Below are 43,754 nucleotides of genomic sequence, written 5' to 3'. Positions count from 1 at the left end.
GCCGGCGCCGAGGCGCTGATCACCGACGGCGCCCTGTGGAACTCGGGCTACTTCCTGTTCCGCGCCGACCTGATGCTGGCCGAGCTGGAGGCGTTCGTCCCCGAGGTGCTGGCGGCCGCGCGCGCGGCCCTGGAGGCGGCGGTGACCGACCTCGACTTCGTGCGCCTCGACGCGGCGGCCTTCGCCCAGGCGCCCAAGATCTCGATCGACTACGCGGTGATGGAGCGGACCGCCCGGGCCGGCGTGCTGCCGGTGTCGTTCGCGTGGTCGGATGTCGGCACCTGGGACGCGGTCTGGCAGGTGCTGGACCACGACGAGGCCGGCAACGCCGTGCGCGGCCGGGTGTCGCTGATCGGGACCAAGAACAGCCTCGTGCACAGCCAGGGCGAGGGCCTGACGGCGGTGGTGGGCCTGGAGGACGTCGTGGTGGTCTCAACCCCCGACGCGGTGCTGGTGGCCTCCAAGGTGCATTCGGGCAAGGTGAAGGAGCTGGTCGGCGCCCTGCGGGCGCAGGGCGCCCCGGAGGCGGACGCGCACCTGCGGATGTATCGGCCCTGGGGCTGGTACCAGCGCATCGACCTCGGCGAGCGCTTCCAGGTGAAGCGGATCCAGGTGGTGCCGGGCGGGCGGCTGTCGCTGCAGAAGCACTACCACCGGGCGGAGCACTGGGTGGTGGTGCGCGGCACCGCCGAGGTCACGATCGACGAGCGGGTGGTGCTTGTCCACGAGAACGAGGCGGTCTACCTGCCGATCGGCTCGATGCACCGGCTGGCCAACCCCGGCAAGATCCCCCTGGAGCTGATCGAGGTCCAGGTCGGCTCCTACACCGGCGAGGACGACATCATCCGCGTCGAGGACATCTACGGGCGTTGATCATTGAGAATTGCAGAGGCAACCCCTCAACTTAATCGATGGCTCAGTTTGACCAAATAATTTCTGTTAAGGAATATAAGTTGCAAACTGTGCGGCGAATTCATTCTGCCGAAGCGAGCGGAATCGGTTCAGAAACGGGCGACCGCGCTTATATGTTCGAGAGACAGGCTCCGATTGCCGCAAGCGACGCCATCTGACCGGTAGCCGAAGCCTTCGCGCTGACAAGTCTCAGTTGGGTCGCGCGCAGGTTCGGGCCACGATGCAGTTCGTGTTTAGAAAGCAGTCGTCGAAAGCGCCTGGATGCTCAGGCAGGGGAACTGCCACGCTGCTTCGGGAGCCGATCAACCTATGATGATAGCCTGCGCCTCTTCTACTGAAATATGACGTTGGAAAATCCAACTACCTGGCCGATCCTCGTCAGGGCGTGCGCTCCATCCTCCACCGAGCGCCTGTAGAAGAAATTGGATCGGCTGATCTGTAGCAAATTCGACAGCAAGGCCGTGTTCCTCAAATACGACCGCCTCGTAGCCCCATTCCAGTGACATCAAAAGGCGATCGCGCGTAGGGCCCATAGGAAACGACCCCTTCAGCGCCTCTCGGGCCGCCCGAACTCTATCAATTTTGATGACTTTTGCGCTGTGCTCCATCGGTTGCCGCTCCAGCTGATACGTGGGCATGAACATGGCTTAAGTCGATTGCACTTGTCGACACGTCATTTAGAGGGTGCAGCCACGACGTAATCCATCGAGGTGGATCATAGAGATGAGTTTCTATTCACGTGAGCCAGTCATGTCAACAAATTAATATTATGTTTTGCGCCTGAAATTTCTATTGGACGTTGCTGCTGCCGAGTTTGAGTTAAATCCTTATCGGTCGGTCGAATTGTATTGCCTCCATTGGTCAGATTTTTAGAGGACAAAATTATAAAATGCGTTTTTCGATGTTGTTGCGAAATATTATGAAACCAAACTATATACTTGATACGCAATAAGAGCGCCAACTGAGCGGAACTGAGTAACGTGATTTTGGTATTTTTTTGTAGCGGCTGCGTGATCGTTACGGTTGAAGATCTTGCCGCAGCCCGACCCAGGCCTCCTTTATCATCGAGATGCGCTGCGCGGACAGTGCCGCGTCGGCCTCCGCGACCTGATGGAGGAGGGCTTTCAGGGCTTCGGCTCCCCCGAGTGCCGCGACCGCCTCGCCTTGCCGCCGCATGGCGGAGCGGTGCGCCCGCATTGCCGGTCCCGCCTTCGGCCCGGCTTCGATCGCTTCGAGCGTGGCGATCAGGGCGGCAGCGAATGGAGCGACGTCTCGCCAGCACGCGGCGTCAAGTGCCGGTTCGGGCTGGTGAGACCGCTCCGGGGGCGGCGCGGAGAAGCTGGTAGTCAGCGGGCGCTTCATGACGAACCTCCAAGGGCACGGTATAGGGAGCTATTGGCGAACACGGAGCTGTACGGGAAGCGCATGGCCGAAAGGCGGAAGGCCACCGGGTCCAGCGAGGATAGCCTGTCGCGCCACATCCTCCCCAATGCCGGCACGATGGTCGGCGTCTGCACCACGCTGATCGGCCTCGTGAAGATCGCCGAGGGCTGGATCGGGCCGAGCCACGTCGACGAGGCCGCTGCCCTGACGGCGATCCTGTTCCTGGTCAGTGCGATCGCGTCCTACCTGTCGATCCGCCTGAACGACGGCGGCGATCTCTCGGTCACCCTGGAACGCTGCGCCGACATCTGCTTCGTCATCGGGCTGATCGGCCTGACGCTGATCTCGGTCCTGTTCGCCTACGAGACGATCTGACGGCGCGTGGCGCGGAGCCGGTCGGGCAGGGCCTCGCGGTCGGTCAACGCCGCCGCCAGGACCGCGAACAGGCCGAGATGCAGGCCGAGCGCCGCCAGCCCGGGATCGCGCAAGGACCACAAGCCGGCCGCCCCGAGCACCATGAGCGGCGGTCCGGCCACGTAGATGGCGCTCCGCCACCCGGCGGGCCGGCCGAGACGCCAGAAGCAGCCGGCCAGCGCCACCAGGGCGAAGCCGCCCTTAAGCAGCGCCATGAAGCGGATCACCCGCACGAGGTCGGGATCGACGGGCGCCGCGGGGACTTGCGCGGCCGCGACGAAGGCCAGCGGAAGCGCGAGGGTCGTCAGCGCGACGAGCAGCAGGCGCGCCCGTGGGGCGCCGCGCGTCGCGGGCCCGGCTGCAGCCGGGATCGTCATCGCCTGAACCCGCATCGGCTTCCTCCTGCGCGCGCCGCGATCGGGGGCGAGTCTAGGCTCTCCGGAGGCTCCGGTCACCTCGTGGGGGAGGGCTGCGGCCGGGCCGCGCCGTCGCAGGCCGGGTCCGAGGACGGCGCGTGCGGCTCAGCAGCCGCGGAACAGCGCGACGCCGAAGGCGGTGAATTTCAGCGGCAGGTGGCAGTGGCGGTCGGGGTCGTCGAGCCGGAACCGGATCGCGGCCTCCTCCAGGAACCCCTCCCCCGCGGCCCCGACGAAGTCGCTGATGTCGAACACGACCTCGTAGAGGCCGGCGGCGAGCCGCGTCCGCACGACCGGATGGTCGAGGGTCCCGTCCGCCCCGAGGCGGCCTTCGGCGAGCACCCGCCGCTTCGCCCCGGCCCGCAGGACGCGCACGCGCATCCCCTCGGCCGGTCGGCCCGTGGCGGCGTCGACGGCGTGGAGCGACAGGCCGGTCACGGGGCCTGGCCCTCCCAGACCATCCGCCAGGGATGGGCCGACTCGTAGGCCGCCGCCATCGCCACCAGGGTCTCGTCGCGGCCCCAGGGCGCGACGAGCTGGAACCCGATCGGAAGCCTGGCGCCCGAGGGGCGGCAGGGGATTGAGATCCCCGGGCAGCCCGCGGCGTTGACGAAGCCCGTGAAGGTCGCCGAGCCGCGGGGGCCCACCGGCACCCCGGCGATGCGCGGCGGATGGGTGTCCTCGGCCCGCCAGGGCAGCGCCGCCGCCGCAGGAGTCATCAGCAGGTCGTGGTCGGCGAACAGGGCGGCGAGGTCCCGGCGCAGCGCGAGGGTCATCCGCTGCACGTCGAACAGGTCGGCCGCCGACAGGGTCGCCCCGGCCTCCGCCAGGGCGCGGATGTCGGGACCCAGATCGCCGAGCCGGCAGGGATGCGCGCGCATCAGCCACGCGATGCCTGCCTGGCCGAGGACCGGCCACGCCTCCGTGATGGCCGTCGCCGCGTCGAAGCGGCCGGTCTCGACCCGGTGGCCGAGGCCGGCGAGGCGCCCGGCCGCCTCGGCGACGCTATCGGCAATCTCCGGATCGACCGGGGCCGTCCCGAAGGCCGGGACGTGCAGGATCCGCAGCGGGCGCTCCGGCATGACGGCGCTCCCGAACGGGCCGAAGCCGTGCGGCGCGACGGAACCGGGGTCGGCCGCGCCGAGGACCCGCATCGCCGCCGCGAGGTCCTCGACGGTGCGCGCGATCGGCCCGACCACCTCGAGGTCGAGCATGATCGGCGGCAGCCCCCCTGTCCGCGGCACCCGGCCGGCCGTCGGCTTCAGGCCGACGAGGCCGGTATGCGAGGCGGGCCGGCGGATCGAGCCGCCCGCGTCGGTTCCGACCGCCAGGGGCCCGATTCCGGCCGCCACCGCCGCCACGGCGCCGCCGCTGGAGCCTCCCGGCGTCAGTGCCGGATCCCACGGGTTCCGGGTGACCCCGTGGACCGGGTTGCCGGTGTAGCCCTGGACGGTCAGCTCCGGGACGTTGGTCTTGCCCAGGATCACCGCCCCGGCCGCGCGCAGGCGCGCCACCGGCGTCTCGTCACGGTCGAGCGCGCGCGCTTCCCCCTCCCCCGCGTAGAGCCGGCTGCCCCAGCCGGTCGCGAACCCGGCGACGTTCAGGCTGTCCTTGACGGTCAGCGGCACGCCGTCGAGGGGCCCGAGCGGTCGTCCCGCCCGCCAGCGCGCCGCGCTCGCCGCGGCGGCGCGCTCCGCGCCCTCGGGATCGACGGCGACGAGGGCGTTGAGCGCGGGGTTCACGGTCTCGGCCCGCTCCAGGCAGGCGCGGGCGGCCGTGACCGGGCTCGCAGTCCCGGCGGCGTAGCGGAGGCCGAGGGCGGCAGCCGAGAGGGTCCAGAGCGGGCCGTCCGCGTCGATCCGGGTCATGACTCCTCCTCGCGATGGGCGATCCAGCGGGCGAGGGGCCCGGCGAGGCCCGTGGCCGGCTTCGCGGGCGGCCGGGCGAAGCGGCCGGCCCGCGGCGGCCGCGTCCCGAGCCGCACCAGCGCCTGCGCCTGGCCGAGGGCGGCCGCCAGCGGGTCGACGAGCGGCACCGGCACCGCGTCACGCAGGACCGTGGCGAGGCCGGCGAGCGGCGCCCCGGCCAGGATCACGACGTCGGCCCCCTCCCCCACCGCCCGCTCGGCCAGGGCCAGGATCTCGGGCCGCAACTCGTCCTGCACGTCCGTCACGGCCTGGAACGGCCGGTGCACCGCGTGGAGGCCGGCGCAGCGCGCCGACAGCCCGGCCAGGGCCACCGCGTCCTCGTACCAGGGCAGAAGGGCGGGCGCGAAGGTGACGACCGCGAACCGCGCCCCGAGCTGGCAGGCGGTCAGCATCGCGGCCTCGGCCATGCCGACCACCGGCAGGTCGAACAGCTCCCGCGCGGCGACCAGCCCGGGATCGCCGTAGGCGGCGATCACCGCGGCGTCGTGGCCGGCGTGGTGGGCGGCGAGCGTCTCCAGCACCGCCGCACCGGCTAGCTGCGCCTCGGCCCGGCTGGCGATGTAGGGCAGACCCGTCCTGGCGGTGAGCGCGGTGATCCGCGCGTCGGGGGCGAGCGCCGCCTCGGCGGCCCGCGCCATGCGCGCGGTCATCGCCGCCGAGGTGTTGGGATTGAGGAGTAGGATGCGCATGCGAGGGCTCCGGGCGCGTCAGCCCGCCAACCGGCGGGACAGGCCGGCGGCCCGCTCCATCACGGCGGCGAGCACCACGGTCACGAGGATCAGCAGGCTGGAGGCCGCCGCCACCGTGACGTCGAGGCGGCCCTCCAGGTCCTGCCACATGCGGATCGGCAGCATGTCGGTGGCGGCGTCGCGCAGGAACAGCGAGACCGGAACGTTGTCGAAGCTCGCCATGAAGGCAATGAAGCCCCCCGCCAGGATCCCGGGCCGGATCAGCGGCAAGGTCACCCGGCGGAACGTGTAGAGCCGCGAGGCGCCGAGCGAGGTCGAGCTCTCGAGGAGCACCGGGTCCATCTGCGAAAGGGCTGCCACGGTGGTGCGGACCACGTAGGGCACGCAGACCACGGTATGGCCCAGCACGAGGGTCACCGGCGAGACCGGGATGCCGGCGAGGCTGAACAGCATCAGGGCGGCGAGCCCGAAGGCCAGGGCCGGCAGGACCAGCGGCGACAGGAACAGGCTGTCGAGGAGCCGCGCGGAGAGCCGCCGCGACCGCGCGATGGCGAGCGCCGCCGCGGTGCCCAGCCCCACCGACAGCAGGGTCGTCCAGCCCGCCACCACGAGGCTGTTCCAGGCGGCGGCCCGGAGCTGCTCGGCTTCCGCGAGCGCCGCGTACCAGCGCAGGGAGTAGCCCGGCGGCGGGAAGCGCAGGGAGAAGCCGCTGGTGAACGACACCGCCACGACGATCACGGTCGGCGCCGCCAGCATGACGAGGCAGAGACCGGCCAGCAGCAGCACCGCGCCGTGGAAGCTGAACCAGTCGAGATCGCGCCGAAGGCTCGTCCGCATGGTGACCTCCCGGTGGCCTCAGGCGCTCGCGCGGCCGCCCGACAGGCGGCCCGCGAGGTTGAGGAGCGTGACGCAGGCGAGCACCGCCACGAGGAAGACGATCGCGATCGCCGCCGCGAACGGCCAATTGTTGAGCGAGGAGGCCTGCTGGTACAGGTACATAGGCATGAACAGCATCTGCCCGCCGCCGATCAGCGACTGGGTGATGAAGGCGGTGATCGCCGCCGCGAAAGTCAGCAGGCAGCCCGCCACGATGCCGGGCAGGCAGAGCGGCAGCGTCACCCGGAGGAAGGTGCGCCACGCCCCCGCCCCGAGCGCCGCCGAGGCGTCGGCGAGATTCGGGTCGATCCGCGACAGGGCGGTGACCAGCGGCAGGACCATCAGCGGCAGCTGCACCTGCGCCAGCGCCAGGACGAGGCCGCCCTCGGTGTAGAGCAGCTTCAGGGGCGCGTCGGTGAGGCCGAGGCCGAGGAGCGCGGCGTTGACGATGCCCTGGCGTCCCAGGATCACGATCCACGCGAAGGTCCGCACCACCACGCTCGTGAGCAGCGGCAGCAGCACGATCAGGGTCAGCAGGCCGCGCAGCCGGCCGGGCGCCCAGGTCAGGATTAGCGCCAGCGGCAGGCCGAGCAGGAGGGTCAGCGCCGTGACCTCGACGCCGAGCCACAGGGTCGCGCCGAGCACCCGCAGCGAGAACGGGTCGAGCAGGAACCGGGCGTACTGGTCGAGGCCGAACCGGGTCATGGCCGGATCGGCGTAGAAGCTCACGAGCAGCAGCAGCGCCAGCGGCGCCAGGAAGAAGACGAGGAAGAACGCTCCGAGCGGCAGCGCGAGGCGGATGTCGTAGGCCGCCGTCCAGGCGCGGCCCGGGCGCAGGGGCGCCGCGACCGAGCCCGCCGTAATGGCCGAGCTGGCGCTCACACCCGGATCTCGCGGTTGAAGCGCTCGATCCAGGCCGGCCGGCCGCGGTTGATCGCGGCCCAGTCCTGGAACACCGACTTGCGCTTCAGCTCGTCCGCGTCCCTGGCCAGGACCTTCGCGACCTCGCCCTCGATCGCGACCTTCCGGTTGGTCGGCACGATCAGGTAGGGGCTCTGCATCAGCTTGGCCTGCACCTCCGGCGACAGCGCGGCCTCGATCAGCTTGTAGGCCAGCTCCTTCGACGGCGTGTTCTTGACGATGTGGATCGTCGTCTTGAAGGCGATGATGCCTTCCTTCGGTGCGGCGAACTCCACCGGCACGCCCCGGGCCTTCAGGATCTGGATCGCGTTGAAATTGCCCGGCCCGATGTCGACCTGCTCCTGCTGGTAGAGAGCCGCCAGGGCGCCCGGGTTGGCCGCGACGGCGGCGAGGTTCGGCTTGAGCGCCTCCAACGCCTTGAACCCCGGCTCGACGTCGGTCTCCGAGCCGCCGTGCATCCGGGCGATCTCCACGAGGAAGCCGGTGCCCAGCGTCGAGTTCAGGTTGGTGATGCCGACCCGACCCTTGAACTCGGGCTTCCACAGGTCGGCCCAGGAGGTCGGCGGCGTCTTCACCTTCTCGGGGTTGTAGGTCAGGCCGACGATCTGGAAGAACGGCGCCGGGCCCATCGGCTCCTGCGCGTCGGCGATCAGGTCGCCGTAATGGGCCGACTGGGCCACCGGGTAGGGCTCGACGAGGTCCTGGGCGATGGCCGTGAGGGCGGGGCCCGGATCGTGCAGCATCACGTCGATCGGCGGGTTGGCGCGGGCCGCCTGGACCTTGGCGATCTGGTCGACCGAGAGCATCGGGTCGAGGATGACGTCGCCGCCCGAGCTCTTGCGGAAGGCCGGCACCAGCACGGCCCGGTGTGCCTCCTCCCAGCTGCCCGTGAAGGTGGCGAAGACGAGCTTGCGCGCCTGCGCGCGGGACAGGCCCGGGAAGGCCTGCGCGGCGCCGAGGGTCAGGGCGCCGGCGAGGAGGCTGCGGCGGTGCAGGGGCATGGTCGGTTCTCCAGGCTCGGTTTCGGGCGGCTCGGCCTCAGTGTCGGGGATCGGGGAAGACGCCGACCCGCTCGGGTGCTGTCGGGCGCAGGCGCACGCGGGTGCCGGGCGGCCGCGGCCGGGCGCCCGCCGCGCGCGGCTCGGCCGTCTTCAGGCGGGCGCCGCCGTCGAGGCGGATCTCGTGGACCAGGGTGGCGCCGAGCGGCAGGCCGACCTCGACCACGCCGTCGAGCCCGTCCCCTGCCCTGCCTTCCGCCCCGTCCTCCGCGAAGGCGACGTGCTCGGGCCGCAGGCAGGCGGCGACCCGGGTCCCGTCCGGCAGCGACGTGACGGCCGGGAGCAGGCCGCCCGCCTCCAGGGCTACCGCGCGGGCACCGCCCGGCTCCGTCGCGAGCCGCCCGTGCAGGACGTTGGCCGTGCCCACGAAGGTGTTGACGAACAGCGTCTCGGGGCGGTCGTAGACGTCGGTCGGGGGGGCGAACTGCTCCAGGCGGCCGGCGTTGAGCACGGCGACTCGGTCGGCCATCGACAGGGCCTCCTCCTGGTCGTGCGTGACGATCAGCGTGGTGGTGCCGGCGCTGCGCTGGATGCGCTTGATCTCGATCTGCATGTCGAGGCGCAGGTTCTTGTCGAGAGCCGCGAACGGCTCGTCGAGGAGCAGGATCGAGGGGCGCACGGCGAGCGCCCGCGCCAGCGCCACCCGCTGCTGCTGACCGCCCGACATCTCCCGCGGGTAGCGCCCGGCGAGGTGCTCCAACCGCACGAGCGCCAGCATCTCGGCCACCCGCGCCCTCTGCTCGGCCCGTCCGACGCCCCGGGCCGCGAGGCCGTAGGCGACGTTGTCGGCGACGCTCATGTGGGGGAACAGGGCGTAGTTCTGGAACACGATGCCGACGGTGCGCCGGTTCGGCGGCAGGTGGTCGACCGCCTGACCGCCGATGATGACGCGCCCCTCCGTGGGCTTCAGGAAGCCTGCGACCGCCCGCAGCAGGGTGGTCTTGCCGCAGCCCGAGGGTCCGAGCAGCGCGACGAGTTCCCCGCCCCTGATGTCGAGGGTCACGGTGTCGACGGCGAGGGCCGACCCGTAGCGCTGGGTGATCCCGTCGAGGATCAGGGTGGTTCCGGCTCCGGCGCTCACGGGCGGCCCTCCCCGCTCGCCGCGAAGGCGCGGCCGTGCGCGGCGAGGTGCGCGGTCGGGCAGCCGGCGAGGTCCAGTCCCTTCCACAGGGTGACAGTCACCGAATCGATCACCGGCACGCCGAGTTCGGCCTCCAGGGCTGGGGCGAGCGTGGCGCCCGCGAGGTTCGTGCAGACGATCGCCACCGCGTCGACGCCCTCGGACGCTACCGCGCGAACCATGCCGGCGATGGCCTCCGGACCGGCTTCCGCGAAGGCGAAGTTCTCCGACAGGCCGAGATGGCGCTCGGCGTCGCAGTCGAGACCGTCCGCGCCCCAGTTGGCCTGGATCCGGCGCTGCACGTCGCCGGTATAGGGTGTGACGAGGCCGATCCGCCGGAAACCCCGGGCCTGGAACAGGTCGCGGAAGGCGAGCGCGGCGGTGGAGGCCGGGCATCCGGTCCGGTCGGTGATCGCGGCGCTCAGGCGCTCGTCCGCGTCGAAGCCGAGCCACGCGCCGGAGGTGCCGTTCCACAGGATCGCGGCGACCCGGGCATCGGCGAGCAGGTCGGCCGCCGCCAGGATCGGCTCGGGGTCGAACTGGTCCAGGGCCGCCGGCGACAGGCCGATCTCCGTCACGCGGAAGCGGGCGAAATGGGCGCTCACGCCCGCGAACCCGGCCAGCAGATGGGCAGTCGCCGGCTCGAGGACGCTGTTCGACGAGGGCGTCAGCATGCCCAGACGCGTCGTGCGGTTCGGTCGTTCCATCGCATCCACCCCCGATGCACCGAACATCCGACAGGGCCGGGCGGGCGACAAGGCATTTTCTGCATGCTGCATGCAATTTGCGCAAATGCATGATAAGACAGCGCAAGAGGCCGAAAAATGGATCACCGATCGGGCGGTCGGATGCGCTAGGCTGGCGCGGTGGAACGGGAGGATCGATGGACGTGGTCGCACGCCGCCGGGGCCGGCCCCGCAAGGCCCTGGTCGTCCCGGCCGCGCAGGTGCCGCGGATCGGGCTGCACGAGCAGGCGGCGGCCCGGCTCAAGGACATGATCGTGCGCGGCGCGCTGTCGGCCGGCGCGACCCTGGTGGAGACGGACCTCTCCGCGGCGCTCGGGATCTCCCGGACCCCACTGCGGGAGGCCCTCAAACTCCTGGCCGCGGAGGGGTTGGTCGAGCTGCACCAGAACCGCAGTGCGCGCGTCCCGGACTGGACGCCGGAGGAGATCCTCGAACTGTTCGAGGCGCTCGCCGGGATCGAGCGGCTGACCGCGGAACTCGCGGCGCCGCGGATCTCGGAAGCCCTGATGGACGCGCTGCGCGCCATGCAGGCGCGGCTCGACCGGATGCACCGGGACCACGCGCTCGACGCCTATTTCGCCCTGAACCAGGAGATCCACCGGACGATCGTCGAGGCCGCCCGGAACCGCCCGCTGACGGAGGCCCACGCGGCACTCCAGGCCCGGGCCCAGTGGGCGCGCCTGCGTGCGCTCTCCAGCGGCAGCCGCTGGGAGGAATCGGCGCGCGAGCACCGGGACCTGTTCGAGGCTCTCGCCGCGCGGGACGCCGCCGCGGCCGGATGCGTTGCCCATCGCCACGTGCTGCGGACCGGCGTGGTGATTGCCGAGACGCTCCAGGCGCGGCGCGCGAACCGCGCGGCCCGGTAACGAAGCGTTAACCCTGCCGCCGCATCGGTGGGTCACCAGCCGGACGCTGGCCTTCCACGCCCATCCGATCCGCCCCTCAACACGGGTGGGCGTGGAAGCCTCGGCCGCCGCCCGTCAGGCGTCGCCGAACGCGACCCCGAGCTCGGTCTCCTGGCGCCACGTGACCCGTGCCGGCCGCCGCTGGCCGCCGACCCCGTAGGCCAGCACGAAGGCGTCGGGCACGCCGATCACGCTGACCACCTTCAGGCGGGCGCCCCCGTCCGACATGTTGCGGATCGTGCAATCGATCACGCCGCCGCCGGCGAGTTCGATATGGCCTTCGAGCAGGGTCCGTCTGCGGGGCGCGGCGCGTCTGTCGTCCATCCTCGTTACCCTATGGTTGCGGGCCGGATCCCTCCGGATCCGCGCGCGCTCCGCCGACCGGGGGCACGGATGGTCGATCCCCGTCCGCCTCCTCGTCCCGACGCGACGACGTCGGGCCTTCTCAGGTCCGCCCGCCATCGCGCCCAGGAGACCATGGAGTTCGTGTCGATTCCGTCAAAGCGCTCCGGGACAGCGCGGCGGCGCGCCGGTCAGGAGACCCGCACCAGCTGCAGGGCGCCCCGCGGCGGCGGCGGCGGCGGCGCGACGCTGCGGGTCTGGTTGCGGCCGCCGTTCTTGGCCTCGTACAGGGCGCCGTCCGCCAAGCGGTACGGGTCCGGCAGCGGCGCGCTCCGGTCGGCGCCCGGCCGGACGGCCGCGAGCCCAATGCTCACCGTCACGGCGCCGGCCCCGATCCCGGCCGACGGGACGGTCAGCTTGGCCACCTCGGCATGGACCGTGTCGGCGACGCGCAGGGCACCGGCCTCGTCCGTCTCGGGAAGGAGCAGGGTGAACTCCTCGCCGCCGATGCGGCTGACGAGATCCTGGGGGCGGTGCACGCTCACCGCGAGGCAGCGGGCGAGGCCCTGCAGGATCGCGTCGCCCACCGGGTGCCCGTAGCGGTCGTTGAAGCGCTTGAAATGGTCCGCGTCGACGATGAGCAACGACAGGGGGTGACCGTCGCGCCGGGCGGCGTCCAGGTTCCGCCGGAGGGCGTCCTCGAAGCAGCGGCGGTTCGGCAACCCGGTCAGGGTGTCGGTGCGCGACAGCGCCGCCATCTCGGCCCGCAGCGCCTCGCGGCGGCGCAGCTCCCGCCCGAACAGGAGCGACAGCGCGATCGTGAGGCCGCACAGCGCCAGCACGATGCCGCCGATGATCGTCGCCTTCGCGGCCCATTCCGCCTCCACGTCCCGGGTGGACAGGGCGACGTTCAGGATCAGCGGCAGGGTTCCGATCCGCGTGAACGTGTAGTTCCGCTCGACGCCGTCGCGCACGGATGTGCTGACGAAGTTGCCGCGCCCCTCGCGTAGGAACCGTTTGAAGATCGCGGTCTGCCCGATATTCGCCCCTAGATCGGCCTCCACGTAGGGGTAGCGCATCAGGCGGGTGCCGTCGGTCAGGTACAGGTTGATGGCCCCGCCCGGGCCGAGATCGATCTCGCTGAACAGGTGCGCGAAGTAGGACAGCTTCACGGTGCCCAGGACCACGCCGCCGAAGCTGCCGTCGGGCCGGTCGATGCGGCGGCTGAACGGAAGCATCCGCTCTCCGTTCAGCCGCGACACGATCGGGCGCCCGACATGGAGGCCGAGCCCGGTGCTCGCCCGATGGACCTGGAAGTACTCGCGATCCGCGTAGTTGCCCGGGCGCGGCGGCACGGCCGCGATGTCGCCGACGGCATCGCCCCGCTCGTCCAGGATCAGCATCACGCCCATGTCGCGGGCGGTCGCGGCGCGGTCGAACAGGACGAGCTGGCGCAGGCGCGGGTCGGCCTCGGTGAGGCCCGGCACCTTCAGGTTGTCGACCGCCGCGTGGATCGAGAGATCGTACATCTCGATGTTGCGCGCGATGTCACGCTCGAGGACCTGCAGGAGATTCCAGGAGGTCTGCTCCGCGCTGGTCCAGGCGTCGCGGCGCAGGTCGGCCAGCATGAGACCGGACGTCACGACCATGCCCAGCGGGGCCAGGATCCCGAGGACGATCCAGGTGCGGGCCGAGCCGAGCCACGGGGCGACGCGTCGCCAGACGTTCATCTGCCCCCCGCGGACGGTGCTTCGTTGCCGCGCTCTGGCACGCCGAGCCTTAATCGCGGCTTTCGCAACTGTCGGGCCGGTCTTACATCGCGGCGGCTTTGTCCACGATCCGGGAGACCTCGTTGATTGCGCCGCGCGGCCTTCCGAGTTCGCGCCGGCGGGACGTGCGGCGGGACGTGCGGCGGGACGTGCGGCGTGACGCGCCAGCTGACGCCCGCCGCCTCGGTGATCGTCACGGGCGCGTCGTGGATTTCGGCGATCGTCGCCGCGAGGCTCAGGCCGTGGCCGGCGGTCCGGCGCGCCGCATCCCGCGGTCGACGCGGCGGAAGACCTCGCTGCGCTCCCCCGGCGTCATCCCGGCGCTGACGCTGCGCGGCGTGCCGTTCTCGATCTCGGCGGCGACCGATTTCAGTGCGCTCTTCGGCATCGCGATCTTGAACGACGTCGTGCTCGCGAGCTATCCGCGCCCTGGAGGTGTCCGGCTCCGGCGTTCGGAGGCGGCGACCCGCGCCGCCGCGCTACGCCTGCAGCCGGTGATGATGACGGCGCTGACGGCGGCGCTCGGCTTCCTGCCGATGGCGCTCGCGACCAGCGCCGGCGCGGAGGTGCAGCGGCCGCTCGCCATCGTAATCATCCGTTGCTTGATCGCCGCGACCCTGCTCACCCTGGTGCCGCTGCCGGCGGTCGATCGCGCGGTCGCCGGCCTGCGCCTGCCGTTCGGCGTCTATATCTCCGGGACGCCTGCCCCGGGGCCGGCTACAAGATCTGCACCCAGGTGGAGACGTTGCCGTCGACCGCGAACGCCTTCCTGTGGGAAGCCGGACATCTCGACCGCCTCGGCGGCTTTACCGGCATGAGCGTCGAATCCGCGGCCATCGTCCGGGCCACCGTGATGTCGCGGCCCGGCGCCGTGGCTAACATGGTGGCCGGCAATCTCTGGCGTGCCCTCGGCGCGCACGCGCCCGACACCGACGTGTCCTCAGAATTCCCGCCCTACTCGGCGATCTTCGAGGTCATCGCGTTAAAGTTCGGTCCGCAAGCGCTCGCCGCGTTCCAAGCGAGCGCCCAGATGCGCGACGTGGTTCCCCACCGGCTGATCAGGACGGCCGACACCGTTCTCATCGCGCTGGCCTGGGTCCTGGCGGCCGCGACCTGCATGGTCGCTCTCGTCCGAGGCGAGCGGGCGCTCGCTGCGCTGCGCTGCCGCTGTTCTTCGCGGCCTGCGTGCTGGGCGACGCCCTGGTCTGCCCGGCACTGTCCGGCGTGTTCGATCGCTACCAGGCGCGTGTGATCTGGCTGCTGCCCATGGCGACCCTGCTGTGCCTCGTCTGCCTGCGCGACGGCTCTCGGCAGCGGCTCGGTGGTGCCTGACCGCGCTGCGTCACCGGCGAGAGCGACAGGTATCCACAATCGGTATGTGGATACGCAATTCTGTGCTGATGTCCGGACGATCCGCAGGGGACTATGCTGGTCTGACACGGAGCGGGAGTCCGGCATGTTGGACGGCGACGCCTTTGCCCACGAGATCGCGGCGCTCCTGATCGCCGACATCAAGACCTCCGGCGCACGCACGTGCGGCGAGCTCGAGGAGGCCTGCCGGATCTCCCTCGAGAGCCTGCTCGGCGGCACCGCGGTGCCACCGCAGATCGCCGTGCTGATGCCGATCGGCCTGGAGCGATGGCCGCGGGTGGTCGTGAAGGGGCGACCCCTGCCGGACGTGTAGGCCGGCGCGGACCGCCCTCTCAGCGGCCGATGACTCCGGTGCCCCCGGTCGGGCCGATGGCGTTCGGCCCGGTATTCGGGGCGGGCGTCGCGGCTTGATTCCGCTGAATTTCCATCCGAAGCGTGTTGCTCTGGGTCGTTTGCTCCTGACGCAGGGCGCGCATCTGGCCGCTGGTTTCCATGGATCGGTTGGCGGCGTTGGGGTTGTTCTGCTGCACCTGGGCCAGGGCAGGCGTCGCGCCGATCGCGACCAGACCGAGGCTCGCGGCGGTGAGCGTGGCGATATGGAGGCGCATGGAATAGCTCTCGCGCTGAGGGATTCTGCGGTGTTGACCCGCCGAGGGCCCACCAAGTTCCATCCTGGCCGTGGTCGAGCCAGCGTACCTCCCGCGCCACGGGAGGGTTAGTCGAACCCTTCAGGCCGCCGACGGCCTTCACGCCTTGTTAACGCATTGAGTCGAGGCTGGCGGTAGCGATGGACGGGGACGTTGAGAGGGGCGTGATGCGGGCCTTGTCGGCAGAGGATGAACAGGCTGTCGATCGGCTGATGCTCCAGCTTCTTCACGACGCCTATTGCGACCTCGCGGCGGTTCTGCGCGGCGCCCAACCCCAGGCGGCCGCGGCGATCCTCGGCGTCATGGAGCAGCGCGTGACCGACGTCTTGACTCGGATCTGCCGGCAGGGTTCGGAAGGGGCGGCCTCGGTCGAGATCGCCGTTGCCGTCGGCGAGCGGATCGGCGAGATCATGGATCAGGCGCACGGGCTGGACGTGGCTGGCGCGCGGGCTGCCTGATTTGAAGAGATTACCGAATTAGGCGCTACAAGCAAGTTTAACGTTTCGCGCATAGTCGATCAGCGCCGATCTGGCGAATGATCTTCTAAGTAAATATCAGGATTTCTGGGTTGAGGTATTTTAAAATCAAGTTTTAATATTCGGGCGCGATCCTTCATTGGTGGCCTCGATTTTTCCCTCCGGACATGCGTGGTTGCAATCAGTGCGCACAGTCACTGAGGCGCGGTAGCCCTAGGCAGCGAGCCGAAGCATGCCAAGAGTGTTTCCCGATCCCGTCGCGACACTCCTCGGGACTCAAGAAAATATGGCATGCGTGCGCTGGCGTCATGAAGCTCAGCGAGAATGGATGTTGCTTCGGCATCAGAGAGGCCAAATTCTGCATAGGCCGCGAATGCTGTGATCGGATTGCACTCTCGGCTGAAACCGGGAGCTGGGGCGCAGACGTGCTTGGTGCCCGAAGGATGAGGTACGATATCGAAGACCGGTGACAGCCTCCAGCCAGCTCCATCATTGATGAATGCGTGGTTGCGCAAATGATCATCGGTGTTCCGGAGATAGGCGTTAACCAGAAGCCTTCGGAACATCTCGCGTTCCGGCTCGGGCACGCCGATCCTGTGCGCGGCTGTCGCGATGTCCAAATAGGTCCTGGTTGTTGCATAGCCATACGCAGGTTCGCCCAGCAAAGTGCCGGCGCTGAGGTAAGACAAACAAGCTCCTTCCGAGGATCGGTCGAAACGCGATACCAGGAGGACGGGCCTGCCTTTGACGACACGAAGTTCGCGCTCGGGCACGCGAAGTCCTGCAGCCTCAGCAAAATCTAGACACGCCGCTTCAGCCCCCGGATGATCGAACCTGTCATCCCACGCGGCAAATTTGGCGATCCATTCTTTATCGGAACTCTGGATGCGCGCCTTGGGCCGAGCTCCTCCGATATCCGAGCTGTGCACGAGTAGCTGCGCAAGTTGGTGTGTCGAGGCTTCGCCTCCCTCGTAGGTCTCTGCTGAAATGAGCACCTCTTCGAGGTCGACCTCGCCATGAGCTAGCTCAAGTACCGCTTCCGTCCGGGGTGTCCACGTCTCGGGAGCCTCCGGCGTCGAGCCGAAGGCCAGATCGCCGGTGCGCGACAGCCCGCCCAGAGCCAGAAATTCCGGCATCCCTAGTTCCAGTTCCGGGAATGCCTGAGTCAGGATTCCTTTGCCCCAGCCATCGGGGCCTGCATCGTGAAAGGCCAGATGAACTCCGCCCTGAGGCGCAGGCCGCCACTTGTTTCCGAGCGGAAGCCCAACGGGGTCGATCGGCCTACGTCCCTCAGCAGCTCGATAGTCGGAGCTGTAAGCAAACCGACCGATGCGCCGTGAGGAGCTACCTTCAAAGACCATGAGACCGATAGGCACATAGCCTCTGCGCTCTGATCGAAAGACGTGTAGTTCCTCAATGCGATTGTACTTTGAAATCCTCCACATGTCCGCTCACAATGACCCCGTGACGATCCAGCATGACATCCGCTCTGTCGCTGATGCGATCACGCTGGCAGGTGCCGCTGAATTGATCCGTGCGGATCGGCGAGATCAGCGCAGGTGGCGGAGTTTCGCTGGCGACAACCAACCATCCACCCTCGAGGCGATCATGCGATGTGAAGCGCACGCCTGCAACAAGTAGAAGGCTGCCAGGCCTCCGTTAACGATCGCGACAGGAAGGGCTTCCTTGAGATCCCTTTACCGCATCTGCGGCCTTCTCAAAGGCGTCGATCCACGCCAAGTTTGTTCCCGGCAGACCGCCCGCACAGGCCGCGCCGCTCTTTAGCAGAGGGCGGCCGGCACCGGTGTTAGCAGCACCGAGCGCCGGCCTGACCACGATCCGTATCGTCGAAGGATACCGACCATGGCTGAGATCTTCCCTACCGGCGTTGTCGCGCCGGCGAAACTGGCCCGATGCATGAAATCCGGGCAGTCCCACCACCCCGTCCCGGCAACCCGCCTGATCGCCTGAAGGCGCGCTGGCACGCGATAGCGCCGTGCCTCAGCGTCCCCTCGCCTTCCCGCAATCCTGACGCCCTCGTCGCCGCAGACCTCAGGCCGCGGCAACGAGCCCGCCCGTCGCCCTGCCGCTCGGCAGAGGGCGCGCGGCGCGGTCGGCGTCCCTTGGACGGAATCCATTCATGACCATCGTCGTTCCCCACCCCGCCGCCCAGCGCGGCGGCCGACAGCGGTTGTCCGCTCGTGGGCAGCTTGGCTCTGCGCCGACCGGCCGCATCACCGTCCCACTCGGGGACGCCGCGGCCCTCGGCTGCGGCCACGTCCAGCCCGCGATCCCGCAGATCTGCGCGCCCGAGCTCATGGCTGCGGCCGAGGCCGCACTCGACGGCGCCCTTCGGGCGACGTTCGTGCCCGACCCCCTGCTCGGACCGGGCTTGTCGCAGCTCGGTTCCGTGCTTTCGTCCATGGTCAAGCGCCACGGCAGCCTGATCGAGGCGGCCATCACCGACGTTCTCGAGCGGACCGGGCGCTACATCGTGCTGCGCAACATCGCGATGCCCATCACCGTGCCGACCCAGGAACTGGTTCGCGCCAGCAGCGTCGCTCAGCTCAACCAGACCTCGATCGAACTCGCGGGCGCCGTCGCGCAGTGCGTATTCCTAGACCTCGTCATCGTCGACCGATACGTGAGCCGGGCCATCATCGCCGAGGTCAAGCGTGGCTCCGGGAAGAACGAGGCCAGGAAAATACACCAAGTTGAATGGGTGCTGCGATGCGCGCAGGTCCAGGGCCGCGCGTTTGTTGCCTCACTCGGCTACGAGGTCTCTCAGGCCAGCGCGGTACTGATCGACGTCTATGGAAGGGCCGGCTACGGCGACGACCTGACGGTGAGCGGAGCGGCCATAGATCAGTTGTTCGCAGCCCCAGTCTCTGCCGCGCTCGAGGCTGTGACGGCGGCGCTCCAAGCCCGTTTGCGCGCGGCTGTGCCGGACTTATTGACGATGGCGTTGGCGAGCCTCGCCGTTCCTGAGAACGCCAACCGCCCGCACTCGCCCGGACCGCGCGCGCCCTGATCGCACCACGCTGGCATCAGGTCGCGCCCGCGACCTGATGCGTCCGTCACGCCCTCGATCCACACCGCGCCGTGCGCCTGCGCGCCAGCGCGCTCTCCAGGTCTGTCTCCATGACACCCGCTCTCGATTCCGATGCCGGCAACTCCGGCACAACTGACGCGGCACGCCTCTCGTCGCCACTGTCGTGGTGGCGCGTCCTCGTCCCCGAGGCGCTCGATATGGTGGCGCAGTGCCACCTGTCCGCTGCCCTGGAAGCCGCCCAGCCCCTGCCCTCCCCTGACTGGCCCGCGGCGCGCCGAGGCGATCCGGTGGCTGCGAACCGCGTCGCCGTCGGCGTGCTCGCCGAGGCGGTCGCCCGTCCTGAGCGCGTCGATCCGGCGATGTCGGCGATCTGCCTATGCGCGGTACGGGGTGACAGCTCCTGCATCGACTTGCTCGTGCACGTGCTCGGACGGCGAGCTCGGCGCCGGGCTGATCTCGCAGTGCTCTGCCTCGCCCGGGCTTGGTACTCCGTTCCGCGCCGCGGTTGCGACCGCGACAGCGGCACCCGCTGAAGGGGAGGACGCGAATGGCCTTCACTTCGACCCCGCCTGCCCTGCAGATCGATTCCGAGGCGGCACGGCGCCTGCTAGAGCCGATGCTGCCGCGCCGCCTGCGCGCCTGCCTCGCTCAGGATCTGCGCGTGGCTTCTGCTTGTTCTGAGCTCGCCCTCGAGATCACCACCCTCGCCCCGGATGCCGAGGTGCTGGTCTCCGCCTGGATCGCGGCGGCGGCCGATTCGGACGGCGCCTTGTGGCGCGACCGTCGATGGATCGCCCGCCGATCCAACCTGATTCGGTTCCTCGACGTGCTGGCCGTGGAGCGCGATCAGCCGGCGGCGCGGGCGCTGGCCGATGTTGCGACGCTGCTTTCCTGCGGCGGCGATGATCGCAGAGCTGCCGCGCGTTTGGCCCAGCCCCTCTGGCTGGAGCGAGAGGGGGTTCTCGAGCTCGGGAAGCAGTTCGAAGCCCTAGCCGAGGCGCAGACGCGCCTCGGACTCGGTCGAGTCGCGGGGCCGGACGCGGATATCGATCTCGCCGGGGCAACCGATCTCGCCGTCGCCCTGCAGAGAGCTTGGCACGACGCGTTCACCGACGCGCTTCTGACACTCTCCGAGAAGGCGAGCAGTGCCATTGCCGCGGCCGCGGCGCTAGCCTGTGGCGCTGACGACGCTTTCGCCGGTGACGTGGCACTCGTCCACGCGCTCGTACCCGTCGGGGAGATCCTGACACGGCCGGTCGCAGACAGCGCGGCGACGCGGGAGCGGCGCAGGTGGAAGAAGCTCGAGGCCCAATTCGCCCGCAACGAGGCGCGGCGCGAGGAGGCGACCGTCGAGACGGCGGCACGGCCGCCGGACGCCGATGTCCCACGCGTGGAGGTGCCCGAGGGGTACGTCCTCGTCGTTCCAAGGATCCAGGAGACCGGGAGCGACCGCGGCAGGTCCATCGCCCGCGGTTATGAGCACATCATCGGCAAGCCGCTACCGCTCGTCGCCGTACCGGATCTCGCAGCGGTGCGCGCGCGGCTCGCCTTCGAGTTCCCGTACGCGTTGGCCATGATCGACAGGCTTCTGGCCGATTTGATCGGGCGTGAGCACGCCACGTTCCGGCCGACCCTGCTGATCGGTCCGCCGGGGGCCGGCAAGAGCCGCCTCGTCGCGAGGATCGCCCATCACCTCGGGTTGGGGCTGTGGCGGGTCGATGCGACGCGGGACGCGGGCGCATCGCTGGGGGGCCTTGATCGCCGCTGGGCGACGTCGGAGCCCGCGCATCCGATCATGGCGGTGGCCCGAGCCGGCACCGCCAACCCGCTGATGTTGATCGACGAGTTGGAGAAGGCCGCAACGCGCGCGGATCACGGTAGGCTCTGGGACGCCTTGCTTCCGATGCTGGAACCGGAGACCGCCCGGACTTACCAGGATCCTTGTTTTCAGGCGGAGACCGATATCAGCCGCGTCTCGTGGCTGGCCACGGCCAACGCGGTCGGCAACCTGCCTGGTCCGTTGCTCGACCGTCTGCGCGTGTTGGAGATGCCGGCGCCACGCACCGCCGATCTCGAGGCGCTGGTCGAACCCATCCTGGCGGGGATCGCGGCCGATCGAGGGCTAGATCCCGCCTTCATCACGCCTCTGGACGGCGAGGCGATCACGCTGCTTCGTATGTCCTGGCGCGGAGGCTCGGTCCGACGGTTGATCCGATTGGTCGAGGTACTCGTGACGGCGCGCGAAACTCTCGCCGTGCGGCAGTAGGCCCGCGATATCCCTGCCCTTCGATCCACTTTGAAACGCTCTGCGCATCGGAGTCGGCTGCCCGGGGGCAGGCGAAATCCAAGACGGAACAAGCGACAACTACCTATAGACGTCGAAAGGCGGACTTCAATTGGCCGATTCACGCCGTGAGCAGGCGATCCAAGCCGAGCTCGACAGAATCGCGAGCGGACTGGCGCCGACGCGAACGGCAGTGGAGCGCGCGCCTTACCTGGCTGATTGGTCATGGTGCCCGCACCCAGTCTACGGAGTACATGTCCTGTGCGGATACGTCTATGGTCACCAGCGCCTGGGCAATGGGCTGATCTACACAGGGCGCGTCTGGGCGATGGCGATCGATCGCCGCTGGGCGTTGACGACGTCACGCTACTACCGGTTGGGGCCTGTGGCGCAAAGATTATGATTTGAGCACGTATTGGGTGAATGCCTTATATTTTGTTGGTACTATCTGGAGCAACCGTGTGTCTGATGCTCCGAAGCCGAAAGATACGTCGGCCGCCCGAGCGTTTAGTGAGCCGCGCGGCAGCCGGAACAATCAAGGCCAAGCTTGGTCAAGGGATATGTTCGCCGCGCCCTGTGAACCGGGCGTGCCATCGACCATCTCTTATCTGTAAGACCCGGCATCGCCGCGGCGATTGGCGGGGGCCGCGTGAGGCCCCGTGGGACATGGCGGACATGGTGAGCCGAAGGGTGCGTCTCGGCTGGCCTCTTCACTATCTATTAACCCTTCCGGCCAAGGGTAAACGCCGATTCTATGGGGCTGTCATGGCCTTGGTGGTGGCCAAAGTATGAAGACGCGGATGCGCTGCTAAGTCCATCTCAATGTGCCGACGCTGCAGCTCGTGCGTGTTTCCCGAGGTACAACTCTGAGCACGGTGGCGATCAGCGTTCTCGGTCAGCCCGCTGTAGACCTACATGCTCGAAGCCGGGGACACCGTTGAACGAGAACCGCCTCGAAGCACATGACCGGTGGACCGGTAACCTGTTGGGACCAAAGCGCGGCAGCCGCCAATTGTCGATTTGCCTGCAATATATGATCGCCGCCTCCGAGGAGATGGATCATGTATGCAGGCCGAGCGGTGGCGGTCGAGCGTTGATATAAATATTCTGATACGTAGATGTTGTCTCGTATCGCATCGGGGCATGGCACAAGCTTATGATATCTCCAGGCTGCCACAGGCTGATCGTCGACCTCGGCATGAACAATGGCGACGATACCGCCTACTATTTGAGGCAAGGCTTCAGAGTGGTCGCGGTCGATGCAAATCCCGCGCTCGTCGAGACTGCCCAGACGCGCTTCGCGCGCGAGATTGCGGAGGGTAGGCTCGTCGTCCTGAACCGGGCCCTCTCGGCTGAAGCCGGTGCAGTCACGTTTTACGTCAATACCGACAACGATCATTGGAGCAGCATCGACGTCGGCTGGGCAGGTCGTGAAGGCAGCCACTGCCAAGCGATTTCAATTGCAACAGTCAGTCTTCGCGATATTTTTGCAAATTATGGCGTGCCTTATTATCTTAAGATCGACATCGAGGGGGCGGACCACATCGCCTTGGCCCAACTTGGCCAAGAACTGGTGTTGCCGACCTATGTGAGTGTTGAAGACTGCCGGTTTGGATTTGAATATATATCTGTTTTGGAGACTGCCGGCTATAAATCGTTCAAGCTTTCTGATCAATCAATCGTTCAAAGCCTCCGCGACGAGACCACGCAGGGGACATTTCCGCAGGGGGCGTCGGGCCCCTATGCCGACGCTCTTCCTGGGCGGTGGCGAGCGTCCAATGATTTCGTCGAGCATTATGCGTGCACCGTGAGGGATCGAGCCGGTCAGCGGCTCGCGCCTCGGTCCCGTTGGTGGGATATCCATGCTGCGCTGGCAGATTGCCACAGCTCCTAGATGAATATCTTAGGCATGATGGATCGAGGGAATGGCAATTTCCGAAATTGCATTAAAGCGACGTCTGGGAGGCGGGCGCTATGCTCTGATCGGTGCAGGCCAACTCTGCGAGATGGTGCTTGACCTATGGCCGGCAGACCTTTCGCGTCCCGAATTTATTCTCGACTCGCACAAGTTGGGGTTTTTGCGCGGTATCGAGATCCGCGATCTCACCGGACATGCTCCTATCCCGGGTGTCGTCTATCTCGTTGCTGCCTTCAAGATGTCTGTCCAGGAGATCGAAGCGTTCCTCTCGCAGGTCGGCCAGTCCGAGATATTGACAGCTTACGATTTGCTCGAGGAATTTACGCCCGACACCTTTACCAATGGATGGCGCAATCTGACGGCTCCTCCGGACGTCATATCCGAAGTCTCTCGCCTTCCTGGCTACTACGCCGATGCCGTGTCACGGAGCATATGCGAGGCGGCGAGCGCTTGGCGCTATGAACGTCGGCTGGTGCGCGGTTACACGATCTGCTCGGAGACCGGGAAGTATGATCTCGGTCTGAGAGGGCGCAGCGGCACACATTATCGATGCGTCTACGATTGCGGGTCTTACGACCTCAGCCTACCTGCCGCCCTCGCTCGCTCCGGCGTCACCTTCGCTCATTTCATCGCCCTCGAGCCCGATCCAATACGCTTTGCGGCCTGTGCCGCGCTTATGCCCGCGCTCGCAGCATCGACCAACGCCGTCTTGGACCTGCGTCGCGAAGCGGTGAGCGACCGTGAGGGCACCGGCCCGTTCCTGGCGAATGGTTTGTTCTCCGCGCGGTTGGTGGAATCCCATGTCGCTCATGCCGCGCTCATTCAGGTTCAGACCCGCACGCTGAGCGATCTCGACGAGGTCCTGTTCGATCGGGAAGAGGCCGGCGACGATCGGATCTTGATCAAGCTGCATGTCGAAAGCGCGGAGTTTGCAGCCCTACGTGGGGCAGAGCGCTTGCTGCGCGAGAAACGATGCGACCTTCTCGTGAATCTGTCACACGATGAGGTCTCTTATCGAGCCATACCGCCTTACCTCTCCTCACTCGGGTGTTTTGACGTAACGCTGCACTCTCACGCCTTATTCGGTGAAGGACTGACGCTCTTCGCGCGCCATCAGCGATAAGACAATCGCACGTCCAACGCTGCCAGCAGAGCGAAGCCGGCCAGAGTGGTGGGCAGGCAGCCGCTGAGACTTCGCGGACGACCCACACGCTCTTCGTTTTGCAGTCGCCTCGCGCGAGATGTTCGCGGTTCGATAAGGCATTAACGAATCAGTAACCAAGCTTGCGGGTAATGGGCAGATCCCACCGCCGTCACCTGTCGAATTACGGATGGCGGCGGTGGTGATCTGGCGGTCAGGCTATGATCATCGCGATCTGCAATGACGAGGTCCGCTCGGGAATAGGATAGAGCGCTCATGAAGGCCCAGATCAAGCCGCGCATCAATCTCGAAGGCCGCACGCCGCTCGAGACGGTCATTCCGCTCAGCACACCCTTCGTCGTGTTCGTCGATCCGGCGAGCGCCTGCAATTTCCAGTGTACGTTCTGCCCAACCGGTCATCGCGATATGATTCGCGATACTGGACGCTATCAAGGCGCGATGCGTTTCGAGCTGTTCACGAAGATCATCGACGATCTCGATGCCTTCGAGAGGCCGATACGGGTCTTGCGCCTGTATAAGGATGGCGAGCCGTTCCTGAATAAGCGCCTCGCCGATATGATCGCCTACGCGAAGGCGAGCGGTCGGGTCGAGTACATCGACACCACCACCAACGGAACTTTCTTGACGCCTGACCGCCTCGGACCGGTTCTGGAAGCCGGTCTCGATAAGATCAATATCTCTGTCGATGGTATGACGAACGGTCAGTATCGCACCTTCACGGGTTTCGATTTTGATTTTGATCGCTTCGTCGCGAATGTGAAATGGCTTTACGCCAACAAGGGCAATTGTGAGGTTGTGGTCAAGATTCCCGGGGAGCTGATTACCTCGGAGCAGCGCCAGGAATTTTACGACACTTTTGGCGACCACTGCGACCGGATCTTTATCGAGAACTTCGCTCCCTGCTGGCCTGAATTCGATATCGAGGCCCATACGGGAATCAAGATCACCGGGGGCATCTATCAGCAGCCGATCTCGCAGACCGATACTTGCCCGTATATCTTCTACAGCGTCTCGGTGAACGCCGACGGCTTAGTCAGCTCCTGCTTCCTCGACTGGGGTCGAAAGCTTGTCGTCGGCGACGTGAAGCGCGATTCGTTGCGGTCGATCTGGGCGTCGGATGCCTTGAACTCACTGCGGCTGCAGCATCTCGAGGGCCGGCGTTGCGAGAATGCCGTCTGCAATGCGTGCGGACAGCTCAGCCATTGTCTCCCCGATAACATCGATGCCCATCGGCCGCAGATTCTCGAGCGATTCCGCGCTGCCCTGGCTGGGGCAGGCGCACTGCCCGTGGCGGCCGAGTGAGGATCCTCCACATCGCCCCCCACCTCGGCGGTGGCGTCGGAAAGGCGCACGCGACCGTAACCGAGGCGGAGCGGCAAGGAGGCACCTCGATCAGGCGGAGCTATCTGCTCCTGGAAGCCCCGCGCGACAAGACCTATGCGGAGCGTATCCGGGCCAACGGTTGCGAACTCCACGTCACACCGGATCCAGTCACGATCGCGCGTCTTGCCGCCGAGGCCGACATCGTCCAGATCGAATGGTGGAACCATCCGCGGCTTTACGGTCTGCTCGCCTCCGAGACGCTGCCGGCGCTGCGGCTTGTGATCTGGACACATATCTCTGGGCTTGCCGCGCCGCTTATCCCAAGAAGGCTCGTCGAGGCCGCGGACCACGTCTTGTTCACCTCGCCCTGCTCCCTCGATGCGCCGAACCTTCAGGCCGCCATCAGGGCGCGGCCCGGCGCGATCGGGGTCGCCAACAGCGGTTTCGGATTCGACGGTGTCGTCAGGGGCGAGCGTTCACCCGGAGCGCCGTTGCGCTGCGGGTACATCGGGACCCTGGACTTCGTTAAGCTGCATCCGCGCCTCTTCGACTTCCTCGACGCGGTCGAGAGCCCGATCAGCGTCGGCCTATGGGGGCAGTATGATCCACAAGGCCCCGTGGCCGTCGGGGCGGCCGCGATGCGCCGGCCAGGGCGTGTGCGGTTCGAAGGCTATGCCGACGACCCGGCCCGTGTGCTGTCAGACCTCGACCTGTTCATCTATCTGCTCGCACCGGGGCATTACGGTACGGGCGAGAATGCGCTGGTCGAGGCTATGTCCGCGGGATGCGTCCCGGTCGTCTGGGGTAACGCGGCCGAGGCGGCGATCGTCTCGGACGGCGAGACAGGGCGGGTCGTTCGTTCGGGGGAGGAGTTCATCGCGACGATCGCCGAGCTGTCAGCGGCGCCCGCCCGCCTCGCGCGATTGAGCGCGGCGGCTCGTATCGAGGCAACCCGGCGGCATAGCCCGGCGGCCACCGCGCAGGTCCTGGCGGACGCCTACCGAACAGCGATGTCGAGCGCGAAACAGCGCCGCCCGTTCCGCGAAATCCTCGGTCTGGATGCGCGAGCTTGGTTCGAGTCATCGCTCGCCGATTGGATGAGCGAAGGGGCTGTGCGACTCGTGGCTTCGTTGGCCGCCGCCAAGGGTAGTCTCGCGCATTTCCGCGCTTGTTTCCCATCAGATCCCAGCCTCGCCGGCTGGAGGCCCGCCTCCGTTCAAGCCGGCGGATGCAGCCCGGTCAGGAGCTCAGGCTCGCTGATGACGAGGTTCGGGGCATAGCCGCGATCCAAGCATATCTGCCGGTCCGATTCTCGGGCCAGGAAGACGATGCTGTTCTCCGGCTGGTCACACGTGGGCGGACTGGCACCCGCATTCAGGGTGATTCGGTCTTCAAGGCCCGCTTGGCGCAACAGCGGCATGACGTGGTCGGCCTCGTCGATCCCGACCAGTTCCAGGCGCTCGACGCCGCCGATCGCGTTGGTGAACCGCGCCAGCTTCTGCATCACGAGCAGCAGAGGCAGGCGCTCTACACCGGGGATGTTCCGGACCAGAGCAGGATCGCGGAAGCTCAGGCGGCAGGCGACGTCGTACGCGTTCAAATAGTCACCGCGTTCCAGCCAAAGACGCAGAGCAACCCGCATCCGCTCCGCGATGAACCGGTCGATCATGTCCTGGACGGCCTGCCGGGTCTCCTTGGCGAGGGAGACGCCGGTACGCTTGAGCGTGGTGTAGACGAAATACTCGAGGCCGCCTCGATAGGTGTCCCATCCGGTCATCACCTCCTCGATGCCCTCCTGACGTCGGTGCGCCCTGACCGCCGTGTTGACCACCGAGCGATAGTAGGGCCGTCTCAGGAAGGCGATTGGCCCCTGCTCGATAGTGTTGGCGAGAAAGACGAATGGCCAGAAACAGAAGCGCGGCCACGCCATGATCCGGCGTACAGCGTCGGCGCGATAGATGACGATTTCCGGGAAGATGTGGCGTTCGATAATCAGATCGAGCAGGTCACCTTCCTGCCCCGGTCTGAAGATGACGTCCTGATCGATGGTGAAGAACTCTCCGACGGATCGTTTGGCGACGTCGTCGTAGAGCTGCCACGGCGCGTACGCGGCTCGAACCTCCGGATGGGCGCTGAGGAAGGACATGGTCTCCTCGACGGCGGCCGGATTCAGGAGATCATCGTCGGCGAGGTACAGGACGTATTGACCGCGGGCGCGATGAAATGCGGTGAGCAGGTTCGGACCACCGCCCTTGTTTTCGGACTGGCGATAGTAGCGGATCGGCAACCCGAGATCCGCGTATTTCCGAACGACAGCCTCGGTGTCGTCCGCTGACGCGTTGTCCGCGACGAGGATCTCGTAAGGGAAAGCGAACGTCCAGGTCTCTGCGGCTTGGCCGAGCAGGTATCCGAGGAAGTCGGCCCTGTTGTAGGTCGGGAGGCAGATGCTGAGGAGAGGCTCGGTCATGGGCAGCTCGTCTCGAAAATGGCCGGCCGTCGCATGAAGGGCCGCGGGCAACGAATCGCGGGGATCACATTGCGAGGTTCTCGGCCTCGTCTTCTCGGTAAACTCGGTCCGTCGAGCGGGTGCCCCGCACCTCGGATCTCGAGGAAGAGAAGAAACCTCGCTCTGCTCATCCTGAGGATTCGCGATCGCGTCTGACCTGCTGACCCATGAAAGAGGCTATTCCCGAAGCGATGAACCGAGCGTCGCTTCCTCTCGACGGCGTCGACGCATTTGCGCACGAACCCGTCGAGATCGCACCATCACGCTCATGCCGCGGCGCGAGCGGGGTTGGGGCCCCTCTTCTCCCCCGTCCTCGTGATGTACGATCGCGGACTGCGTAAGGGCGATCTGCGAACCTGCCAGGGAGAGACTACGGAGAGGCCCCGATCGGTACGGCGGCCGAATTCCAGAAAGCCGGCCTTCGATGGGCTCGGGTCGCGCCACTCTGGCTCAGGTGGGGCGTGCCTCCACGACCGAGCACCCGGCATCTCCTCGGCCGCATCGCCGAGCGCAGTCATCAATCCTGCCCCGTTCGATCGGCCATCGCCGCGGCTGCGGCCCTCAGCCCCCAACGGACGAGATCCTGGGCGGCCTCGGCGGACTGGGCTTCCGCGTAGCATCGCATTTCAGGGGCATTTCCCGAGGCCCGGAAATGGATCGTGCGGTCGCCGTCCAACCCGATCCGGATCCCATCCTGCTCGTCGACCGACATCGGTGAGCCGATCGGCCGTAGGAATGTTGCCCGGAAGTCCGGGTCACGAAGGCGTGCGAGGAATGCGCCGCTCCGTTCCGAAGGCGTGTCGGGGAGACGGTCACTCGCCATCTCCTCGGCATCGAGCGAGACCACGAGATCGGCCAGCGATGCGCCGGAAGCTCGTACCGCTGCCAGGGTGGCCAGGATGGGCAGAACGGCGTCCCGCGTTGGCAGGGCCGGCAGGAACCCGCCTGCGAGGCCGATATCCGATCCGAGCAGGAAGCCGCCATTCGCTTCGAATCCGACGACGATCCCCGCTCCCTCGCGCTTCGCCGAGTCCATGCCGGCGATGACGAAGGGGGAGCCCACTTTGGTGCGTAGGACCTGCTTGAAGCCACCGGACCGCTCCAGCGCCGAGCCGGCCGTTACCGGTACCACGACGCAATCGGCCCCGAGATAACGGGCGGTGATGAGCCCGAGAACGTCTCCCCGCACGATGCGCCCCCCACCGTCCGCGATCAGGGGCCGATCGGCATCGCCGTCGGTTGTGACGAGGGCGTCGAAGTCGCCCGATGCCATGACGTCGGCGATGTAGGCGACGTCTTCCGGGCGATGAGCTTCCGTATCGATCGGCACAAAGACATCGGAGCGGCCGATCGACGTGACCTGTGCGCCGAAGCCGGCGAGGAGATCCGCAAGCAGGTCGCGCGCGACCGAGCTCTGCTGATACACCGCGATGCGCAGGCCCTTCAGAACCTCGGCCGGAAAGGCTTGGCCGTAACGCCGATTATAGCGCGCGATGGCGTCGGGCTCGGCCGCGGCCGGGTTCGACCCGAGTTCGCCTCCATCCGCTGCGACGTCCTTGAGGGCCGCCAGGATCGCCGCCTCGTCGGCCTTTGTGATCTCGCCGTCGGGCCGGTAGAATTTGAGGCCGTTGCGGTCCTCGGGGATATGGCTGCCGGTGACCATGACCGCGTAGGCACCGCGCCGGATAGCCTCCAGTGCGAGGGCTGGAGTTGGAAGGGCGCCGCAATCGACCGCCTCGAAACCGCTCGCGGCCGCCGCGCGCGCCACGGTTTCGGCGATGATGGGACTGCTGTCGCGCAGATCGCGGCCGATCACGACCTCCCGGCTGCCTCCGGTCGCCGAGACGGACGCGAAGAAGGCATGTGCATAGGCGTAGCTCGGTCCGCCGACGAGGTCCGTCACCAGACCCCGCAAGCCACTCGTTCCGAATTTCAGACTGCTCACGGCGTTACCATCGGTTCAAGCGTCGCGTCGCGCATTCGCGAGTGATGCCGCGAAACGCACGCCATCACAACGGCCGACCGACAAACGAGGGGCGCGATGCGGATGCGGGCGTCATGGCCCAGGCGGTGCTCGCCGGCGGATCGCCGGTCGGGGCTATGACCCGGTACACCGCAGGCCTGAGTCCCTCTGCGGTCTCGCAGCCGTGATATCCGGGATCTTCGGCGCACAGACGGCCTTCATCCCTCATTGAGGCTGGGCATCGGCCGAGTCTTAAGCCATCGCGCAGACCGACGGCCCGCTCGAGCTTCGCGAGTCGGCCGGAACGTCATGGCGGCAGACGCTCGGATCTGCCTTATGGTTGCGGCATCGCTCAGGTCCGCGAAGCGATGAACCAAGCCTACACCACCGCCCGTCCAGATCTGCTCCTGCACCGCTTCGGCGAGAGCAAGGTTGCTTTACGCCTTCCGCTTCAGCGCCTGCTCGCATCGAAGCGGCGGAACGGACCGGCAACAGCCTTGCTCAAGCGTCGGAGCAATCCGCCCGGCTCGCGCTCAAGTGCCATCACTCCGGTACCCGCCGTCGGGACGTCGGGACGTATATCTTCGCGCGTCCAAGTCGTCTGCCGTCTGATGACCCGTGCCGGAGCACCGACAGCGACACAGCCCTTCGGAATCGTCTTGGTCACGACAGCCCGCGAGCCGACCACGACGTTATCGGAAATCGTCGCCCCGGGATTGATCAAGACGTCAAGGCCCAGCCAGACGTGTGTTCCGATCGAGACGTTGCTTCCGAAACGATTGAGACGCTTCACATTGGCGTGATCGAAGATCGCGTGCATGTCGTCGGTGGCTATTTTGACGTTGCTCGACCATAAATTGTCGTCGCCGACGTATATCAGGCCGCCGTTTCGAGCGTCGAGATTGGCCGCGTGAATGGCGAATAGATTGCCTGCGAGGACGATCGTCGATTGTTCGCCGCAGATGATGGTTCCGTTCGGAAGGCTGCATTGAGGGCCGAGAAATAGGTGCGGTGCCTCTCCGGCGAGGAAGATGTGGCTCGGCGGATTGCAATTCGATCCGATGACAACAATCGCGTTCCGAGGCGGGTTCGTGCCCACATACGACAAGGGCGGAACGCCGCCCGCGGGGGGCTTGACCAGTATGTTGCCGCCATCGTGCCACCAAGAGGGCATATCCGCAGCGTGAACGATCAGGCCTTTCTGTAGAAAAATCTCCTCCACGGCATGAGGCAGCCGCCGTCCGAGGCGATCCCGGAGCCGACAGAATGCCGTGACGGCTGAACGCCTCAACTCAGATTCGTGATTCTCCATGCGTTCTGTCTCTTTCTGCCGCGAATGCCGCAAGGCTCAAGTCGTCTACACGCCCGCCAGAATGGATACGTGCAGAGCGCAGCCCTCTTGGAGCCCAGCTGATCAGGACCGCCTATTCTGAGCCGACTGCACGAAACTGTCAGACCGTTGCGCCGGAGACGATCCTCAGGACCAGTTCTGAAGCGCTGGACTAGTAGATCTCGATCTCATCCAGATGCAGATAGGTGTGCTCCTTGAGCTGAAGGCGGACATAGCGCGCCCTCTGTCCCGACAGCATCACGCGCAGGGGACGGCCATCCTTCCCGCCGAAGGTGTAGCCTGCTTGGTCGTGGACGATATGCCACCGCTCGCCGTCATCGGACAGGAGCACTTGCAGAGTCCGCGCTCGATCCCTGGCGCCGTCGACACGATTGAAGACCCGCACCTCGTTGAGCAAATGTGGGCTCTCCAGGTCGACCTGCCACCAGGGGCAATCCTCCTCTCCGGTATGGAAGCCGAAATACCCGGAGATATGGCCGTTGACACCGCCGCCTGGGCCACGCGCTGCCAGGAAATTGTCGGACCACTCGCTCCAACTGCTCTGGCTGGCCGGCTTATTCAGGGCGAGATTACCGCCGTAGGTCGGAAGCGGGGGACGTTCGCCCTTCTCCCGCCGAAAGAAGGCGTCCCCGTTCCCGTTCTCGTCCAGGCTCAGCCAGTGCATCAACAGCCCGAAGGGCTCGAGAAAGTCCGTGATCTCCTTCAGGCTGCAACCGCCGTTGTACAGGGGGCGCAAGCTCGCCTCGACGAAGACACCATCCACGAAGGCGAGGCTCTTTCGGGCTCCCTTCAAGACATGTAGATCAGCCCCCTGCGTGTCGATGACCCATAGATTAGGTACCCGACCGGGCGTGTGCGTCTCGATCAGGCGGTCGACCGTCGTGGTCACCATCGTCTCGACTCCGGTGAAGGTGACGCCAGGATACAGGCGAGCGTGCGAGCCGAAAGCCAAGAAGCTCGAAGATTGACCACCATTGCTTGCGACGTTGAAGTTGATGACTTCACCCTCCTTGTCCGAGCAGACCGCCTGGATCGGATAATGACCCGGCATGTCTTGGAGGTTGCGTTTCAGGACCTCGACGACGGTCGATATCGGCTCGACATAGAAGCAGGGGCTCGCTCCGATCGCCTGATAGTCGAACCGCTCCTGACCCTCGCTCGCGCCGATATGCAGGATACTCTCCACGGGCAGAAACGCCGCGTCCATAGCCGCAAGCTGATCGAGCATTGAGTCGTCCCTCATAGTAAGCTAGCTGCGCCATCTAGCGCATTCGGGCGGGTTCAGGAATCCGATCGTCTTGCGATAATCCTTCCAATGGAGGCCAGCTCGTGCTTGAGATGTTCCTTACGTGCTCCCAGTTTTGAGGAAATAATGATATAGAATTGCGGCTCTTTTCATTTTTGATTGTGAGATCTGGTTCTGCTCGTTAAATCGGCGATTGCTGAAAAGCGCAATATATATCTGCTCGTCTGTCCGGTGGCGTGAGAAGTCGATCATTGTAATGAGTTGCTTGGCGCGAAGAACGACGTCATCCATATGGTCGATGTCAGTTTCTCCATGGGCGTTCAGCCATCGTTTGAAGGAGATTTCGTCGAGATGCATTCGCTGACCTGTAACCATGGCTGCTGGTCGAATATCTGATGGGTTCTGCGTCTGGTCCGCCCAAAAAGCGAGAAGCGAGGCGCGGCGTACGCGTCGGGCGAGTATCGGCCTGGGCAGGTGAATGGCTCGCTGGCTGCCGTGTCGCGGGGCTACTCCAAAAATTGAGTTCTGGGTGAGGCGCAGCACATATTGGACATTATGCAATCTTTCCTCTTCTCGGCACGCCGCAGATCGGGACAGGTTTGGCCTCATCGTCGCGCAATTTTAGAGTGAGAAAATCGTATGATCGAGGAAGGAATGGCAGGTCGGCGACTGCGATTCTGATGCTCCAATTGCTGCGCATTGCTATTGGATTCTCAGTGCGTTAAACTGCTGCAGCCGATATATAGCGCCGAAATCAATTTCTGCATGGCCGGTTATTCAAGCATACCAAAAAATTAATATCTTCATAAGGCGCATCTGATGGCTTCCGGCGCTCCTGCTGGAATATCGCGCGTTTCTGTGTGCGCAAGGAGCGGTTAATTAGATAGCCAGGCATATTGTTGGCAGCTTGGTTGTTGATCGAGTTTCCATGCTACGCACAGCAGCTGCTTGGCCGGCTAAAAATGACCTTTTTGTCGAGTTATGGTCTGTTTAGGTGATTTTATGCATCTCTAATTTGAGGGCGGGTAAAAATTGATTGATTGAGCGGTCTTCAGTCTCGTTGCGGTCAAGCAACATCCAGCGAAGGTCACGGTCGTCCATACGGGATACATCGGGGGCGTCGGCACGAGGCAATCTCATGCGCATATCGAACTCGGAGCGGGTCTTGGCCTGATAATGATTGAGTTGGATGCCGTCGTAGACCACGCGATCGGCACTGCCGATCGTTCCTGGAGCGACATCCGTAAAATCGGACAGCGTGCGCCGGCCCGATATCGTGTCGACTTCGTGGATATTCACCTGCCGGATCTGCGCTGTTCGACCAAGCGTTTTGTAATGCGCCTGATACAACCAATCGGGTTCGGCGCAGCGCACAAATGCCTCCGTGACGAGTCCGTAGTCCGTTTGGCTCCATCCCGAAGAGCCGAACGAGCGCCAATTGATATGCACGGCCGACACCTCGGCGGGCACACGGGCGAGATAGCCGGACACCGACCCATCGCGCCAAGGCACGAGGAACTCGTCGATATCGAAGAATGCGACCCATGGTGTGGTCACGAGGGGCAGTGCCGCGGCATAGGCCGCAATCTGTGGAGACCCACCATGGTCATCTGGAACCTGGTGCAGGGAGATGGCCGGACTGCGCAGGGCCGCCCGACTCACGACCGCGGCTGTCCCGTCCGTGCTGCCATGATCGAAGACGAGGATGCGGGTGAAGCCGATCGCGAGATGAAAGGCCAGCCACTCGGCGATGTACGGCGCTTCATCCCGTGCGACGGCGATCAATGTGCAGTCGTCCGTACTGCGTCTCCGCGCTCGGGCGGCCACAGCACGGACTCCGTCCGATAGCTGTCCGAGGATGGCTCGTATCATCGCGCGCAGGCGATCCTGACTGCTGATGCCCTCACGCCGCTGCCCTCCAGTCCGGTCTTTTCATCGCGGTGACGAGCATTGCGCATGCCCATAAACGCGTCTGTGAGCAGGTCAATTGTCACAGCCTCGGTCGCCTCAATCCCACCTCCGGCGACGCAGGCGAAACTCCATGACGCGTCCCGGTGACCGTCAAACTGACTCCCGAGGACGCGGCGCCTGCATCGCTCCTCCCCCCTCTATCGATGGCATGTTCGCGCGACAATGCGGAGCAATTCCGCGCAGATCCATCCGCATGGCGATGGCGGATCGCGCTTGGCTTGCGGGCCCACCAAGCCCTCCAGACGCGCGATCAGGCTCGGCAAATCTTTTGGGAGGCGGTTCGATCGATCGCCATGGCGACGGCTGCCTCCTCGACGGCCCTGCGGCGGATTATCGACTCGGGATCGGGGCTTGGGCCGATGAGGTCTGCCCCGATCGCGCCGCCGTAGGTGCAGCCCATGGTGTCAGCTGACAGCTCAGCTCGATTTGAGGCCGGCGGCAGCGGCGCGCCGGAGGCGCCGCCAGCGCTTGTGGTTCGATCACCTCTCGATGGCTGTTGGCGGACCACAGGGAAGCGATCGCCGGTCACTGAAAGGCGCACCCGATTGGTCGGCTGCGGATGGGGCGCTCGGGCGGGTGGCACCTTCTCTACGGGTGCCTGACCTCATCCAGCTTGCATCTTGCTGACCACCGTCTTGACCAGGAACAGGCCGATCGTGATGCACGTCAGGCCGAACATGATGACATACAAATAGTCCACCTGAATCCCAGCGGTTGGATAGTAGGCGGATCGAATCCACTCCGAAACTTGCAGAGCCGGATTGTACTTCATCCAATAATAAATTTTATCGGGCAGGTAGCTCGGAAGAAACATGACGCCGCTTGACACGTACAAAATGATGCTGAACAGCGCGTAGCCGAGCAGCCAGCCCGGGAAGAACCCGATGATGGCTACGTTGATCGTTCCAACGCCGATGCCGAGTATGATTGCAGCAATATAGCCGCAGACGGCGGTGAAAGGATAGGTCGGCACCGGGTTGGTCCCCATCGCGACTAGGACCGAGGCGATGACGATTAACGCCAGGAAGCCGGTTACGATCTCGACGAGGATTCTTGAGAATAGCAGGTCGAATAATTTAACTTGCGGATAATACGTAAGCGGTCGGTTCATGATAACGGATTTCATGACCTCGCGCGAAATATATTGAAACACCAAGACGGGCACGGCGCCGGTGGCGAAGAACATGGCTCGGTCGTCGCCGAGGGGCGCCGGAAGCTTCTGAAAGGTATAGATCGTGATCAGCATGATCACATGCACGCAGGGCCAGAGCACTACGACTCCGTAGCCCCACAGGGAGGCGCCGAATCGGGTGCGCATGTCGCGCAGCATCAGTGCATGCAGGACGTGCAGGTAGGACTCGAGCGGGCTCTTTGGACTGTGAGCCTGCGGCGGGAGTGACATAGGTCGGACCCTCTGCTTTGCGCGGGGCATCGCCGCAAACATGGGCGAAAGTGCGTTGGCGGCCGAGGAAACGGATCACGAGGCCGTGCCACTGCGGCGTCCAGCCGGCCTGTCGAGGCAGAGGCGCTAGTCGCTACCGGCTGCCTGCCGCGGGAGGTGATGCGGACGGCGAGTTATGGGACGGTCGATCGGGTAGATCGGCCGTTCGCTGACCGCCGCGTTTCGTGTGCGAGCTATCCCCGTTGACATTTCGACCTCGCGCGCAGCGCGGTTGACGCTGTGCAACGATTGTGACCTATGCCGGACCGCGTTGTAGATTTCGAGACTTAAGCGATGGCCGGGGACGATACACTGGCGAAGGCTCTTGCCGATGTGCGGCAGCGAAGGGCGGATCTTCAATCCGATTATGAGCGGATTGTGACGGAACTCACCAAGCTGCGAACGGCTGAAAAATCGCTCGCGGCGATTGTGGAGGGTGGCCCCGGTGCCGAGGTTGATTTCGACACGGATTTCGCCGCGATGGAAGAACGTCCCGGCAGTCCCAAGAGAGGCAGAGGGCGAGGCAGCCGCGGTCCCCGCGCGAATTCGGCCAAGGGCCGGTTGAAGGCGCTTTTGGAACAGACTGGCCCGCAAGGCCTTTCTCACGCGGAACTCGAGCGACGCCTACCGGACGTCGCGCCGAACACGCTCAACACCTATCTCAGCATGATGGTCACCGGGGGGGAGGCCGTGCGCCGCGGTGATTTCTACGTGGCTGCCGCCCCTGCCCAGCATGATGAAGCTGCGCCCGAGGCCGCTGCCGACGTGACAGATCACGGCGCACAAAGCGAGGCCACCGATTGAGGGAGGTGCTCTGGCCAAGCTTTCTGGTTTGGCGCTTGTAGGCCACCGCCAATCCGCGCTCACCGATCGCCCGTCACCGCGATCGCGCCGGTCAGGCGACTGATCGACACGCGGATGCTCGCTGCTCGCGTCCCCATGATGCATGCGCCGCTTTTCGGATATGGCGCAGCGGATCAGTGCTGACGCAGACCATCTTTGTGGCCACGATCCTCGCCGGTTTGCAGCCTATCAGGTACCTAAGCCGGCTGGCACGCCGGTTTAGGTTCAAATCCGATGCCAAGCGACAGTCGGCGATCCGCTATCGAATATTGACGTAGCGATCGGCTTTCGTGAGCAGCAACAATGGATGTGTGCGTCGGTAACGGCGCGCTTCCGACACAATTCTTGTTGGATCGCCGCGGAGAGCCTACTGCCGAAGCTGCGTTATATCGCTCTGTCCATTGAGCTGTCTGCGACCACTCGGCAGCGCTAGCGGACAATATTTGCCAATCCGCGTGCGGTTCTCACATCGTTGCCGTGAGGATATCAACGCTTATAAAGTCGCAGCTTGGCCGTTATTACCCATACGCCCGCACCTCGCTTCGACAGGTAGCTTCCGCGACAGCAAATTTTTGGTCGTTGGCCGTGGCGCGGTGAGCGTCAGTGCGAGCGCTATGGGCGATGTCAGGCTACCAGGTAAACGCGCGTCGGCCTGACGCCTTCGTTATGCCACGTCGTCGCTGTTATGCGGCAGCCGAGGTGTCCGTTCGGCACCCGCGCACTTGGAGTCGCTTGTGCTTGATGCTTTGGAGCAGATGGGGATCGCGGGCTTTCCCGTGGAGAGCGTCCTCCACGTGGGGGCCAACGAGGGGCAGGAACGGAACGACTACGCGGCGAGTGGCGCCAGCCCGGTCCTGTACGTCGAGCCGGTCGACAGCGCCCTCGCGATCCTTCAAGCCAACCTCGCCGACATGCCGTTCCACAAGGCCATCCGGGCGGTATGCGCCGAGCGGGCGGGCGAGGAGGTGCTGTTCAACGTCGCCAGCAACGGCGGCCAGTCCTCGAGCCTGTTCGCCTTGGGCGCACATGCCGAGCACCACCCGGACATCGTCTACACGGGTGCGCAGCGCATGGTCACGACCACGGTCGACCAGATCGTGGCCGAGCACTGCGCCGGGCGGGTGCCGAACCTGCTAGTGATCGACGCGCAAGGGGCGGACCTGCGGGTTCTGCAGGGTGCGCGCCAGAGCCTGCCTGCGGTGGACGGCGTGTACATCGAGGTCAGCGAACAGCCCCTCTACGAGGGCGGCTGTACGCTGGAGGAGGTTACGGCGTTCTTGAAGGGCTTCGGACTGCGTCCGCGTTGGTTGCGCCTGGATGGAGCGGGCCATGGTGAAGCGTTCTACTGTCGCCAAAAGCCAGCCTACCCGATCCTGCCACTGTTCGACGGCGTGGTGAGTGTCGGCAAGCCGGCGGCGCAGAGCAGCCTGTGCGAATGGTCGTACTTCGACGTCGCGGATGGACCGACAGGTTGCCTGAACGGTGCGCCCACCGGACGGCCTGGCTTCCACACGGATATCGAGGACGCCCCCTGGTGGCAGGTCGACTTGGAGGCGGTCTACGCGCTGAACGAGGTCCGGGTGTTCAATCGCATGGATGCCGCGCGGGATCGATCGCGAACGTTGCGGGTATCCCTGTCGGAAGACGGGGACATGTGGCGCCTTGTACATGACCAGGGCGGCTATACCTTTGGCGGCGCCGATGGGCGACCGCTACGGGTGATGCTGGCGGGCGAGCGAGCGCGTTATGTGCGGTTGCAACTGGCCGAGCGGACCTATCTGCATCTCGACAAGGTTTTTGTGCTCTAACCTTGATCGATGACCGCTTGGCCGACGCTGTCCTCTGCGGTGTGGTGATTCGCAGCGCGATCAAGTAGATTCTGCTGCTGAACCACCCAAGGTGATTGAGATCATGGATGGTCGAAGCGCGATACTAAGGGTGGCTCGCTTCCACCATCCATAAGGTTTTAATCAACTCTTCGATCAAGCGTCACAATGTGTCGGTGAATGCGCTCAAATTTTTTTTACGGGTCCTGCCGACGCGATCTGCGATCCAAAAGGATCAATGGCGCACGGCGCTAACGGGCGATAGGTCGCCCTTGCCATATTGGAGCCGAGTGAGCTCGGCGTCAGAGTCTAAAGCGATTGAGCCATTGCGTGAGGCCTGTCTCGAGCGGAGCCGGTGCCATTTCGCCTCGCGGAACTGAGCCTTGATACAACCGAGGCCTGCTGGCCCAGAAACGATCGCGCTTGCTGCCGATCATGCCCAGTCCGACTGCGGCCGGACCAGCCCCGTGGCGGAAGCGCCCAGCAGCCCACACGCGTTGCCAGCGATCACGCACCTTGAGATCTGCGTCTTCTGAGCGGAGGCGATCGTGTCCGAGCACGGCCAGAATTCTCTCAGGTGCTGACGTCGCTGGAATCCAGACCCAACTTGAGAATACGTAGCTTCGATTTGGATCGAAAGCTTCTGCGGCGACAGATCGAGCGAATGATGTCAGCGCCGTATTCTGGGCTTGCCCTCGATGCTGACGCAATCGTTCGGGAAATAACATCGCGTCCGCGTGCGGATCAGGATAAAAATTGGTTTCTGGAACGTTAAAGATGGTCGCGTAGGCAGTGTCGCACAGCCGGATCCACGGCTCGAGATCGACATTCCACGCGGTCTCCTGCGGTGCGAATCTTCGCACATGTCCCGTGAAAATCCTGTCGGCGATCTGACGTACAGGCTTTGGCCGCCAGTCAGGACCAGCCTCCTCGACTCTTAGAAGCGCCGATGGGCCATGCCGGGCGAGCGCGGTCGCCAAGCGTGCGAAATCCGCATCGGTCTCGCCTTGGCCGGTCTTGCGCACCAGGATCCTCGTACCCGCAGCCAGATCCACAAGCATGCGGTGCTTCAGATGAGCGATGCGTGCGTATTGCCGTGATAGAAGTTCCTCAATATCGATCGATCCCGCCGCCTGCGCCGTGTTGGACCATATATTATACCGCCGGCTTGCGCAGTAATAATAGTTGCTTTCTGTCGTTTCGATGCGAAGATCGCCTGGAGCGCCATATTCGGAAAAATCCGTGTCCAGCGCGTGTATCAAGTCGGAAATGGGCGTATAAGAAAATCGCAGTAAGCCCGAAGGCTCTACTTCAGCGTATCGTTGAACGAAGCCGAATTCGCAATTTCCGCCTAGGCTGCGGAATGCGTCCAAACGGTCGCTAAGACTTGGGGTAGGATCGCCGGATGTCGTCAGGAGCTTTTCAGCCGGGCTGGCCAGGCGAGTATCTATGCTTTCTGCCGAATGCGTTCTCATTGTTTGACTCTGATCAGGCCGAGGCCCAATTCTTTCTTACCGCTGACTTCACGGCGTCTGACATGGCCACGTCGAACACGATCATGTCCTCGACCGCCTTGACGCTCTTCAGGCGCTCGGCCAGCGCCAGCGTCTCGGCCGGCACCGGCGGCAGGATCGGGATCGGCGCGTCGATCCCGAGGCGGTCGAACAGCGTCGACGCGAAGGCGGGGAACTGTGTCGTGTGGCCGACGATCTCCACCCGAGCGAGAACCTCGATCGCCGCGATCGAGTTGCCCGGATGCAGCCGGTCGTCCGGCATGCGGGTCCCGAGCTGGCGGGTCAGCGGGTTGTAGAGCAGCCGGTAGGCGGGCTCGGGCAGCATGCGGAAGAAGCGCTTGAGGCTCTTCACGTCGGAGAAGTCGTAGTCGTCCACGAAGGCGGCGGCCTCGGCCAGCGGCCCCAGGCGCCAGCTGCGCCCGGGATCGGCGGCATCCGCGGCCCGGGCCTTCAGCCAGCGCAACCGGGCCGCCATCTCGATCTGCGGTTCCTGGAGTAGGATGGCCGTGACCATCAGGTCCGGCGTCAGATAGTTCTCGTAGCGTGGGACGGTTAGGTTCCCCGCCAAGAATTGTGACTTGGCATCGGGTTTCATTAATATAATTGACAGAACTTCGTCGGACAACCGATCGATGTTGAAGTAGCTGCTTTTGAAATACGGGAACAGCGCGGCCTGTAAAGGCGCTTCCGCATTGATACCGGTGCTTATGAGGCATAGGCGATGAGGCAATGTCCCGTCGGCCGGAGCGCGACGATGAATGAGAACGTTGGTGTCCGCTTCGAAAAGCTCAAGGCGCGGGATCTCGGATAGGCCCGGAACTTCCGCCTCGGTTATCAGGAAGACACATTGACCGGTCGCGTGCCAACCATTGCGCTGAAACTCCTCTGACACGATACTGGCTTCGATCTGTGCCACACGCCGTCCTTCGACGGACACGACGACGCGGCCGACGGCGAGAGGATTGTCCGGCACGATCCAGCCTCGGATCGAGTGTCCATCGTCATGATCGATGAAGAAGCGCATGGCGGTGCCCTTACCGAAGCGTGGCGCCTATGTCACCGATGCAGCATCCCCGGCTCCTCGGTGCGGAGGCGTCTGCCTCGCCGGAGCACCTTGCCCGCGGTGTTCGAGGGGACAAGCAAACGTGGCGTCGCTCTCCTCGGGCGAGGCTGGTTCGCGCCGACTGCATCTCGTTACGCGAGGCTGTCGACCCCGGCTTCTGTGACAGCCTCGGCAAGGCAAGAAGCCAGCTCGGCAGCGCCTCGGCAAGTGAGGACGCAGCCGAACCGTCACCAATCGCTGAGCGCGGCGCGCCGCCACCGATTTTCCGCAACACAGCGGTACTCGTAGTTCTGATCCCAGGCGTGCTCGCCCTTGACGCAAGGCGCGTTGGCCGTAGCCGGGACATGGGGAACGGTCTCGATGACGCGACCAATGTGGACCGCTCCGTCATCGTCCAGGCGAAGCGTCGGGCCGCCAGGCGTCATGTAGGTCAGTGCAGCATCGCGATAAAACAGAAAGTGCCCGAATTTCCCCTCTGGCGTTCCGTCCAGCGCGAGAAATTGTCCCGATCCCATGAGGATTGCGGCGCCGCTGAAGATGCCGCCAGCCAAGTCTAAGCCGATACCAAATGCGCCGTTCACATTGGACGTGCTGAAGGCTCGATCGATGGTGGTGCCTGCTGTTGGGCTGATCATGACGCCGTATCCGATATGGCTGCCCGGCTGGCCGCCCCCGGCACCGTGGAGGATGACGCGCTGCCGATGTGGATCTGGCCCGACCGCACCGCCAACATCGAGCTCGGCGCCGATGCAACCGTAAGTCGGCGGCTGCTCACCAGTTCTATCGACACAGTTGCCGTTCAGTCCCCAACTCGGACCGGTCGGCTCCCCGGTGTCGGTTGGATCGCGCCAGATCGTGCCATTCACTGCGACGTTCTGTGCGCCGGTCGAACCGCGGCTTCGGTTATGCTGCTCACCTGTGATCGTCCACTCGTAGCCGGCCGAGGAGAAGCCCGTCGTGCCTAGAACCCAGAGCGCCTTGTATGTGTAGCCTGGTTTGCCGGTCCCGGCTTGAACCTCGCGATCGATGCGCAGCGTCGGCCGCTCGTCGAACGCATTGGGGTTCGCGGACTGGTTCCAGAGAAACGCGGGAATACCCTGAAGCCCTGGCGTTCCGGAGTTCATGACGCTCGCGGACCAGGGCGGCGCCGTGTCCTGCTGCGCTAGGGCGAGACCCGACGAGAGGGTGAGTACCGCCGGAGCGAGAATGGCTCGAAACATCAAGGCTCCTGATCGCGTGGGTTGCCGTCGGGCCGAGTATGTGAGTGGCACCAGTGAAGTAGGACGGTCCCCCAACAATCGGCTTACTGGACACCGCAGGTCGCATGATGGCAGGCGCGATGTCGACTGGAAGCCCCGATCCCCCCGCCATAGGTCGATGCCTCCCTCCATTAAGTGCGTCGGCCGATGCAGCCGGTCGCGAAGCAGGCGGCCCGATGGTAACGCTGCCGCCCGGCTGCGGTTCTGCCGGCTGAGAGCCTGGCGCAAGAGCGTGCGAACGCGCCCTCGATGACAGAATGCAAGACCGGCGGTAAGGCCGCGCCAGAATCCTATGCTCCGATAATTTTCACTGGCCGCGTGCAAGGTGTGCGCAAGATCCGAAAGGCTGGTTCGGATCAGGGGATTTTTGTTTGCCTGCTCGTGCTTTTCCGGGGCGAGACGGCAACCCGATCGGATTCCGCTGGAGCTCGATATTCGTTCTGGCGGCTGCTGAGGTCGGCGATGGCGCGATATGATCTTGCTGCGGCGTCCCGTGTCGACGTCGACGTCCGTCGCGGCCCCGATGTTGGGATAGCGAATTGAGGCGATCAGACCAGCTTGCTGCTCGATAAGCTCGCGATTGGTAGGCAGTCCGCGTCGGAAGCCGAGGGTCTTGATACGTCGTCGCTGTCGATCAGGACCGCCGCTGCTCACAATCGGCCCCCTTTCCTGTCGATTGATGGTCCTGAGCGCGTGTCCGCGCAGCGAGTTTGGCGCTCCTCCGCCCCACGGTTGCTTGAGACACCCCGTTAGCGGACGGTCTCCGCCTCAGGGGTAAGAACGATGACGACGACTACAGGAGCGGTTGCCGGTGCGGTCGGACCTGGCCGGGGTGGGCGCATGTCCCGGCAGCGCAAGCGGGACGCGGTGTTGCGGCTTCTGCGTGGTGAGGACCTGGAGAGCGTCTCGCGCGGCCTGGGCGTGACGGCGGCGACCTTGTCGGGCTGGCGCGATGCTTTCCTGGCGGCGGGCGAGGCCAGCCTGTCCACCCGGCCCCTCGATGCGGAGGCGCTGGAGAGCGGGCGTCTCAAGGCCAAGCTCGGCGAGATGCTGCTGGAG

42 protein-coding genes are annotated in these 43,754 nt (G+C 65.5%); 17 read left to right on the top strand and 25 right to left on the bottom strand.

Going from position 1 to position 43,754, the window contains the following annotated elements:
* On the top strand, nt 1-873 hold an 873-nt coding region (locus BLW78_RS27510), incomplete at its 5' end, for a mannose-1-phosphate guanylyltransferase/mannose-6-phosphate isomerase (protein WP_091683296.1).
* 341 nt (nt 874-1,214) lie between these two features.
* Here the strand turns inward: BLW78_RS27510 and BLW78_RS31115 are convergent.
* Together BLW78_RS31115 and BLW78_RS27505 are read right to left on the bottom strand one after the other, a co-directional pair.
* The gene (locus tag BLW78_RS31115; protein WP_139307762.1) at nt 1,215-1,556 is read right to left on the bottom strand and encodes a hypothetical protein; all 342 of its coding nucleotides are present in this window, start codon (nt 1,554-1,556) and stop codon (nt 1,215-1,217) included.
* 373 nt (nt 1,557-1,929) lie between these two features.
* Nucleotides 1,930-2,274, bottom strand: a complete 345-nt coding sequence (locus tag BLW78_RS27505; RefSeq protein ID WP_091683295.1) for a hypothetical protein — start codon at nt 2,272-2,274, stop codon at nt 1,930-1,932.
* Between the two features lie 63 nt (nt 2,275-2,337).
* Here BLW78_RS27505 and BLW78_RS27500 point away from each other — a divergent pair, with 63 nt between their 5' ends.
* Nucleotides 2,338-2,670, top strand: a complete 333-nt coding sequence (locus BLW78_RS27500) for a hypothetical protein (protein ID WP_091683299.1) — start codon at nt 2,338-2,340, stop codon at nt 2,668-2,670.
* Here the strand turns inward: BLW78_RS27500 and BLW78_RS27495 are convergent.
* The 9 genes from BLW78_RS27495 to BLW78_RS27455 form a co-directional block, all read right to left on the bottom strand.
* Nucleotides 2,655-3,101 carry a hypothetical protein gene (locus tag BLW78_RS27495; protein WP_091683294.1) on the bottom strand — a complete coding sequence of 149 codons (447 nt, stop codon included), beginning with the start codon at nt 3,099-3,101 and terminating at the stop codon, nt 2,655-2,657. The genes BLW78_RS27500 and BLW78_RS27495 overlap by 16 nt on opposite strands.
* A 129-nt stretch (nt 3,102-3,230) precedes the next feature.
* On the bottom strand, nt 3,231-3,563 hold the full coding sequence (locus BLW78_RS27490; RefSeq protein WP_091683293.1) for a hydroxyisourate hydrolase: 333 nt from the start codon (nt 3,561-3,563) through the stop codon (nt 3,231-3,233).
* A complete protein-coding gene (locus BLW78_RS27485) occupies nt 3,560-4,993 on the bottom strand; it encodes an amidase (protein WP_091683292.1) in 1,434 nt (477 codons plus the stop codon). Before BLW78_RS27485 ends, BLW78_RS27490 begins: the two co-directional genes overlap by 4 nt.
* On the bottom strand, nt 4,990-5,742 hold the full coding sequence (locus BLW78_RS27480; protein ID WP_091683291.1) for an aspartate/glutamate racemase family protein: 753 nt from the start codon (nt 5,740-5,742) through the stop codon (nt 4,990-4,992). Before BLW78_RS27480 ends, BLW78_RS27485 begins: the two co-directional genes overlap by 4 nt.
* Nucleotides 5,743-5,760: 18 nt before the next feature.
* Nucleotides 5,761-6,579 (bottom strand): ABC transporter permease, encoded by an 819-nt coding sequence (locus BLW78_RS27475; protein ID WP_091683290.1) that lies wholly within the window; start codon nt 6,577-6,579, stop codon nt 5,761-5,763.
* 18 nt (nt 6,580-6,597) lie between these two features.
* Nucleotides 6,598-7,455 (bottom strand): ABC transporter permease, encoded by an 858-nt coding sequence (locus BLW78_RS27470; RefSeq protein ID WP_170855264.1) that lies wholly within the window; start codon nt 7,453-7,455, stop codon nt 6,598-6,600.
* 41 nt (nt 7,456-7,496) lie between these two features.
* Nucleotides 7,497-8,540, bottom strand: a complete 1,044-nt coding sequence (locus BLW78_RS27465) for an ABC transporter substrate-binding protein (protein WP_091683288.1) — start codon at nt 8,538-8,540, stop codon at nt 7,497-7,499.
* A 37-nt stretch (nt 8,541-8,577) separates the two neighbouring features.
* Nucleotides 8,578-9,678: an ABC transporter ATP-binding protein gene (locus BLW78_RS27460; RefSeq protein ID WP_091683287.1), complete on the bottom strand. Its 1,101-nt coding sequence runs from the start codon at nt 9,676-9,678 to the stop codon at nt 8,578-8,580.
* On the bottom strand, nt 9,675-10,424 hold the full coding sequence (locus BLW78_RS27455; protein ID WP_244527079.1) for a maleate cis-trans isomerase family protein: 750 nt from the start codon (nt 10,422-10,424) through the stop codon (nt 9,675-9,677). Before BLW78_RS27455 ends, BLW78_RS27460 begins: the two co-directional genes overlap by 4 nt.
* A gap of 176 nt (nt 10,425-10,600) precedes the next feature.
* Here BLW78_RS27455 and BLW78_RS27450 point away from each other — a divergent pair, with 176 nt between their 5' ends.
* The gene (locus tag BLW78_RS27450) at nt 10,601-11,329 is read left to right on the top strand and encodes a GntR family transcriptional regulator (RefSeq protein WP_091683285.1); all 729 of its coding nucleotides are present in this window, start codon (nt 10,601-10,603) and stop codon (nt 11,327-11,329) included.
* A gap of 114 nt (nt 11,330-11,443) precedes the next feature.
* Here the strand turns inward: BLW78_RS27450 and BLW78_RS27445 are convergent, their stop codons facing one another.
* Nucleotides 11,444-11,692, bottom strand: coding sequence for a PilZ domain-containing protein (locus tag BLW78_RS27445; RefSeq protein WP_020094697.1), 249 nt, complete (start codon nt 11,690-11,692; stop codon nt 11,444-11,446).
* Between the two features lie 209 nt (nt 11,693-11,901).
* Nucleotides 11,902-13,440 (bottom strand): GGDEF domain-containing protein, encoded by a 1,539-nt coding sequence (locus BLW78_RS27440; RefSeq protein WP_091683284.1) that lies wholly within the window; start codon nt 13,438-13,440, stop codon nt 11,902-11,904.
* A 122-nt stretch (nt 13,441-13,562) separates the two neighbouring features.
* On the opposite strand from BLW78_RS27440, the gene BLW78_RS32195 reads away from it, so the two are divergent.
* From BLW78_RS32195 to BLW78_RS27425, 3 genes are all read left to right on the top strand, one after another.
* Nucleotides 13,563-14,297, top strand: a complete 735-nt coding sequence (locus BLW78_RS32195; RefSeq protein WP_348272472.1) for an efflux RND transporter permease subunit — start codon at nt 13,563-13,565, stop codon at nt 14,295-14,297.
* The gene (locus BLW78_RS27430; protein WP_091683282.1) at nt 14,294-14,731 is read left to right on the top strand and encodes a hypothetical protein; all 438 of its coding nucleotides are present in this window, start codon (nt 14,294-14,296) and stop codon (nt 14,729-14,731) included. The genes BLW78_RS32195 and BLW78_RS27430 overlap by 4 nt, the downstream gene beginning before the upstream one ends.
* Before the next feature lie 204 nt (nt 14,732-14,935).
* The gene (locus tag BLW78_RS27425) at nt 14,936-15,163 is read left to right on the top strand and encodes a hypothetical protein (protein WP_091683281.1); all 228 of its coding nucleotides are present in this window, start codon (nt 14,936-14,938) and stop codon (nt 15,161-15,163) included.
* Between the two features lie 19 nt (nt 15,164-15,182).
* On the opposite strand, the gene BLW78_RS27420 is transcribed toward BLW78_RS27425, so the two are convergent.
* Nucleotides 15,183-15,458 (bottom strand): hypothetical protein, encoded by a 276-nt coding sequence (locus BLW78_RS27420; protein WP_091683280.1) that lies wholly within the window; start codon nt 15,456-15,458, stop codon nt 15,183-15,185.
* 206 nt (nt 15,459-15,664) lie between these two features.
* On the opposite strand from BLW78_RS27420, the gene BLW78_RS27415 reads away from it, so the two are divergent.
* Nucleotides 15,665-15,955 (top strand): hypothetical protein, encoded by a 291-nt coding sequence (locus BLW78_RS27415; RefSeq protein ID WP_091683298.1) that lies wholly within the window; start codon nt 15,665-15,667, stop codon nt 15,953-15,955.
* 212 nt (nt 15,956-16,167) lie between these two features.
* On the opposite strand, the gene BLW78_RS27410 is transcribed toward BLW78_RS27415, so the two are convergent.
* The gene (locus BLW78_RS27410; protein ID WP_244527078.1) at nt 16,168-17,109 is read right to left on the bottom strand and encodes a HipA domain-containing protein; all 942 of its coding nucleotides are present in this window, start codon (nt 17,107-17,109) and stop codon (nt 16,168-16,170) included.
* 1,004 nt (nt 17,110-18,113) lie between these two features.
* Between BLW78_RS27410 and BLW78_RS27405 the strand changes: the two genes are divergently transcribed.
* The 7 genes from BLW78_RS27405 (at nt 18,114) to BLW78_RS27375 (ending at nt 26,992) form a co-directional block, all read left to right on the top strand.
* On the top strand, nt 18,114-19,004 hold the full coding sequence (locus tag BLW78_RS27405; RefSeq protein WP_091683278.1) for a hypothetical protein: 891 nt from the start codon (nt 18,114-18,116) through the stop codon (nt 19,002-19,004).
* A 110-nt stretch (nt 19,005-19,114) separates the two neighbouring features.
* Entirely contained in the window at nt 19,115-19,558 is a 444-nt protein-coding gene (locus BLW78_RS27400; RefSeq protein ID WP_139307760.1) for a hypothetical protein, read from the top strand.
* A 14-nt stretch (nt 19,559-19,572) separates the two neighbouring features.
* Nucleotides 19,573-21,291 (top strand): AAA family ATPase, encoded by a 1,719-nt coding sequence (locus tag BLW78_RS31875; protein WP_244527077.1) that lies wholly within the window; start codon nt 19,573-19,575, stop codon nt 21,289-21,291.
* Nucleotides 21,292-22,465: 1,174 nt separating this feature from the next.
* Nucleotides 22,466-23,203 carry an FkbM family methyltransferase gene (locus BLW78_RS27390; protein WP_091683276.1) on the top strand — a complete coding sequence of 246 codons (738 nt, stop codon included), beginning with the start codon at nt 22,466-22,468 and terminating at the stop codon, nt 23,201-23,203.
* Nucleotides 23,204-23,234: 31 nt separating this feature from the next.
* Nucleotides 23,235-24,350: an FkbM family methyltransferase gene (locus BLW78_RS27385; protein WP_091683275.1), complete on the top strand. Its 1,116-nt coding sequence runs from the start codon at nt 23,235-23,237 to the stop codon at nt 24,348-24,350.
* A 294-nt stretch (nt 24,351-24,644) separates the two neighbouring features.
* Nucleotides 24,645-25,691 (top strand): radical SAM/SPASM domain-containing protein, encoded by a 1,047-nt coding sequence (locus BLW78_RS27380; RefSeq protein WP_091683274.1) that lies wholly within the window; start codon nt 24,645-24,647, stop codon nt 25,689-25,691.
* On the top strand, nt 25,688-26,992 hold the full coding sequence (locus BLW78_RS27375) for a glycosyltransferase (protein ID WP_091683273.1): 1,305 nt from the start codon (nt 25,688-25,690) through the stop codon (nt 26,990-26,992). The genes BLW78_RS27380 and BLW78_RS27375 overlap by 4 nt, the downstream gene beginning before the upstream one ends.
* Here the strand turns inward: BLW78_RS27375 and BLW78_RS27370 are convergent.
* The 7 genes from BLW78_RS27370 to BLW78_RS27350 form a co-directional block, all read right to left on the bottom strand.
* A complete protein-coding gene (locus tag BLW78_RS27370; RefSeq protein ID WP_091683272.1) occupies nt 26,929-28,179 on the bottom strand; it encodes a glycosyltransferase family 2 protein in 1,251 nt (416 codons plus the stop codon). The genes BLW78_RS27375 and BLW78_RS27370 overlap by 64 nt on opposite strands.
* A 556-nt stretch (nt 28,180-28,735) precedes the next feature.
* Nucleotides 28,736-30,163, bottom strand: coding sequence for a phosphomannomutase (locus BLW78_RS27365; RefSeq protein ID WP_091683271.1), 1,428 nt, complete (start codon nt 30,161-30,163; stop codon nt 28,736-28,738).
* 469 nt (nt 30,164-30,632) lie between these two features.
* The gene (locus BLW78_RS31110) at nt 30,633-31,493 is read right to left on the bottom strand and encodes an acyltransferase (RefSeq protein ID WP_139307759.1); all 861 of its coding nucleotides are present in this window, start codon (nt 31,491-31,493) and stop codon (nt 30,633-30,635) included.
* Nucleotides 31,494-31,683: 190 nt separating this feature from the next.
* Nucleotides 31,684-32,760, bottom strand: coding sequence for an FkbM family methyltransferase (locus BLW78_RS27360; RefSeq protein ID WP_170855263.1), 1,077 nt, complete (start codon nt 32,758-32,760; stop codon nt 31,684-31,686).
* A 117-nt stretch (nt 32,761-32,877) separates the two neighbouring features.
* On the bottom strand, nt 32,878-33,321 hold the full coding sequence (locus tag BLW78_RS31105; protein WP_139307758.1) for a hypothetical protein: 444 nt from the start codon (nt 33,319-33,321) through the stop codon (nt 32,878-32,880).
* A 447-nt stretch (nt 33,322-33,768) separates the two neighbouring features.
* On the bottom strand, nt 33,769-34,563 hold the full coding sequence (locus BLW78_RS27355; protein ID WP_170855262.1) for a glycosyltransferase family 2 protein: 795 nt from the start codon (nt 34,561-34,563) through the stop codon (nt 33,769-33,771).
* A 790-nt stretch (nt 34,564-35,353) separates the two neighbouring features.
* The gene (locus BLW78_RS27350; protein WP_091683268.1) at nt 35,354-36,151 is read right to left on the bottom strand and encodes an ABC transporter permease; all 798 of its coding nucleotides are present in this window, start codon (nt 36,149-36,151) and stop codon (nt 35,354-35,356) included.
* Between the two features lie 333 nt (nt 36,152-36,484).
* On the opposite strand from BLW78_RS27350, the gene BLW78_RS27345 reads away from it, so the two are divergent.
* Together BLW78_RS27345 and BLW78_RS27340 are read left to right on the top strand one after the other, a co-directional pair.
* Nucleotides 36,485-36,994, top strand: coding sequence for a hypothetical protein (locus BLW78_RS27345; RefSeq protein WP_091683267.1), 510 nt, complete (start codon nt 36,485-36,487; stop codon nt 36,992-36,994).
* A gap of 773 nt (nt 36,995-37,767) precedes the next feature.
* Complete coding sequence (locus BLW78_RS27340) at nt 37,768-38,841, top strand: FkbM family methyltransferase (protein WP_139307757.1); 1,074 nt, start codon at nt 37,768-37,770, stop codon at nt 38,839-38,841.
* Nucleotides 38,842-39,161: 320 nt separating this feature from the next.
* Here BLW78_RS27340 and BLW78_RS31100 read toward each other — a convergent pair whose 3' ends face one another.
* The 3 genes from BLW78_RS31100 to BLW78_RS31095 all read right to left on the bottom strand — a co-directional run bounded on the left by BLW78_RS31100 (nt 39,162) and on the right by BLW78_RS31095 (nt 42,560).
* Nucleotides 39,162-40,334 (bottom strand): hypothetical protein, encoded by a 1,173-nt coding sequence (locus BLW78_RS31100; RefSeq protein ID WP_139307756.1) that lies wholly within the window; start codon nt 40,332-40,334, stop codon nt 39,162-39,164.
* A 13-nt stretch (nt 40,335-40,347) separates the two neighbouring features.
* The gene (locus tag BLW78_RS27335; protein WP_091683265.1) at nt 40,348-41,397 is read right to left on the bottom strand and encodes a hypothetical protein; all 1,050 of its coding nucleotides are present in this window, start codon (nt 41,395-41,397) and stop codon (nt 40,348-40,350) included.
* A gap of 266 nt (nt 41,398-41,663) precedes the next feature.
* Nucleotides 41,664-42,560, bottom strand: coding sequence for a hypothetical protein (locus tag BLW78_RS31095; protein ID WP_170855261.1), 897 nt, complete (start codon nt 42,558-42,560; stop codon nt 41,664-41,666).
* 918 nt (nt 42,561-43,478) lie between these two features.
* Here BLW78_RS31095 and BLW78_RS27325 point away from each other — a divergent pair.
* A partial coding sequence (locus BLW78_RS27325; RefSeq protein WP_139307754.1) for a helix-turn-helix domain-containing protein occupies nt 43,479-43,754 on the top strand: 276 nt, incomplete at its 3' end.

This window comes from Methylobacterium sp. 275MFSha3.1, assembly GCF_900108435.1.
In the GTDB taxonomy this organism is placed as follows: domain Bacteria; phylum Pseudomonadota; class Alphaproteobacteria; order Rhizobiales; family Beijerinckiaceae; genus Methylobacterium.
The sequence above is the reverse complement of the archived record's forward strand: the minus strand, read 5'-3'. Positions and strand labels throughout refer to the sequence as shown.

What these genes read in the sequence shown, in the direction of transcription:
- BLW78_RS27440 (WP_091683284.1), bottom strand. Translation starts at nt 13,440, where the DNA reads ATGAACGTCTGGCGACGCGTCGCCCCGTGGCTCGGCTCGGCCCGCACC.
- BLW78_RS27360 (WP_170855263.1), bottom strand. Translation starts at nt 32,760, where the DNA reads ATGCTCGATCAGCTTGCGGCTATGGACGCGGCGTTTCTGCCCGTGGAG.
- BLW78_RS27405 (WP_091683278.1), top strand. Translation starts at nt 18,114, where the DNA reads ATGACCATCGTCGTTCCCCACCCCGCCGCCCAGCGCGGCGGCCGACAG.
- BLW78_RS27410 (WP_244527078.1), bottom strand. Translation starts at nt 17,109, where the DNA reads ATGCCGGAATTTCTGGCTCTGGGCGGGCTGTCGCGCACCGGCGATCTG.
- BLW78_RS27390 (WP_091683276.1), top strand. Translation starts at nt 22,466, where the DNA reads ATGATATCTCCAGGCTGCCACAGGCTGATCGTCGACCTCGGCATGAAC.
- BLW78_RS27350 (WP_091683268.1), bottom strand. Translation starts at nt 36,151, where the DNA reads ATGTCACTCCCGCCGCAGGCTCACAGTCCAAAGAGCCCGCTCGAGTCC.
- BLW78_RS31100 (WP_139307756.1), bottom strand. Translation starts at nt 40,334, where the DNA reads ATGAGAACGCATTCGGCAGAAAGCATAGATACTCGCCTGGCCAGCCCG.
- BLW78_RS31110 (WP_139307759.1), bottom strand. Translation starts at nt 31,493, where the DNA reads ATGGAGAATCACGAATCTGAGTTGAGGCGTTCAGCCGTCACGGCATTC.
- BLW78_RS27480 (WP_091683291.1), bottom strand. Translation starts at nt 5,742, where the DNA reads ATGCGCATCCTACTCCTCAATCCCAACACCTCGGCGGCGATGACCGCG.
- BLW78_RS27380 (WP_091683274.1), top strand. Translation starts at nt 24,645, where the DNA reads ATGAAGGCCCAGATCAAGCCGCGCATCAATCTCGAAGGCCGCACGCCG.
- BLW78_RS31115 (WP_139307762.1), bottom strand. Translation starts at nt 1,556, where the DNA reads ATGTTCATGCCCACGTATCAGCTGGAGCGGCAACCGATGGAGCACAGC.
- BLW78_RS27465 (WP_091683288.1), bottom strand. Translation starts at nt 8,540, where the DNA reads ATGCCCCTGCACCGCCGCAGCCTCCTCGCCGGCGCCCTGACCCTCGGC.
- BLW78_RS27450 (WP_091683285.1), top strand. Translation starts at nt 10,601, where the DNA reads ATGGACGTGGTCGCACGCCGCCGGGGCCGGCCCCGCAAGGCCCTGGTC.
- BLW78_RS27425 (WP_091683281.1), top strand. Translation starts at nt 14,936, where the DNA reads ATGTTGGACGGCGACGCCTTTGCCCACGAGATCGCGGCGCTCCTGATC.
- BLW78_RS27335 (WP_091683265.1), bottom strand. Translation starts at nt 41,397, where the DNA reads ATGCGCTTCTTCATCGATCATGACGATGGACACTCGATCCGAGGCTGG.
- BLW78_RS27370 (WP_091683272.1), bottom strand. Translation starts at nt 28,179, where the DNA reads ATGACCGAGCCTCTCCTCAGCATCTGCCTCCCGACCTACAACAGGGCC.
- BLW78_RS27495 (WP_091683294.1), bottom strand. Translation starts at nt 3,101, where the DNA reads ATGCGGGTTCAGGCGATGACGATCCCGGCTGCAGCCGGGCCCGCGACG.
- BLW78_RS27400 (WP_139307760.1), top strand. Translation starts at nt 19,115, where the DNA reads ATGACACCCGCTCTCGATTCCGATGCCGGCAACTCCGGCACAACTGAC.
- BLW78_RS27500 (WP_091683299.1), top strand. Translation starts at nt 2,338, where the DNA reads ATGGCCGAAAGGCGGAAGGCCACCGGGTCCAGCGAGGATAGCCTGTCG.
- BLW78_RS31095 (WP_170855261.1), bottom strand. Translation starts at nt 42,560, where the DNA reads ATGAACTCCGGAACGCCAGGGCTTCAGGGTATTCCCGCGTTTCTCTGG.
- BLW78_RS27445 (WP_020094697.1), bottom strand. Translation starts at nt 11,692, where the DNA reads ATGGACGACAGACGCGCCGCGCCCCGCAGACGGACCCTGCTCGAAGGC.
- BLW78_RS27485 (WP_091683292.1), bottom strand. Translation starts at nt 4,993, where the DNA reads ATGACCCGGATCGACGCGGACGGCCCGCTCTGGACCCTCTCGGCTGCC.
- BLW78_RS27415 (WP_091683298.1), top strand. Translation starts at nt 15,665, where the DNA reads ATGCGGGCCTTGTCGGCAGAGGATGAACAGGCTGTCGATCGGCTGATG.
- BLW78_RS27455 (WP_244527079.1), bottom strand. Translation starts at nt 10,424, where the DNA reads ATGGAACGACCGAACCGCACGACGCGTCTGGGCATGCTGACGCCCTCG.
- BLW78_RS27430 (WP_091683282.1), top strand. Translation starts at nt 14,294, where the DNA reads ATGAGCGTCGAATCCGCGGCCATCGTCCGGGCCACCGTGATGTCGCGG.
- BLW78_RS27385 (WP_091683275.1), top strand. Translation starts at nt 23,235, where the DNA reads ATGGCAATTTCCGAAATTGCATTAAAGCGACGTCTGGGAGGCGGGCGC.
- BLW78_RS27420 (WP_091683280.1), bottom strand. Translation starts at nt 15,458, where the DNA reads ATGCGCCTCCATATCGCCACGCTCACCGCCGCGAGCCTCGGTCTGGTC.
- BLW78_RS27475 (WP_091683290.1), bottom strand. Translation starts at nt 6,579, where the DNA reads ATGCGGACGAGCCTTCGGCGCGATCTCGACTGGTTCAGCTTCCACGGC.
- BLW78_RS31875 (WP_244527077.1), top strand. Translation starts at nt 19,573, where the DNA reads ATGGCCTTCACTTCGACCCCGCCTGCCCTGCAGATCGATTCCGAGGCG.
- BLW78_RS27505 (WP_091683295.1), bottom strand. Translation starts at nt 2,274, where the DNA reads ATGAAGCGCCCGCTGACTACCAGCTTCTCCGCGCCGCCCCCGGAGCGG.
- BLW78_RS27345 (WP_091683267.1), top strand. Translation starts at nt 36,485, where the DNA reads ATGGCCGGGGACGATACACTGGCGAAGGCTCTTGCCGATGTGCGGCAG.